Origin of the sequence: Nocardia transvalensis NBRC 15921 (assembly GCF_000308875.1) — a bacterium.
Lineage (GTDB): Bacteria > Actinomycetota > Actinomycetes > Mycobacteriales > Mycobacteriaceae > Nocardia > Nocardia transvalensis.
In genome coordinates, this window is sequence record NZ_BAGL01000065.1 from 1 (window position 1) to 56907 (window position 56907).

Annotated in this window: 54 protein-coding genes (1 of these 54 only partly in view); 26 read left to right on the plus strand and 28 right to left on the minus strand. The window is 69.1% G+C overall.

Translation table 11 applies throughout. From position 1 onward, the window contains the following. Positions 1–154: 154 nt before the first annotated feature. The 6 genes from ftsX to ON41_RS23875 all read right to left on the minus strand — a co-directional run bounded on the left by ftsX (position 155) and on the right by ON41_RS23875 (position 5013). On the minus strand, positions 155–1060 hold the full coding sequence (gene ftsX / locus ON41_RS23855) for a permease-like cell division protein FtsX (RefSeq protein ID WP_040749986.1): 906 nt from the start codon (positions 1058–1060) through the stop codon (positions 155–157). Next, complete coding sequence (gene ftsE / locus ON41_RS23860; RefSeq protein ID WP_040749987.1) at positions 1060–1749, minus strand: cell division ATP-binding protein FtsE; 690 nt, start codon at positions 1747–1749, stop codon at positions 1060–1062. Before ftsE ends, ftsX begins: the two co-directional genes overlap by 1 nt. A 75-nt stretch (positions 1750–1824) precedes the next feature. Next, entirely contained in the window at positions 1825–1983 is a 159-nt protein-coding gene (locus tag ON41_RS41805) for an Rv3103c transmembrane domain-containing protein (RefSeq protein ID WP_157185605.1), read from the minus strand. Continuing rightward, positions 1970–2821, minus strand: coding sequence for a mechanosensitive ion channel family protein (locus ON41_RS23865; RefSeq protein WP_040750060.1), 852 nt, complete (start codon positions 2819–2821; stop codon positions 1970–1972). Before ON41_RS23865 ends, ON41_RS41805 begins: the two co-directional genes overlap by 14 nt. A 144-nt stretch (positions 2822–2965) precedes the next feature. Further along, complete coding sequence (gene prfB / locus ON41_RS23870; RefSeq protein WP_040749988.1) at positions 2966–4084, minus strand: peptide chain release factor 2; 1119 nt, start codon at positions 4082–4084, stop codon at positions 2966–2968. A gap of 71 nt (positions 4085–4155) precedes the next feature. Further along, positions 4156–5013, minus strand: a complete 858-nt coding sequence (locus ON41_RS23875) for a helix-turn-helix domain-containing protein (protein ID WP_040749989.1) — start codon at positions 5011–5013, stop codon at positions 4156–4158. Positions 5014–5251: 238 nt separating this feature from the next. On the opposite strand from ON41_RS23875, the gene ON41_RS23880 reads away from it, so the two are divergent. The 3 genes from ON41_RS23880 to hisN all read left to right on the plus strand — a co-directional run bounded on the left by ON41_RS23880 (position 5252) and on the right by hisN (position 7592). Then, positions 5252–5839, plus strand: a complete 588-nt coding sequence (locus ON41_RS23880) for an NADPH-dependent FMN reductase (RefSeq protein WP_040749990.1) — start codon at positions 5252–5254, stop codon at positions 5837–5839. Between the two features lie 125 nt (positions 5840–5964). Then, positions 5965–6771, plus strand: a complete 807-nt coding sequence (locus ON41_RS23885; protein WP_040749991.1) for an SDR family oxidoreductase — start codon at positions 5965–5967, stop codon at positions 6769–6771. A gap of 35 nt (positions 6772–6806) precedes the next feature. Further along, entirely contained in the window at positions 6807–7592 is a 786-nt protein-coding gene (gene hisN, locus ON41_RS23890; RefSeq protein WP_040749992.1) for a histidinol-phosphatase, read from the plus strand. A 19-nt stretch (positions 7593–7611) separates the two neighbouring features. Here hisN and ON41_RS23895 read toward each other — a convergent pair whose 3' ends face one another. Next, positions 7612–8202: a class I SAM-dependent methyltransferase gene (locus tag ON41_RS23895; RefSeq protein ID WP_040749993.1), complete on the minus strand. Its 591-nt coding sequence runs from the start codon at positions 8200–8202 to the stop codon at positions 7612–7614. A gap of 178 nt (positions 8203–8380) precedes the next feature. Here ON41_RS23895 and ON41_RS23900 point away from each other — a divergent pair, with 178 nt between their 5' ends. The 4 genes from ON41_RS23900 to ON41_RS23915 all read left to right on the plus strand — a co-directional run bounded on the left by ON41_RS23900 (position 8381) and on the right by ON41_RS23915 (position 12844). Then, positions 8381–9772 carry an acyl-CoA dehydrogenase family protein gene (locus ON41_RS23900; RefSeq protein ID WP_373281361.1) on the plus strand — a complete coding sequence of 464 codons (1392 nt, stop codon included), beginning with the start codon at positions 8381–8383 and terminating at the stop codon, positions 9770–9772. Between the two features lie 27 nt (positions 9773–9799). Continuing rightward, positions 9800–11038: an acyl-CoA dehydrogenase family protein gene (locus tag ON41_RS23905; RefSeq protein ID WP_040749994.1), complete on the plus strand. Its 1239-nt coding sequence runs from the start codon at positions 9800–9802 to the stop codon at positions 11036–11038. Positions 11039–11171: 133 nt separating this feature from the next. Then, positions 11172–11846: a HEAT repeat domain-containing protein gene (locus tag ON41_RS23910; protein ID WP_085995778.1), complete on the plus strand. Its 675-nt coding sequence runs from the start codon at positions 11172–11174 to the stop codon at positions 11844–11846. Next, the gene (locus ON41_RS23915; RefSeq protein WP_040749996.1) at positions 11840–12844 is read left to right on the plus strand and encodes a HEAT repeat domain-containing protein; all 1005 of its coding nucleotides are present in this window, start codon (positions 11840–11842) and stop codon (positions 12842–12844) included. The genes ON41_RS23910 and ON41_RS23915 overlap by 7 nt, the downstream gene beginning before the upstream one ends. Before the next feature lie 54 nt (positions 12845–12898). On the opposite strand, the gene ON41_RS23920 is transcribed toward ON41_RS23915, so the two are convergent. After that, positions 12899–13732 carry a class I SAM-dependent methyltransferase gene (locus tag ON41_RS23920; RefSeq protein ID WP_040749997.1) on the minus strand — a complete coding sequence of 278 codons (834 nt, stop codon included), beginning with the start codon at positions 13730–13732 and terminating at the stop codon, positions 12899–12901. Between the two features lie 50 nt (positions 13733–13782). Then, the gene (locus tag ON41_RS23925; protein WP_040749998.1) at positions 13783–14274 is read right to left on the minus strand and encodes a MarR family winged helix-turn-helix transcriptional regulator; all 492 of its coding nucleotides are present in this window, start codon (positions 14272–14274) and stop codon (positions 13783–13785) included. Between the two features lie 90 nt (positions 14275–14364). On the opposite strand from ON41_RS23925, the gene ON41_RS23930 reads away from it, so the two are divergent. From ON41_RS23930 to ON41_RS23945, 4 genes are all read left to right on the plus strand, one after another. Further along, positions 14365–15582 (plus strand): erythromycin esterase family protein, encoded by a 1218-nt coding sequence (locus ON41_RS23930; protein WP_040749999.1) that lies wholly within the window; start codon positions 14365–14367, stop codon positions 15580–15582. Between the two features lie 64 nt (positions 15583–15646). Continuing rightward, positions 15647–16012, plus strand: coding sequence for a DUF1304 domain-containing protein (locus tag ON41_RS23935; RefSeq protein ID WP_040750000.1), 366 nt, complete (start codon positions 15647–15649; stop codon positions 16010–16012). A gap of 63 nt (positions 16013–16075) precedes the next feature. After that, a complete protein-coding gene (locus ON41_RS23940; protein WP_040750001.1) occupies positions 16076–16681 on the plus strand; it encodes a TetR/AcrR family transcriptional regulator in 606 nt (201 codons plus the stop codon). 97 nt (positions 16682–16778) lie between these two features. Beyond that, a complete protein-coding gene (locus tag ON41_RS23945; protein WP_040750002.1) occupies positions 16779–17513 on the plus strand; it encodes an SDR family NAD(P)-dependent oxidoreductase in 735 nt (244 codons plus the stop codon). Positions 17514–17536: 23 nt separating this feature from the next. On the opposite strand, the gene ON41_RS23950 is transcribed toward ON41_RS23945, so the two are convergent. Then, a complete protein-coding gene (locus ON41_RS23950) occupies positions 17537–18169 on the minus strand; it encodes a hypothetical protein (RefSeq protein WP_040750062.1) in 633 nt (210 codons plus the stop codon). Positions 18170–18326: 157 nt separating this feature from the next. On the opposite strand from ON41_RS23950, the gene ON41_RS23955 reads away from it, so the two are divergent. Further along, positions 18327–19697, plus strand: a complete 1371-nt coding sequence (locus ON41_RS23955) for an FAD-binding oxidoreductase (protein ID WP_051162331.1) — start codon at positions 18327–18329, stop codon at positions 19695–19697. Positions 19698–19718: 21 nt separating this feature from the next. Here the strand turns inward: ON41_RS23955 and ON41_RS23960 are convergent, their stop codons facing one another. Together ON41_RS23960 and ON41_RS23965 are read right to left on the minus strand one after the other, a co-directional pair. Further along, positions 19719–20066 carry a peptidase inhibitor family I36 protein gene (locus ON41_RS23960; protein WP_157185606.1) on the minus strand — a complete coding sequence of 116 codons (348 nt, stop codon included), beginning with the start codon at positions 20064–20066 and terminating at the stop codon, positions 19719–19721. Positions 20067–20346: 280 nt separating this feature from the next. Then, positions 20347–21735, minus strand: a complete 1389-nt coding sequence (locus ON41_RS23965) for a lipase family protein (protein ID WP_246829596.1) — start codon at positions 21733–21735, stop codon at positions 20347–20349. 470 nt (positions 21736–22205) lie between these two features. Here ON41_RS23965 and ON41_RS23970 point away from each other — a divergent pair, with 470 nt between their 5' ends. The 5 genes from ON41_RS23970 (at position 22206) to ON41_RS23990 (ending at position 29522) form a co-directional block, all read left to right on the plus strand. Continuing rightward, positions 22206–23858: an acyl-CoA synthetase gene (locus ON41_RS23970; protein ID WP_040750005.1), complete on the plus strand. Its 1653-nt coding sequence runs from the start codon at positions 22206–22208 to the stop codon at positions 23856–23858. Between the two features lie 143 nt (positions 23859–24001). Further along, positions 24002–25660 carry an acyl-CoA synthetase gene (locus tag ON41_RS23975; protein ID WP_040750006.1) on the plus strand — a complete coding sequence of 553 codons (1659 nt, stop codon included), beginning with the start codon at positions 24002–24004 and terminating at the stop codon, positions 25658–25660. A gap of 64 nt (positions 25661–25724) precedes the next feature. After that, positions 25725–26309 (plus strand): hypothetical protein, encoded by a 585-nt coding sequence (locus tag ON41_RS23980; RefSeq protein ID WP_083905587.1) that lies wholly within the window; start codon positions 25725–25727, stop codon positions 26307–26309. Positions 26310–26587: 278 nt separating this feature from the next. Further along, positions 26588–28051 (plus strand): PepSY-associated TM helix domain-containing protein, encoded by a 1464-nt coding sequence (locus tag ON41_RS23985; RefSeq protein WP_040750007.1) that lies wholly within the window; start codon positions 26588–26590, stop codon positions 28049–28051. 316 nt (positions 28052–28367) lie between these two features. Continuing rightward, entirely contained in the window at positions 28368–29522 is a 1155-nt protein-coding gene (locus tag ON41_RS23990) for a HesA/MoeB/ThiF family protein (protein ID WP_218003551.1), read from the plus strand. Positions 29523–30390: 868 nt separating this feature from the next. Here the strand turns inward: ON41_RS23990 and ON41_RS40575 are convergent. Beyond that, positions 30391–31593 (minus strand): DMT family transporter, encoded by a 1203-nt coding sequence (locus ON41_RS40575; protein WP_083905589.1) that lies wholly within the window; start codon positions 31591–31593, stop codon positions 30391–30393. A gap of 34 nt (positions 31594–31627) precedes the next feature. Here ON41_RS40575 and ON41_RS24005 point away from each other — a divergent pair, with 34 nt between their 5' ends. Next, on the plus strand, positions 31628–32197 hold the full coding sequence (locus ON41_RS24005) for a TetR/AcrR family transcriptional regulator (protein ID WP_040750009.1): 570 nt from the start codon (positions 31628–31630) through the stop codon (positions 32195–32197). A 163-nt stretch (positions 32198–32360) separates the two neighbouring features. Here the strand turns inward: ON41_RS24005 and ON41_RS24010 are convergent, their stop codons facing one another. The 3 genes from ON41_RS24010 to ON41_RS24020 form a co-directional block, all read right to left on the minus strand. Continuing rightward, positions 32361–32603, minus strand: coding sequence for a membrane protein (locus ON41_RS24010; RefSeq protein ID WP_040750010.1), 243 nt, complete (start codon positions 32601–32603; stop codon positions 32361–32363). A 12-nt stretch (positions 32604–32615) separates the two neighbouring features. Continuing rightward, a complete protein-coding gene (locus ON41_RS24015; protein ID WP_083905590.1) occupies positions 32616–34358 on the minus strand; it encodes a sodium:solute symporter family protein in 1743 nt (580 codons plus the stop codon). A 211-nt stretch (positions 34359–34569) separates the two neighbouring features. After that, the gene (locus tag ON41_RS24020) at positions 34570–35373 is read right to left on the minus strand and encodes a DUF6319 family protein (RefSeq protein WP_040750012.1); all 804 of its coding nucleotides are present in this window, start codon (positions 35371–35373) and stop codon (positions 34570–34572) included. A gap of 168 nt (positions 35374–35541) precedes the next feature. On the opposite strand from ON41_RS24020, the gene ON41_RS39310 reads away from it, so the two are divergent. Together ON41_RS39310 and ON41_RS24030 are read left to right on the plus strand one after the other, a co-directional pair. Further along, positions 35542–35940 carry a hypothetical protein gene (locus ON41_RS39310; protein ID WP_051162334.1) on the plus strand — a complete coding sequence of 133 codons (399 nt, stop codon included), beginning with the start codon at positions 35542–35544 and terminating at the stop codon, positions 35938–35940. A 166-nt stretch (positions 35941–36106) separates the two neighbouring features. Further along, the gene (locus tag ON41_RS24030) at positions 36107–36892 is read left to right on the plus strand and encodes a maleylpyruvate isomerase N-terminal domain-containing protein (RefSeq protein WP_040750013.1); all 786 of its coding nucleotides are present in this window, start codon (positions 36107–36109) and stop codon (positions 36890–36892) included. Between the two features lie 81 nt (positions 36893–36973). Here ON41_RS24030 and ON41_RS24035 read toward each other — a convergent pair whose 3' ends face one another. Both ON41_RS24035 and trpB read right to left on the minus strand, forming a co-directional pair. Next, a complete protein-coding gene (locus ON41_RS24035) occupies positions 36974–38044 on the minus strand; it encodes a threonine aldolase family protein (RefSeq protein WP_040750068.1) in 1071 nt (356 codons plus the stop codon). Between the two features lie 10 nt (positions 38045–38054). After that, positions 38055–39305 (minus strand): tryptophan synthase subunit beta, encoded by a 1251-nt coding sequence (trpB, locus tag ON41_RS24040; RefSeq protein ID WP_040750069.1) that lies wholly within the window; start codon positions 39303–39305, stop codon positions 38055–38057. Positions 39306–39451: 146 nt separating this feature from the next. Here trpB and ON41_RS24045 point away from each other — a divergent pair, with 146 nt between their 5' ends. From ON41_RS24045 to ON41_RS24060, 4 genes are all read left to right on the plus strand, one after another. After that, positions 39452–40288 carry a helix-turn-helix transcriptional regulator gene (locus ON41_RS24045; RefSeq protein ID WP_040750014.1) on the plus strand — a complete coding sequence of 279 codons (837 nt, stop codon included), beginning with the start codon at positions 39452–39454 and terminating at the stop codon, positions 40286–40288. A 142-nt stretch (positions 40289–40430) separates the two neighbouring features. After that, the gene (locus ON41_RS24050) at positions 40431–41195 is read left to right on the plus strand and encodes a glucose 1-dehydrogenase (RefSeq protein WP_040750015.1); all 765 of its coding nucleotides are present in this window, start codon (positions 40431–40433) and stop codon (positions 41193–41195) included. A 304-nt stretch (positions 41196–41499) separates the two neighbouring features. Then, a complete protein-coding gene (locus tag ON41_RS24055; protein ID WP_040750016.1) occupies positions 41500–42309 on the plus strand; it encodes an SAM-dependent methyltransferase in 810 nt (269 codons plus the stop codon). Positions 42310–42339: 30 nt separating this feature from the next. Beyond that, the gene (locus ON41_RS24060; RefSeq protein WP_040750017.1) at positions 42340–43632 is read left to right on the plus strand and encodes a sensor domain-containing diguanylate cyclase; all 1293 of its coding nucleotides are present in this window, start codon (positions 42340–42342) and stop codon (positions 43630–43632) included. Positions 43633–43731: 99 nt separating this feature from the next. Here the strand turns inward: ON41_RS24060 and ON41_RS24065 are convergent, their stop codons facing one another. Together ON41_RS24065 and ON41_RS24070 are read right to left on the minus strand one after the other, a co-directional pair. Further along, a complete protein-coding gene (locus ON41_RS24065) occupies positions 43732–44448 on the minus strand; it encodes an HAD family hydrolase (RefSeq protein WP_246460865.1) in 717 nt (238 codons plus the stop codon). Next, positions 44445–45977, minus strand: a complete 1533-nt coding sequence (locus ON41_RS24070) for a mannitol dehydrogenase family protein (protein ID WP_051162336.1) — start codon at positions 45975–45977, stop codon at positions 44445–44447. The genes ON41_RS24065 and ON41_RS24070 overlap by 4 nt, the downstream gene beginning before the upstream one ends. 381 nt (positions 45978–46358) lie before the next feature. Between ON41_RS24070 and ON41_RS24075 the strand changes: the two genes are divergently transcribed. Next, complete coding sequence (locus ON41_RS24075) at positions 46359–46877, plus strand: dihydrofolate reductase (RefSeq protein WP_246829597.1); 519 nt, start codon at positions 46359–46361, stop codon at positions 46875–46877. Positions 46878–46882: 5 nt separating this feature from the next. On the opposite strand, the gene ON41_RS24080 is transcribed toward ON41_RS24075, so the two are convergent. After that, complete coding sequence (locus ON41_RS24080; RefSeq protein ID WP_040750018.1) at positions 46883–47479, minus strand: winged helix-turn-helix transcriptional regulator; 597 nt, start codon at positions 47477–47479, stop codon at positions 46883–46885. Between the two features lie 85 nt (positions 47480–47564). Between ON41_RS24080 and ON41_RS24085 the strand changes: the two genes are divergently transcribed. Then, positions 47565–48782: a pyridoxal phosphate-dependent aminotransferase gene (locus tag ON41_RS24085; protein WP_276325754.1), complete on the plus strand. Its 1218-nt coding sequence runs from the start codon at positions 47565–47567 to the stop codon at positions 48780–48782. Positions 48783–48877: 95 nt separating this feature from the next. Here the strand turns inward: ON41_RS24085 and ON41_RS24090 are convergent, their stop codons facing one another. From ON41_RS24090 to ON41_RS24120, 7 genes are all read right to left on the minus strand, one after another. After that, complete coding sequence (locus ON41_RS24090) at positions 48878–49432, minus strand: YaeQ family protein (RefSeq protein ID WP_040750019.1); 555 nt, start codon at positions 49430–49432, stop codon at positions 48878–48880. Between the two features lie 25 nt (positions 49433–49457). Continuing rightward, positions 49458–50582 (minus strand): GNAT family N-acetyltransferase, encoded by a 1125-nt coding sequence (locus tag ON41_RS24095; protein WP_083905598.1) that lies wholly within the window; start codon positions 50580–50582, stop codon positions 49458–49460. Between the two features lie 184 nt (positions 50583–50766). Further along, entirely contained in the window at positions 50767–52176 is a 1410-nt protein-coding gene (locus tag ON41_RS24100) for an LLM class flavin-dependent oxidoreductase (RefSeq protein ID WP_040750021.1), read from the minus strand. Then, positions 52177–53826: a nickel ABC transporter ATP-binding protein NikE gene (nikE, locus tag ON41_RS24105; RefSeq protein ID WP_040750022.1), complete on the minus strand. Its 1650-nt coding sequence runs from the start codon at positions 53824–53826 to the stop codon at positions 52177–52179. Continuing rightward, a complete protein-coding gene (locus tag ON41_RS24110; protein WP_040750023.1) occupies positions 53823–54719 on the minus strand; it encodes an ABC transporter permease subunit in 897 nt (298 codons plus the stop codon). The genes nikE and ON41_RS24110 overlap by 4 nt, the downstream gene beginning before the upstream one ends. Beyond that, a complete protein-coding gene (locus tag ON41_RS24115) occupies positions 54716–55672 on the minus strand; it encodes an ABC transporter permease (RefSeq protein ID WP_040750024.1) in 957 nt (318 codons plus the stop codon). Before ON41_RS24115 ends, ON41_RS24110 begins: the two co-directional genes overlap by 4 nt. Next, positions 55669–56907: the 3' portion of an ABC transporter substrate-binding protein gene (locus ON41_RS24120; RefSeq protein ID WP_040750025.1), read on the minus strand. Its footprint extends 327 nt past the window's final position; 1239 of the gene's 1566 nt are visible here — the last part of the coding sequence; its start codon lies beyond the right edge, outside the window; its stop codon occupies positions 55669–55671. The genes ON41_RS24115 and ON41_RS24120 overlap by 4 nt, the downstream gene beginning before the upstream one ends.

Here is a 56907-nt window from a genome sequence, read left to right on the forward strand (position 1 = left end):
ACCAGGGCGCGCGCGGACCGGAGCGACCAGGGCGCGCGCGGACCGGAGCGACCAGGGCGCGCGCGGACCGGAGCGACCAGGGCGCGCGCGGACCGGAGCGACCAGGGCGCGCGCGGACCGGAGCGACCGGAGAGTACGGCGCGGGCGCGAACGTTTATTCCCGCACGTAGTAGCGGAGGGTGCCGTAGGCGGTGAGGGCGGCGAAGGCGATGCCGACCGGGACGATGGTCATGGCCACGATGAGGATGTCGTCGCCGGTGATGCGCGGGAACACCTTGGAGGAGAACAGATCGCCGAGGGCGCGGTCGATGACCAGCGGCCGGGCGATGAGCAGACCGCCCACCGCGAGCACCGAACCGGCCACCGCGGCCGCCACCGCCTCCAGCAGGAAGGGCAGCTGCGTGTACCAGCGCGTGGCGCCGACCAGGCGCATGATGCCGACCTCCGTGCGCCGCGTGAACGCCGCGATCTGCACCATGTTCGCGATCAGCAGCAGCGCGGCCAGCGCCTGGAGCACCGCCAGGCCGAACGCCGCGTTGCGCAGGCCGTCGAACAGGCTCACCAGCCGGTCCACGATGTCCTTGTCGTTGCGCACGAATCCGACGCCCTCGCGGGTCTGGAAGTCCTGGAAGATCCGCGGGTACTCCCCCGCGTCGGCCATCTTCACCCGCAGCGAGGCCGGCAGCGGCGACTGGCTGACATAGGCCGCCAGCTCGGGCTGATCCTTGAAGGTCTTCTCCTTGGCCTCGTGGATCGCGTCGTCGCGGCTGAGGTACTGCACCGACACCACGCCGGAGGTGTTCTTCAGATCCGCCATCAGCGTCCGGCACGGATCCTTCGAACAGTCCGGATCGTTCGCCGACACGTCGTCGGTCATGTACAGCCGGACCTCGAGCCGATCCAGGAAGTACTGCTCGGTCTTGTCGGCCATCCGCACCGCCAGCAGGCCGCCGCCCAGCATGGTCAGCGATACCGCGGTGGTGAGGATCATCGCGATGGTCATGGTGACATTGCGGCGCAGGCCGTTGAAGACCTCGCCGAACAGGAAGCTCGCGCGCATTACCGGCCCACCCCGTACACACCGGTCGCCTCGTCGCGGACCAGGCGGCCGCGATCGAGTTCGACCACGCGCCGGCGCATCGCGTCGACGATGTGGTTGTCGTGTGTCGCCATGAGCACCGTCGTGCCCGTGCGGTTGATGCGTTCCAGCAGCGTCATGATGTCCTGACTGGTCTCCGGGTCGAGGTTGCCGGTGGGCTCGTCGGCCAGCAGCACCAGCGGCCGGTTCACGAACGCCCGCGCGATCGCGACCCGCTGCTGCTCGCCGCCGGACATCTCGCTCGGCAGCCGGTCGGCCTTACCGGACAGGCCCACCAGATCCAGCGCCTCCGGGACCGCACGCTGGATGAACTTGCGGTTCTTACCGATCACCTCCAGCGCGAACGCGACATTCTGCTCGACGGTCTTCTGCTGCAGCAGCCGGAAGTCCTGGAATACACAGCCGAGGCGCTGGCGCAGCTTGGGCACCCGCCGCCCGGGGAGCCGATCGACCCGGAAGTCGGCGACGTGCACCTCGCCGGACGTCGGCTTCACATCCTTGAGCAGCAGCTGCATGAACGTCGACTTGCCCGAACCGGAGGGCCCGATGATGAAGACGAACTCGCCCTTGCCGATCTCGACCGAGACATTGTCCAATGCCGGGCGCGTCGAGGTCGGAAACGACTTGGTCACGTTCCGCAGGGTGATCACGAGCGCCCAGTGTAGCCAGCGAAGAACAGGCATTCCCCGGCGCACGCCGAGGTAATGCCTCGTGTCACATTCACGTCACTCGGACGAGTGGCTCGACACCACCGATTTCGGAATCGTATCGGCGATCGGCGCGAAGCCGGCGTGGTCCGGAGTTGTCGGTTTGACGAACACATACAGGACGAACGCCGCGACCCAGACACTGATCAGGACCGCCGTGGATTTACGCAGTCTCACCCATACCCTCCCGACGCATGGCCGCGACCACCCGTACCCGGAGTTCGCGCCCGACTTCGAATTGCTTACCCGGCAAGGTCCGGGCAACCATCCTGATGTTCATCTGATCCACTGTCAGATCCTCGAGGCCCATCACCGTCGGCTCGTCCAGCAGCAGCGATTTGAGCCTGCGGTCCTGGAACGCCTTGGCGCCCACCTCGTGCAGGATCTCGTTGACCCGGGTGATGTCGGCGGTGGCCGGCACCGGCACATCGATCGCCGCGCGCGCCCAATCCTTCGACAGGTTGGTCACTTTCACGATCTGCCCGTTGGGCACCGTGATCACCTCGCCGTCGACGTTGCGCAGCGTGGTGATGCGCAGCGTGACGTCCTCGACCGTGCCCTCCGCGGGCACCGTCTGCCCCGTCACCGCGATGCTCACCACGTCACCGAATCCGTACTGCCGCTCGGTGATCAGGAAGAATCCGGCCAGGAGGTCCTGCACGATGCGCTGCGCGCCGAAACCCACCGCGGCGCCGATCACGGCCGCCGGGGCGACCAGGCCGCCGAGCGGAAATCCCAAGCGCTGCACCACTTGCAGGGCCACCAGGAAGTAGACCAGCGACAGCACCACCCAGGTGACGACCTGCGCCAGCGCGTGCCGGTGCTTGGCCGCCTCCGAGCGCACGAGCGAATCGCTGCTCTGGAATCCGGCGTCGATGCGCCGCGTGATCCGATCCCGGACGAACGTCGCGAACCGCCCGAAAAGAACCGCGCCGATGATGTACAGCACGATCTCGAGACCGCTGCCGCGAAGGAATGTGGTGACGTCGCCGCCGGCCGCTAGATTCGCGTTCATCGACACGCCCTTCCCGGTGCCGAGCGGATACCACCACGAATCGTCCTGCCACCGAAAGACACGCCAGACAGGCTACTACGTCGCTCGCACTGCCCGAAACGTCGTGATTGCGCCGTGATAGCGAGAAGCCGAATTCCCGCGGTATTACTGCTCGGCACCTTGACGCATCCGCCAGCGGATACCTTCCTCGATGAACCCGTCGATATCGCCGTCGAGCACCGCGGTCGGGTTGTTCACTTCGTAGTTGGTGCGCAGGTCCTTGACCATCTGGTACGGGTGCAGCACGTACGAGCGCATCTGGTTGCCCCACGACGCGCCCTCGGTGGTCTTGAGCGCGTCCATCTGCGCGCGCTCCTCCTGCCGCTTGCGCTCCAGCAGCTTCGCTTGCAGCACCCGCATGGCCGAGATCTTGTTCTGCAGCTGCGATTTCTCGTTCTGGCAGGTCACGACGATGCCGGTGGGGATGTGGGTGATGCGCACCGCGGAGTCGGTGGTGTTGACGCTCTGGCCGCCGGGACCCGAGGAGCGGTAGACGTCGACGCGGATATCGCCCTCGGGCACGTCGATGTGGTCGGTGGTCTCGACCACCGGCAGCACCTCGACCTCGGCGAAGGAGGTCTGGCGGCGGCCCTGGTTGTCGAACGGGCTGATGCGCACCAGCCGGTGCGTGCCCATCTCCACCGACAGGGTGCCGTAGGCATAGGGCACCTTGACCGCGAAGGTGGCGCTCTTGATGCCCGCCTCCTCGGCGTAGGAGGTGTCGTAGAGCTCGACGGAGTACTTGTGCCGCTCGGCCCAGCGCACGTACATGCGCATCAGCATCTGGGCCCAGTCGGCGGCGTCGACTCCGCCCGCACCGGAACGGATGTTGACCAGCGCCTCACGCTTGTCGTACTCGCCCGACAGCAGGGTGCGGACCTCCATCGCCTCCACATCGGCGTGCAGCGAGGCGCGTTCGGCGTCGGCGTCGGCGAGGGCGCTCGTGCGGGCCTCGCCCTCCTCGTCCTCGGCGAGTTCGTAGAGCACCGGGAGATCCTCGAGGCGCTGGCGCAGTTCGGTGACGCGGCGCAATTCGCCCTGGGAGTGCGACAGTTCGCTGGTGACCCGCTGCGCGTGCTCCTGGTCGTTCCACAGCTCCGGGTCGGCGGCCTGGTGTTCCAGCTCGTCGATCCGGCGGCGCAGCTCGTCGACATCGAGGACCGCCTCGACGGTCTTCAGCGTGGTGTCGAGTTCGGCCAGATCAGCGGACACGTCAGGATGCACGATTGTCCAATCTACCGGTCGCGGTCCGAGCCGCGAAATACGCCGAGGTCAGCGCGGACGCGCTCGCGGGATCAGCCCGAGACGGCCCGCAGGGCGCCCGGACGGCGGCCGATCAGCGTGTCGAGAGCGGCGGCGGTCGTGGCGTCGGCGGGGAGGCTGATCAGGATGTGCTGGTCGTCGTCGGCGGACAGGTCCAGCCGCTCGTAGGCGAACCGCAGCGATCCGGCGTCCGGGTGGATCAGGCGCGCGATGCCGTTGGCGTCGGCGAAACCCGGGATGCGCGCCAGGCGGTCGGTGAACTCCGCGCCGACGGTGACGGTGAGTTCGTCGATCAGCGCGGCGACCTGCGGATCCGATTGGAACGGGCCCTCTTTCAGCGTCGCGACCGATTTGTCGGCCCAGTGCTCCCAGTCCGGATAGGCCGCGCGGGACCGTTCGTCGGTGAAGACGAACCGCGGGATGCTGGCCGGGAGGCCGCCGTCGAGCAGCCCGAGCGGGCCCATCACCCGGTGATAGCCCTCGGTGCAGGCCAGGACCTCGCCGAGCCGGTTGATCACGGCCGCGGGAGCGGGCTCGAGCTGGTCGAGCACCGCCCGTACCGCCGGGCGCACCTCGCGATTCGGGGTGGCGCCGCCCAGGCAGTGGAAACCCGGATCCGCGCCTTTGACCAGGCGGTACATGTGCACTCGCTGGCTCGGCGTCATACGCAGGGCGTCGGCGAGCGACGACAGCACCGCCGAGGACGGGTGGCGGTCGCGGCCCTGTTCCAGGCGGATCAGGTATTCGACGCTGACGCCGGCCAGGGTCGCCAGTTCCGCGCGGCGCAGGCCGGGGGTGCGCCGGCGCGGCCCGGCGGGAAGTCCGACGTCGGCGGGGGTGACGTCCTCGCGACGAGTGCGCAGGAACAGGCCCAGTTCGTTGTCACTCACGGCGTCACCTCGCTGGCGCTCGGTGCCACCGTGCGCGAAGCACGCTGTGCTGATGGTTCGCTCGCAAGCTCACTCACGGCCGCACTCCTTCACGCTCCCTCATTGCCCGACGCTATCAGTGCGCGCGGCGCGGAGGGTGCCCCTGCCACTACCACCCTCACAGCGGGCTCCCTGACCGGTGCGGACATCAGCAGAGTCGTAGCGAGCGATACGACAACCGCACCCGAAGGAGTTTCGAATGTCCAGCACTACCCTGCGTCTCGCCGTGGTCATCGCCAGCGTCCGCGACGGGCGCTTCGGCCCGGTGGTGGCGAACTGGTTCGCCGAGCGGGCCGGCGAGCACGCCGGATTCGAGATCGACGTGATCGATCTCGCCGAGGTGGACCTGCCACACGCGCTGCCGGCCACCTCGCCGATGATCGAGCCGAATCCGGTCCGCCCCGACGGCATGGCCGCCCTCACCCGAAGCCTGGAACGAGCCGACGCGATCGTCATCGTGACGCCCGACATCAACCGCAGCTACCCGGCGTCGATCAAGACCGCCATCGACTGGCATTTCACGCAGTGGGACCGCAAGGCGATCGGTTTCGTCGGCTACAGCGGACTCACCGGCGGCCTGCTCGCGATCGAACACCTGCGCTCGGTGTTCAACGAACTCAACGCCCACACCGTCCGCAACTACGTCTCCTTCCCCCGCTACTACCTCCTGTTCGACAACGACGGCACCCTCCTAGAGCCCGAGGGCCCCGAGGCCGCCGCCACCGCCATGCTCGACCAATTGCACTGGTGGGCAAGCGCACTGGCCGCCGCACGAGTCGCCGCCTGAAGACTGTTTACGCCGTTTACCAACGAACGGGGACGCGCCGCAACTACATTCCCCACTCAGTGGATGTGATGTCGCACCGCCCGATCCGCAGGTGGTGGGATGGCGTTCGACATCGAGGAGGCCGGATGAGCACCATCGCAGTGACCGGGAGCGCGTCGGGTATCGGCGCGGCCGTGCGCGAGCACTTCGAGAAGGCCGGGCACCGGGTGATCGGCGTGGACCTGCGCGACGCCGACGTCACCGCCGACCTCGGCACCGCGGACGGCCGCGCCCACGCCGTCGCCGAGATCACCCGGCTGAGCGAGGGACGGCTCGACGGATTCCTGCCGTTCGCCGGGGTGGCCGCCGCGACCGGCCGCCCGGGCGGGCTACTGGTGTCGGTCAACTACTTCGGGGCGATCGCACTACTCGAGGGCGTGCGGCCGCTGCTGCGCGCCGCCGGATCCGCATCGGTCGTGCTGGTCTCGTCGAATTCGACCACGACACAACCGAACTGGCCGGTCGAGCTGGCCGACGCCTGCCTGGCCGGGGAGGAGGAACGCGCCCGCGGCATCGCCGAATCCTTCGGCGACCTCGCCGCGATCCAGGCCTATCCGGCCACCAAAGCCGCGCTGGCCTGGTACGCGCGGACGAAATCGGCGGAGTACATCAAGGAGGGCATCCGCCTCAACGCCATAGCGCCGGGCCTCATCGACACCCCGATGACGCAGGAGGGCACCAAGGACGCGCTGATCGGCGAGGGCATGAAGGGCTTCCTCGCCGCCACCCCCGTCGGCCGCGCGGGCCGGCCCGAGGAGATCGCGGAACTGGTGGCCTTCCTGCTGTCGGACAAGGCGGGCTTCTTCGTCGGCTCGGTCGTCTACTGCGACGGCGGCATCGACGCGGCCTTCCGCGGCAAGGACTGGCCCGCGGTCTGGCAGATCGGGCAGTAGCGTTCCCGTCGCAGGCACCGGCTACCGTGTGCGGCGTGAGTGACCACACCGCGGATCTCGAGCTTGCCCTGCGCCTGGCCGATGCGGCCGACGCGATCACCCGTGCCCGGTTCGGGGCGTTGGACCTCACCGTGGACAGCAAGCCGGATCTGACACCGGTATCGGATGCGGATCTGGCGGTGGAGCGGGCCCTGCGGGACGAACTCGGCCGCGAACGGCCCGCCGACGCCGTCCTCGGCGAGGAATTCGGCGGCGACGCCGAGATCAGCGGGCGGCAGTGGGTGATCGACCCCATCGACGGGACCAAGAACTTCGTGCGCGGGGTGCCGGTGTGGGCGTCGCTGATCGCACTGCTCGAGGACGGCGTACCGGTGGTGGGCGTGGTGAGCGCGCCCGCGCTGGCCCGGCGCTGGTGGGCCGCAACGGGTTCCGGCGCGTGGACCCGGTTCGAGACCGAACCGGCGCGGGCGATCTCGGTCTCGGCGGTGCGCGAGCTGGGCTCGGCCAGCCTGGCCATCTCCAGTCTCTCCGGCTGGCGCGACCTCGGCCTGCGCGATCAGCTGATCGGCCTCACCGACGAGGTGTGGCGCACCCGCGGCTACGGCGACTTCTACGGATACTGCCTGGTCGCCGAGGGCGCGGTCGATATCGCCACCGAACCCGAGGTCAACCTGTGGGACCTGGCCCCCCTGGACGTCCTGATCCGCGAGGCGGGCGGCACCTTCACCGCCCTCGACGGCGGCCCCGGCCCGCACCGCGGCAGTGCGGTCGCCACCAACGGCCCGCTGCACGAGCAGGTGCTGACGCGGCTGCGTCCCTGACCGGGCGCGGCTCCCGCGCTCAGCGGTCGCGGTCGGCGACGAAGACGGCGAGATCCCGGTCTTCCCAGGCGATCTCGACGGCGAATCCGGCCTCGGACAGCCAGCGGATCTGATCGGCGGCGGTGCTGGGGGTGTCGTAGGCGTCGTCGATCGGGGTCACGGCATCGGCGGGATCCTCGGGAATCACCAAGTCGCCCAGGACGAACCGGCCACCCGGCACGAGTTGCCATGCCACCCTGGTGAAGAGGTCGGCTTTCTCCGGACCATCCAGGTGATGCACCGCCAGCGCCGAGACGACCAGGTCGAACGGCCCGGCGGGGAGCGGATCCTGCAACCGGCCCACGCGCAGTTCGGTATCCACGGGCAGGGCCGCGCGGGCGTGGTCGAGCATCGCCGCGCTCTCGTCCACTCCCACGAGCGTGGCCCCGGGATGCGCCTGGAGTACCCCGCGCGCGGTCACCCCGGTCCCGGTTCCCAGATCGAGCACCCGTCCGGTCCGGGCAACACCGATCGTCGCGTCGCGGACGGCGTCCTGCAGGCGCGCGTAGGCGGGGACCTCCGCGGCCATGAGTTCGGCGTAGGTGTCGGGGTCGAAATGGAACTGCGCCATTCACCGACAGTATCCGGGAGACGACCGCCGATCCCGCTCATCCGCTCGACAATGAGTGTGGCGGAGATCGCCGTATGTATGCTGCCGCTCGACTCCGTTCTTACTCTGGAGTAAGATAGACTTACTCGAAAGTAAGATGCTGGGACTTCGATCACCCACCCCCACCCCGAGAAGACTGGTGATTATGAGCACTCGAGACACCGCAACGAAGCGACGTCCGGATTCCGCCGTCGGGCTGAATCCGCAGAAGCGCGACTGGATGGGCGCGGCCATGCGGGTCATGACGACCCTCACCGGGTCCGAGCTCGCCGAGAAGTACAAGCTGCGCGAACCGATCAACCGCCTCACCTACGAGAGCACCAAGTCGGGCTTCCGCACGCTCGGCAAGGCGACCCGCGCCTTCTCCAAGGTCACGGGCGGCGGCCAGCCGAAGCGCCTGCCCGCCAACGAGTCCCGCACCAAGGACTACTTCGACCTCACCCCGAGCGACGAGCAGAAGATGATCGTCGAGACGGTGCGCGAGTTCTCCGAGGAGATCCTGCGCCCGGCCGCCTACGAGGCCGACGGCGCCGCCAAGGCCCCGCGCGATCTGCTCGAGCGCGCCGCCGAGCTGGGCATCACCCTCATCAACGTCCCCGAGGAGCTGGAGGGCGCGGCCGCCGAGCGTGGCGCGGTCACCAATTCGATGGTCGCCGAGGCGCTCGCGCACGGCGATATGGGTCTGGCTCTGCCGATCCTGGCGCCCTCGGGTGTCGCGGTCGCGCTGTCGCAGTGGGGTACCGACGCGCAGCAGAAGACCTACCTGGGCGCGTTCACGGGTGAGAACGTGCCGCAGGCGTCGGTCGTGATCAGCGAGCCGCGCGCGCTGTTCGATCCGTTCGCGCTGCAGACCAAGGCCACGCGCTCCCCCAGCGGCTACCGCCTCAACGGGGTCAAGAGCCTGGTCCCGGCCGCCGCCGATGCCGAACTGTTCATCGTCGCCGCCGAACTCGACGGCCGGCCCGCGCTGTTCATCGTCGAATCCGACACCCCGGGCGTCGTGATCGAGGCCGACCCGAGCATGGGCCTGCGCGCCGCCGGTCTGGGCCGGCTGCTGCTGGACAATGTCGCGGTCCCCACCGAGGCGGTCCTGGGCGACGGCGACGCCGCCCAGCGCGCCGAGGAGTACGCCGACGCGGTGCGGCTGGCCCGCCTGGGCTGGGCCTCGCTGGCGGTCGGCACCGGCCAGGCCGTGCTCGACTACGTGATCCCGTACGTGAAGGAGCGCGAGGCGTTCGGCGAGCCGATCGCCAACCGCCAGGCGGTGGCGTTCATGGTCGCGAATATCGCGATCGAGCTCGACGGTATGCGGCTCGTGACTCTGCGGGGTGCGTCACGCGCGGAGCAGGGCCTGTCCTTCGCCCGTGAGGCGGCGCTGGCCCGGAAGCTGGCCACCGACAAGGGCATGCAGATCGGCCTGGACGGCGTGCAGCTGCTCGGCGGCCACGGCTACACCAAGGAGCACCCGGTCGAGCGCTGGTACCGCGATCTGCGGGCCATCGGCGTCGCCGAGGGCGTAGTGCTGGTCTGACCCACGACTTTCGACGGAGCCACTGACATGATCAATCTCGAACTTCCCAAGAAGCTGCGGGCCAGCGCCAATCAGGCCCATCAGGTCGCCCAGGAGATCTTCCGCCCGATCTCGCGCAAGTACGACCTCGCCGAGCACGAGTACCCGGTCGAGCTGGACACCATGGCCGCCATGGTGGAGGGCCTCGCCGACTCCGGCACCCAGGACATCTCCGGCGCCACCGGCGGCCGCAAGTCCGAGACCGGGGAGAAGGACAAGGACTCGCACGCCACCGAGCTGCTCGGTAACACCAACGGCGGCAACATGTCCGCGCTGATGAACGCCCTGGAGACCTCCTGGGGCGACGTCGGCCTGATGCTGTCGATCCCCTACCAGGGCCTCGGCAACGCCGCCATCGCGGCGGTCGCCACCGACGAGCAGCTGGATCGTTTCGGCAAGGTGTGGGCCGCGATGGCGATCACCGAGCCGGCGTTCGGTTCCGACTCGGCGGCCGTATCCACCACCGCGGTGCTCGACGGTGACGAGTGGGTGCTCAACGGCACCAAGATCTTCGTGACCGCGGGTTCGCGCGCCACCCACATCGTGGTGTGGGCGTCGGTCGACCGGTCCAAGGGCCGCGCCGCCATCAAGTCGTTCGTGGTGCCGCGGGATGCCCCGGGCCTCACCGTCGCCCGGCTCGAGCACAAGCTGGGCATCAAGGCCTCCGACACCGCCGAGCTGCGGCTCGAGGACTGCCGGATCCCGAAGGACAACATCCTCGGCAGCCCGGAGGTCAACGTGGAGAAGGGTTTTGCCGGGGTCATGCAGACCTTCGACAACACCCGCCCGCTGGTCGCCGCGATGGCCGTCGGCGTCGGCCGCGCCGCCCTCGAGGAACTGCGCAAGATCCTCACCGAGGCCGGCGTCGAGATCGACTACGACCGCCCCGCCAACAGCCAGCCCGCCGCCGCCGCGGAATTCCTTCGCCTGGAGGCGGATTGGGAGGCGGCCTACCTCCTGTCGCTGCGCGCCGGCTGGATGGCCGACAACAAGAAGCCCAACTCCCTCGAGGCCTCCATGTCCAAGGCCAAGGCCGGCCGCATGGGCACCGACGTCACCCTCAAGGCCGTAGAACTGGCCGGCGACATCGGCTACTCTCAGCGCACCCTCCTGGAAAAGTGGGCCCGCGACGCCAAAATCCTCGACATCTTCGAGGGCACCCAACAAATCCAGCAACTCATCGTCGCCCGCCGGGTGCTGGAACTCACCAGCTCCGAACTGAAGTGACGAGGTAGTACGCAGCACACCGGAAACCGGTGCGAGCCTCGGGGGCTCGCACCGGTTTTCTCGTCTCCGGGCCGCGCCGGGCTTGACCTTGTCACTGTGACAAGCCGTTCACTGGGTGGTGGAGGTGGTCATCATGGACTCGGTACACACGACACAGGAGAGGCGGCTGCTCGGGGCGTTGGCGGCCGAGAGTTCGTCGACGCGGTTGAAGGCGGCGTTGGCGGCTGGGACGGATCCCGACGCCGGATTTCTCGAGGCGCTGGTGGAGCGGTGTGCGGTTGAGCCGGATTTCTTCGTGCGGGACATGCTCACGTGGGCGTTGACGCGGCTGCCGGCGGAGGTCACGGTTCCGAGGCTGCGGGAGGAGTTGCGGTCGGGGCGGGCGCAGGCTCGTAGTCAGGCGTTGCACACGTTGTCGAAGATCGGGGATCGGGCGGTGTGGCCCGCGATCACGCGGGCGTTGCTGCACGATGCCGACGTCGAGGTGGCGCGGAGTGCGTGGCGCGCGGCGGTCGTCCTCGTGCCCGAGGAGGAGAAGGTTAGGCTGGCGGGCGAGCTGGCGGTGCAGTTCGGGCGCGGTGATCGAGACACGCGACTGAGCCTGAGCCGGGCGCTCGTCGCACTCGGTGACGTGGTCGAACCGGTTCTGGAAACGGCGCTGGCACATCGCGACCCGGTGGTCCGTGCGCATGCACGAGCCACGCAACGGCTGCTGCACGACCCCGACGCGGGATTCGACCTCGCCGTCGACGAGGCGAAACGGGTCAGGGCGCTCGGTCCGGATCGGGAGGAGACGACTACGTGCTGATCGGCGAGGTGGCGCGCCAGTCGGGGGTGAGTGCCCGGATGCTCCGGCACTACGACTCCCTCGGGCTGGTGCGCCCCACCGGCCGCACCGTCGGCGGCTATCGGGAGTACTCCCCCGACGACATCCGGCGGATCCTCTTCGTCGAGGGGCTGCGTTCGGTGGGACTCTCGCTCAGCCAAGTCGCGCGCGCTCTGGACGACCCCGGCTTCACCCCGTCGGCACTGGTCGGCGACCTCATCCGGAAAACCGAGGACCGGCTGAACCGAGAGCAGGAACTCCTCGACCGGCTCCGCGCGGTCGACGCCGCCGACCCCTCCCACTGGCAGGACGTCCTGCGCATAGTCCAACTCCTGCACGGACTGGGGTCACACGACGCCGCACGACGGCAACAGGCCGTCCTGGCCCCGGCCGACACGGCGGTCCCCGCCGAATTGCTGGCCGAGGCCGTCCTCGCCGAATCCGACCAGAATGTCGCCGGAGCCCTCCGCTGGGCCATCGCCCGATCCGGCACCGACGCCGTAACCGCCCTCGCAATCGGCCTGAACTCCGAAGACGCCGAAATCCGCCGCCGCGCCGTCCTGGCGCTCGCCGAACTCCCCGGCGAGGAGACGACCACCGCACTCACCACCGCCCTCGAGGACCCCGACGCGACGGTCCGCAGAACCGCCGCCCTCACCCTCGGCGCCCGCGGCGAACCCCGAGCCATCCCTGCCCTCGTCGCCACCATCGTCCAGGGCCCGAACGACGTCGAGGCCGCCGAACTCCTGGGAGCGCTGGCCCAGGACGCGCAATGGGCAGACCGGATCGTGAGCGCGTTGTCCGCCGAATTCGACACTCACACAGCAGATTCCGCTATACGCATCCGGCTGACCCAGGCCCTGGCCGAACTGCCCCGGCCCCTCGCGGTACCCATCCTGCGACAACTGGCGACCGACGACGACCGGTCCGTGGCCCGCGTAGCCTCGGCTCTCGCGGACGTGCTCCAACCGGACGGATAGTCGCCTTCGTCGCGATCGAAGAGTCGGTGACAGTTCCGGCAGCCCCGCATCCGCTCAGCGCCTCACCCACGCCTGCGCACGGTCCGGCAGGTTCCACCACGAAACATAGTGCGGGTCTTCGGATTCGAGATGCCAGGACGCCGCCAAGGCGTCGAAGAACGCGTCGTCGCCGGTCTTGCCGCCCTGCGGTTCTCCGATGTAGACGAGACGGTTGCCGCCTCCGGCCTCGAAGGTCGCGAGCGCCTCGGACGCCATCGGGTTGCCCCAGCCGGGCGGCCAGATCAGGAGTAGCACGTCCGACTCTGCGGCCTCTCGCGCGGAGTATTCGCCGACGCCGCGGACGCTGTGCCATACGGCCTGTTGACCTGCGACACAGGGGAACGAGGCATTCTCGGTGCTGTCCGGAGGTTCGGAGTCGTACGCCTCGACGCGCACGCCGGCGTCGGCCAGTTGTGCTGCCCAATATCCGCGGCCGGCACCCAGTTCGACCACTCGGCGGCCGTAGGAGAACGCGGCCAGCCATGCGATCGTCTCCGGAGCCGGGATCGCGTACGCGTAGGCCGCTTGCAGGACGGTTTGGGCGAAGCCGAGGCGGGCGCTGCCCCTCGGCCGTCCGCCGTCGACCGTGCGCCGGCCATCGCGCTCGGAGACCGATGGGGCGACGATGTCCCAGTAGGGGTTCGCGCTGATCGAGCGGTCACCGGTCATGTAGTGCACGACGCGTAGATCGAATGCCGCGTCCGCCCGTTCGTCCGACGTACCCGGCAGCATGGGCGCGGCGTCCAAGTACTCGGCGACCTTCGGATATTCGGTCCGGAGGCGCTGGTCGTCGCCCAGGAGCCCGGCCAGTTCCGCACGGCGTTCCGCTGTCAGCACAAGCTCGGCCATGGGTCGATTCTGAGCTGACGCAGCCTGATTCGCGAACGATTCTTGTGAACTCACTGCTCCGGGTCCGCGCCGTGACCGCCTGCGGCGCGTTCGTAGGCGTGGAGGGTGTCAATGAAGAGGCGGCGTTGGGCGGGGGTGAGGGGGGACAGGGCGGTGTGCCAGGCTTCGGCGCCTCGGGCCAGCCAGCGGCGGATGGACGGGAGGGTGTCGGGGGTGATCGTGATGATCTTGCGGCGGCGGTCGGCGGGGTCGGCGTGGCGGTCGAGGATGCCCTGGCGGTTCAGGTCGCCGACCATGAGGCTGACCGTGGTGGGGGCCACCTCCAGGCGGGCGGCCAGGTCGTTCACCGTCAGGGGTCCGTCGAAGAGCAGGTAGGACAGCAGGGACAGGTGGCGCGGGGCCAGGGCGAGGGACCGCAGTTCCTCCGGGGGCTGCGTCTTCTTGGCCCGGCCGACCAGCCGGGGCATGAGCAGCAGCATCGCGCGGACCGCCGCGTCGGCGTCCGGACCGGCCGGGTCCGGGGCCGGCTCCGAAGCCGACATCGCTCCACCTCCAATTGACTTTGTCATCAAAGGTATTTACCTTTGATGACAAAGGTACTTTCCTCGTTCTTCGCTCGTTCAGGAGCCATCATGTCGCATGCGACGGCCATCGCCGCTGAGGTCACCCACTGGATCCGGGCCAACGCCCATCCCCTGGCCACGGTCGAGGCCGAGGGATCGGTCGAGGATCTGCGGCCGGTGACTCGCGCGGCCGACGACGCGGTGGTCATCGGGGTCGGCACGACCACCCGCGCCGGTCACGAACTCGCCGCGACCACACATCGCCTGCTGCGAATGCTGGTGGAGTTCAACGGCTTCCGTGCGCTCGCGCTGCTCGACGACGAATCGGTGGTCGCGGCCATGGACGAGTACGCGCGGACGGGCGACGGTGACCCACAGGCGATTCTGCGAGAGGCGTGGGTTCCGTGGCGCAATACCGAGACGCTCGCCGTTCTGCACTGGGCCCGCGACTTCAATCGCACCCATCCGCACGATCCCCTGCGGCTTTTCGGCCTGACCCCCGAGGCCGCCAAACCGGCGCACTACGAGCAGGTGTCGCGTTTCGTGGAAACCGTTGCGCCCCAACGCCTCGTCGAATTGCGATCACACTACGACCCGATCGTGACGGCCCACCGGCTCGGCGAGCACATCCAGCGCGCGAACGGCGCCCACCCCGGACGCCCGTTCGCCGAGCACGCGAAAGACGCTCTGGCACTGGTGGAATCGCTGCCGGAAACCACCCCGGACGTCGTGACGGCCGCCCGCCTCATCCTGCGATACCACGAGACCAGCACCGCATCGGGCCACCGGGACTTCGCCGCCGAATCGGCCGACGCCGCCGACCGCATCGCGAACCGGCACGAGCGCACCGGCGAACGCGTCGTGTACTGGGAGGGCGTGTCGAATACCGCCGTCGCGGAACGACTGACCCTACACGCCATGTCGCAGGAGTTCCCCACCACGGGATCCCTGCTCCGGCAGCGATTCGGCGCGGGCTACCTCTCGGTCGCGGTCGCCTTCCACCACGGCGAGGTCCGCGCCGGCCTGTCCGTTCCCGCGCCCCCGGCCGACTTCGCCGACAGCGTGCTGGACACCTCCGAACACCCCGACTATCTGCTCGACCTGCGCACGGCGCCAGCCGGTCCGGTGCGCGAGTGGCTGCACAGCCCCACCACACTCCGGCTCGTGATCGGCACCTACCGCCCCGACCGCGACACCGACCACTACATCGCCGGCGCCGGCCTGGGCGACTGGTTCGACGTCGTGCTCCGCATCCGCGCCGTCACCCCCACGCATCCACTCACCTAGGGAGAGTTTCGACGCTGCGCGCGTCTTCCGACCCGCCCGCTACCGATCCCCGTAACCTCGACGCATGCGTGTAGCGTCTGAAATTCTCGTCGGACTCGTGGCGGCACTGCACGTGTACATCCTGGTCATGGAGATGTTCCTGTGGACCACCCCGAGAGTGCGTGCGACCTTCGGCACCACCGCCGAATTCGCCCAGGAAACCAAGACGCTGGCCGGGAATCAAGGCCTCTACAACGGCTTCCTCGCCGCAGGACTCATCTGGGGCCTGATCGCCTCGGACCCGGTCGGCCACGCCGCCCAGATCTTCTTCACCACATGCGTTGTTGTCGCCGGTATCTACGGAGCGGCGACCGCCAACCGCCGAATCCTGCTCACCCAAGCACTTCCCGGAGCGATCGCACTGCTTTTCGTGCTGCTCGCCGGCTCCTGAGTCCCGCGGACGCCTCTCGGCGCAATGATGGACCGGGCGGTCCAGTATGGGTAGCCTTGGGGCATGCCGCGTCCACGCCAGTTCGATGAAGAGCGGGTCCTGGCAGCCGTGCAGGCGGCGTTCTGGGACAAGGGGTACGCGGGCACGTCGCTCGAGGATCTGCTGGCAGTCAGCGGACTGGGCAAGGGGAGTCTGTACGGGGCGTTCGGGGACAAGCGGAGCTTGTTCCTGCGGGTGCTGCGCGAGTACGACGAGGCCAACGATCGGATGTTGCGTGCGTGGCTGGAGCAGGCCGATCATGCGATCGATGTGATTCGCGGTTTCGTGACCGGACCCCTCCGTGATCCCGGCGGCGAACAGGCCCGCCGGGGGTGCTTGCTCGCCAATACCGCGATGGAGCTCTCCATGAGTACCTCCGAGGTGGCGGCGGAGGCTCGGCGCAGCTACGCCGCGACCACTTCCGTGCTGGTCGATGCGATACGGCGCGCGCAGCGCGAGGGCGACATCGCGCCCGATGTCGATCCCGACGGCGCGGCCCACGCGGTGCTGGCGGGTCAGCTCGGCCTGATCGTCCTCGGCCGGGTCGGTCAGGATCCAGCTGCGTTGTCGACCATCGCCGAGACCCTGCTCACCGGTCTGTTGCCCCGGTCTCGAGCCGTCCCGGAGTGAGTGGCGCGAGGTAGAACACCGACCAAGTTCTTGACCGAACCGTCCATATCATGTGTTATGGACGGATCAGTCAATAACAGGGAAGTGGGCAGCTGCCATGAAGATTCTGGAGGGCAAGGTCGCGGTCGTGACCGGGGGCAACGCGGGCATCGGACGGGCGATCGCGCGGGCGTACCTCGGCGAGGGCGCCCGGGTGTTCGTCGCCGGCCGTCGGCGGGCACAGCTCGATGAGGTCGAGGCCGAACTCGGTCCCGGGGTGACCGGGGTCCGCTGTGACGTGGGCAGGCTCGAGGATCTCGACGCGCTCTATGCGACCGTCGCCGAGCAGGCGGGCCGGATCGACGTCCTGGTCGCCAACGCCGGGATCGGGATCGTGGCACCGCTGGGTGAGATCACCGAGGAGCAGTTCGACGCCATGTTCACCACCAACGTCAAGGGCTCGCTGTTCACCGTGCAGAAGGCATTGCCGCTGCTCTCGCCGGGGGCGTCGATCATACTCACCGGATCCACGGCCGCCGCACGGCCCGAGCCGTACCTGCCCGTGTACGGGGCGACCAAGGCCGCGCTCCGTAACCTGGTGCGCGGGTTCGCCCACGACGCCGGGGCACGTCGATACCGGATCAACATGCTCTCCCCCGGCGGTACCCGCACGCAGGGTCTGGTCGACCTGATCACGGCCGAGGCGGTCGCCACCGCCGGGTCGTCGGTTCCGCTCGGCCGGTTGGCCGAGCCCGAAGAGATCGCCGCGGCGGCTGTCTTCCTCGCCTCGGACGCGTCCAGCTATGTCAACGGGTCCGAGCTTGCCGTGGACGGCGGCTCCGCACAGATCTGAGCCGCGCGGGCGCATTCGCCCGCTCAGCAGCGGAAGGACTGCCCCGCCTTCACTTTCGGGTCGGCGTGCTCCCGCAGACAGCCGAACGGGACGACGCCCGCGTCGCTGATCCGGGCGGCGGACTTCGCGGCGGCATCGACGCACACGAGGCCGTCGGCATCGACACGACAGGTGTAATCCTTGACGCCGACGCGGTTTCCGTACGGCAGCTCGGCGCCGTAGCCGTAGATGAACGGACCCGGGTCGCCGTGGAAGGAGCCGACGGTCAAGGTCGTGCCGGAGTAGTCGATCCAGTTCCCGACCCAATTGCCGAACGAATCACCCTCGGGACGCTTCGGCGGATTCTTCAGATCCACCAGGCAGTTCAGCCCTTGCAACCCCTCCCGGAAATCGCTGGTGCACTTGATTTTTCCGCTGGGGCTGGTGAACGAGACGTCGCCCTTCAGCGGTGTGGACTTGCCGTCCTTGGTGACGGTGCCGAATCGCGCCGGGTCGGCCGGGGCGGCGGCCTGTACCCAGGCGTCGACGGCGGCGAACGGGGCGGCGGCGGACGGTGCGGCGGCCTGGGCGCCCTGGACGGCATGGGGCTCCTTGTCGTTCGTCAGCGAACACCCCGCCGCCAGGAGGGCGAGCACCGTCAACACCGCGATACGCATGCCGCCCACTCTAAGTGCCGGCGTGCCCGCGCGTCCGCGACCCGGCGACCGCGGGCGGGCAGTAACACGCAACCGCCGGATGTTGTCGTAGCCACGTGTCATGCTGAGGATCCGAGGTTCGATACGGCCCGAAACAGCAACAGCGAGTGGGGAAGTCATGGCCGATACACCGTCCGATATCGCACTGGCCCGCCACCGGCGCGACGCCGCGGACCTCCGCGCCGAATTCCAGGCCTTACCCGCCGACGAGCCGGTGCACCTCATCAAGCCCACCTCCAACCTGTGGCGTCCCCGCCGCCGGCGCGGAATCGGCCTGGACGTCCGGCGATTCGACCGGGTCCTGACCGTCGACCCGCACGCCCGCGTCGCCGAGGTCGAGGGCATGGCCACCTACGAGACGATCGCCGACGCCACCCTCGCGCAGCAGTCGCTTCCCCCGCTGGTCCTGGACTGCAAGACCATCACGCTCGGCGGCGCGGTGGTGGGCACCGGCGCCGAATCCTCCTCGTTCCGAGCGGGTCTGCCGCACGACTGCGTCACCGAGATGGAGATCCTGACCGGCGACGGCCGCCTCGTGACCGCCACCGCCGACAACGAGCACGCCGCCCTGTTCCACGCCTTCCCGCACTCCTACGGGTGCCTCGGCTACGCCCTGCGGCTGCGGATCGATCTCCAACCGGCGCAGCAGCTGGTGCGCCTGCGGCACGTCCGCCTGGAATCGGCCGACGAATGGGTCGCGGCCCTGCTGAAGATCGTCGAGACGCGCGAATTCGACGGCAGCACGGTCGATTTCGTCGACGGCACCTACTTCGGGTCCGACGAGGTCACGCTCAGCCTCGGCACCTTCACCAACACCGCGCCCTACCTGTCCGACTACACCGGGCAGCGGGTCTACTACCACGCCGTCCGCTCGCACACCGAGGACTTCCTCAGCACGCGGGACTACCTGTGGCGCTGGGATACCGACCTGTACTGGACATCGAAGGCGTTCGGCCTGGAGAACCGCGTGGTGCGGTGGCTGTGGCCGCAGCGCTATCGCAACGCCGAGACCTTCCGGCGGCTACAGATGCGAGCGCGGCAGAGCGGGTATCTGGACCGGGCGCTCACCGCGGTGGGCCGTCCCGTGGAATGGGTGTTGCAGGATGCCGATCTGCCCGCCGAGACCGTTCCCGAATTCCTGAGGTTCTTCGACCGCGAGATCGGCATCTCCCCGGTCTGGTTGTGCCCCTTCATCATGCGCCGCCCGGCGACGCTCTACCCGATCGAGCCCGGCCGCCTGTTCGTGAGCGTCGGCTTCTGGGCTCCCGTCCGCCGACGCTCCGGCCAGTCCCCCGACCACCACAACCGCCTCATCGAACGCAAGATCACCGAACTAGGCGGCCGCAAACCGCTGTACTCGACAGCCCACTACCCCGAGGAGGAGTTCTGGGAGCTGTACGGGGGCGACACTTTCCGCACCTTGAAGGCCACGTACGACCCGTCCGGCCGCTTCCCGGATCTGTACGACAAGTGTGTCCGGGGGCGATAGCGCTCTCGCCCCCGGCGGCGATCAGATGCAGACCTGGACCGCGTCGGTCTTCTTGTCGGCGGCGTGTGGCAGGGTGCCGCGCTTGTTGTCCGCGACGGAGGCCAGCAGTTGCCAGTGATCGCCCATCCAGTCGTACAGACCCACGGTCTTGCGGGTGCGGTTCCAGTAGGAGGTCAATTGGTCGCCCGCCCCGCCGTTGCCGATGTCGTGGAGCACGCAGTTCGCGTTGACCTGGACGATCATATTGCCGGCGCCGTCGCGGCCGTCCCACCCGCAGAATGTGCCGCCGGGGCAGTCGTAGCTCGACAAGGCCGACGCAGGCGCCGCCGAAAACGCTGCGCCACCAGCGGCGATGCCGATGCTCAGCACAGCGCCGGCGACCCTGCCGAGAATCCGAAGGCGCGGTCGCGGAGAGAATCCCGTATTCGTCATCGTTGAAGTTCCCTTTCACCAGGAGGTGGGGATGGCGATCGCGCACCAGCGGCCCGACCCCTCGTGACGGGCCGATGCGCGATGGGCAGTGACCACGATTTGGTCAGCTGCTCTGTCTATTATGGACAGAGAAACTGACTAAATGTCAAGAGGCGCGCGCCACCCGTCGATGGTCCGAACTACGAAATACGCGAGCCCCGTTGTGGTCTCGTTCCGTTCACCGAGGAGCCGGAGCGGGCGGAGGAGGGCATTCCGAGGGAGCCGGGGCGCCTTGCAGGCGGGCGTCCAGCCACGAGATGGCATCGGGGAAGCCGGAGAAGAGGCCGATGACGTGTTCGCCGGGGACCGTGCGACGGACGGCGGGGACGCCCAGGGCGCACTGGCGGGCGTACAGGGCATCCGAGCCCTCGCGAGGAATCCAGATGTCGGTTGCCGCGTGATAGATGTACAGCGGGACAACGGATTTGCGGCCGGACAGGTCGGTGTGGCGGAATACCGCGTCCGCGTCGGGAGTGTCGAGCGGGGCGGCGGCGTTGGTCGCGACCTCGATCGGGATGCCGGTCACGCCGAGGGGGCCGTTGGTGTCGCCACAGGTGTCCTTCACCGGCGAGGTCGCGACCCATTGCGCGAGGTGATTCATGTAGCGCAGGAGTTCGGGGTGTTCGCGCGACATCGCCAGGCTGACCGCCAGCAGGATGCCCGAAGCGATATTGCCGTTGAACTGGTGCGCCACCGCGCGATAGTCGGTGACCAGGCCGCCCATCGTCGCGCCGACGACGGAGCCCGCCAGCTCCGGCGCGTACTCGTCGAGCAGCATCGCCGTCGCGTACGAGGCGATCGCGCCGCCCGAGTACCCGCCTATCGCGAACCGGCTGTCCCCGAACTCCGCCGGCGAGATGCCCCGGGTGGCCCGGATCGCGTCGAGCACGACATGCCCGGCCACCGTCGGCTCGGCATAGGCCATCCACGGCCCCTCGTGGTCGGGAATCAGGACCGCATACCCGCGACTCAGCCCGAACCACGTCGTGGGCGGAAACAGATCGCCCGAGTTGAACTTGTCGTTGATACCGTGCGCCATCGCGTAACTGGGCGTGCATCGCAGCCCGAGGGAATTGATCGGCAACGCGTTCACCAGCACCGGACGCCCGCCGGGACCGGTCCACGCGGCCGCCGGAATCACCAGCGTCGCGGTGCCGAACGAGGGCACGCCGGTGGCCGAGGTCGACCGGAACTTCAGTAGGACAGCGCGCTGGATCGGAACCGCCGCCAGCGGCGCGGCCGTCGCCGTCACATCGCGCCACTCGACCACATCGCCCGGACTCAGATCACCGAGATTGCCCGGCCAGGCGTCGAAGATCGGATCGCCCGCCGGCGGCGGCAGCACCGCCCGCCACAGCGCCGACTGCTCCGGGGGCAGATCGGCGGTGGGAGGCGACGACGCGGCGGGCAGCGCGGGCGCCGGCACGGTGCGATCGAGCCACTGCTGCCAGGGCGCGGGCTGCGACAGCGGAGTGGGCGGCCCGTCGTCGGCGGTCGCCGCGGGCGACTGCATCAGCGCCAGACAACCGGCGAGCACCATCATCACCATTGCGCGTAGCACTCTCACGACAACCGCCCGCAACTCGATCGACCTTGGGACAGACTCACCTACGACACCGACGCCCCTGGCACGCGGTGTCGAGCATCGGTGCGGACGCGCGGACCGGGGCGGTGCGCACCGGCCGACGTCCGGATCAGACTGCCCCAGAAGGTATTTCGCATCGCCGGCGGCATCGTGCGGCCACCCCGGCGATGCGGTGGCCCGGGCGGTGGCGTCACCGTCCGGCCGAATTCATGGTAGGCACGCTCACTCCCGCAGATCACCCCTAGGACGCCGATCCGAGGCAACCTCACGACGGGCTAGGGGGTCGGTCGGGACTCATGACAAACCGGTCGGCCGCTATCCCGCCCAGGACCGAGCCGCCCGGCCGCCCGACTTGGCCGAATTTCCGTATCCCACGTCACACCCTGCTGCTACCTTCCAGACACACGGATGGTTGCGTGCGGCGTCGCACGCTGGGCGCGTGGAGGTGCTGGATGGTCTCGATCCTGTCCGAGTTGCAGCGGCGAACGGCTCATACGGTGGAGGCCATCCGAGGTCTGAACGTGCTGCGAGAGCGCGGTTTCACCAACCCGCGCGACCCGGTGGAGACGCTGCGGACCATCAAGGAGTCGCGGGTTCTGGGGCCGCAGGCGTCGATGGTGCGCCACGCCGCCCGGGTCTGGCCCGGCAATGTGGCGGCGGTCGACGAGCGGGGATCGCTGACCTACCGGGAGCTGGACGAGCAGTCGACCGCGCTCGCCCGCGGGCTGCGCGGCCTGGGCGTCGGGCCCGGCACCGTGATCGGGATCCTGGCCCGAGACCACCGCGGCCTGTTGCTGGCGATGGTGGCCGCCGGGAAGCTCGGCGCCCGCCTGGCGCTGATGAACACCGGCTTCGCCAAGCCGCAGTTCGCCGAGGTGTGCGAGCGCGAGAACGTGAAGGCGGTGCTGCACGACAGCGAATTCGTCGGCCTGCTCGACGCGCTCCCGCCGGAACTGCCCCGCGTCCTCACCTGGGTCGACGAGGGGCACGAACTACCCGACGGCGCGACGTCGATCGATGAACTCGTCGCCGCCAACGACAGCACGCCCCTGCCGCTGCCGCAGAAGTGCGGCGGTTTCATCATCCTCACCAGCGGCACCACCGGACTGCCGAAAGGCGCACCGCGCGACAAGGTTTCACCGCTGTCGACGGTGCAGGTGATCGACCGCATCCCGTTCCCGCGCCAGGGCACGATGATGATCGTCTCCCCCATCTTCCACAGCACCGGCCAGGCCACCTGGCTGGTCGCCGCGGGCCTGGGCAACAAGGTCGTGCTCATCCGCCGCTTCGACGCCGAGACGACACTGCGCAAGATCGCCGAGCACAAGGTGGAGTTGCTGGTGGCGGTGCCGACCATGCTGCATCGCATGGTCGAACTCGATCCCGCCGTCCGCGCGAAGTACGACCTGTCGTCGCTGAAGGCCATCGTGCTGGCGGGCTCGGCGCTGTCCCCCGAGCTGACCGTGCGCGCCACCGAGGCGTTCGGCCACGTCCTGCACAACCTCTACGGGTCCACCGAATGCGCGGTGGCCACCGTCGCGCAACCGCAGGATCTGGCGCTGGCGCCGGGCACCGCGGGCCGCGCGCCGGTCACCTGCGAGGTCGTGCTGTTCGACGACGAGGGCCACCGCATCCGCGGCACCCATGTCACCGGCCGCATCTTCATCCGCTCGGGCGCGCCGTTCAAGGGCTACACCGACGGCCGGCACAAGCAGATCATCGGCGACTACATGTCCTCGGGCGACGTCGGCCACTTCGACGAGCACGGGCTGCTGTTCGTCGACGGCCGCGACGACGACATGATCGTCTCCGGCGGCGAGAACGTCTTCCCGCAGGAGGTCGAGAATCTGCTGCTGGAACGGCCCGATGTCTTCGACGCCGCGGTGATCGGCGTCGACGATGTCGAGTTCGGCAAGCGGCTGCGCGCGTTCATCGTGCCGGAGTCCGGCGTCACACCCGACGCCGAGGAGATCAAGGCCTACGTGAAGGGCACCCTCGCCCGCTACAAGGTGCCGCGCGACATCGTCTTCCTCGACGAACTCCCCCGCAACACGACTGGAAAACTGGTGCGTCGCGCGCTGGCCGATTATCAAATAACACAATAGATCGACGCTCAGTTATAGGCGTACTGTCGGTTACAGAGACACGAACCACAACCCATCTGTGCTGCTTGCTAGGGTTAGCGCGCACTGGATCTCGATGTTGCGGTCCGCCAGCACGTCGGCGGTATCCGCGGAAGGTTGTACCTATGTCAGCTGTCCTTCCGTCAGTCAGCACTGCCCTCCGCAAGGCCGGAGATATGGCCCTGAGCGTCAATGCCATGCGCAAGCGCGGCCTGTTCAACCCGCTGCGTCCCGATCACGCCCTCAGCTCCGCGCTCAATGTCGGCAAGTACGGCCCGTTCGCGGGCGTCATCATGCACGTGGCCAAGACCACCCCGCACGCGCCCGCCATCGTCGACGAACGCGGTGAGCTGACCTTCGCCGAGGTCGACGCCCAGTCCAACCAGGTCGCCCGCGGCCTCGCCGCCCGCGGCCTGACGCAGGGCGACGTGGTGGCGGTGCTGGCCCGCGACCACCGCGGCATGGTGCTCAGCCTGGCCGCCACGGGCAAGCTCGGCGTGCGCGCGGTGCTGATGAACACCGGATTCGCGAAGCCGCAGTTCGCCGACGTCGCCGCCCGCGAGAACGTCAAGGCCGTGCTGCACGACAGCGAATTCGTCGAGCTGATGAGCGCGATCCCGGAGGAGATTCCGCGCATCCTCACCTGGGTGGACGAGAAGGACGGCGTCGACGCCTCGATTCCGACGCTGGACTCGCTGCGGCTGGACCGGTCGCCCGACGCGGTGCCCGCGCCCGAGAAGCCCGGCGGCATGATCATCCTGACCTCGGGCACCACCGGTACACCGAAGGGCGCGCCGCGCGAGAAGGTCAGCCCGTTCATCTCCGCGCAGTTCCTGGACCGGATTCCGTTGCCGCGCAACGGAACCATGGTGGTGGCCGCGCCGATCTTCCACGCGACCGGCCTGTCACAGTTCACTCTGGGGCTGGCGCTCGGCAACCGGATGGTGTTCCAGCAGCGCCGGTTCGATCCCGAGAACACCCTCGCCAACATCACGAAGTACCAGGCCAGCTCGCTGGTCGTGGTGCCGACCATGTTGCAGCGCATGCTCGACCTGCCCGCCGAGACGCTCGCGAAGTACGACATGTCGTCGCTGCGGATGCTGTTCGCCGCCGGATCGGCGATCCCGCCGGACGTGGTCACCCGCACCCTCGACTACTTCGGCGACGTCCTCTACAACGTGTACGGGTCCACCGAATGCGCGGTGATCACCGTGGCCGCGCCGGAGGATCTGCGCATCGCGCCGACCACCGCGGGCCGCCCGCCCGTGGGCATCCGGCTGGCGCTGTACGACGAGGACCGCAAGCGCATCACCGCGCCGAACGTGACCGGCACGATCTTCATCGAGAACGCGCACTCGTTCAAGGCCTACACCGACGGGCGCACCAAGGAGACCGTCGACGGCATGATGTCCTCGGGCGACGTCGGCCATTTCGACGAGCACGGCCTGCTGTTCATCGACGGCCGCGACGACGACATGATCGTCTCCGGCGGCGAGAACGTCTTCCCGCAGGAGGTCGAGCACCTGATCGCCAACCGGCCCGACGTGCTGGAGGCGGCCGTGGTGGGCGTCGACGACCGGGAGTTCGGAAAGCGGTTGCGCGCCATCGTCGTTCCGGGTCCGGAGTCCTCGCGCAGCGCCGAGGAGATCAAGGACTTCGTCAAGGCGAACCTGGCCCGGTACAAGGTGCCGCGCGAGGTGATCTTCCTCGACGAGTTGCCGCGCAACGCGACGGGCAAGCTGCTGCGCAAGCCGCTGATGGAGATGGATCCGGCCGCGGAGTAGTTCCGCGCGGGAGTGCCCTGCTCGGGCTGGTAATCAGCGGTAATTCGTCCGGTATTATCAGCCGGTGCTCATCGACTCCGGCCGAGCCCCGGCCCGCGACGCCGCGGTGGCGCGCACGCGCCGCACCGCGGTCGCGCGGGTGCGCGGGGCATCGGCCGGAGCCGTCTCCGGCGCGCTGTCGATCGCGGCCCACGGCTGGGCCTCGGGCGGGATGTCGCTCGACACCACCACCGCCGCGCTGCTGGTTGTCGCCTGTACGGCGGTGGGCGCGCTGGTCGCCGGGGTCGGTCCGCTGCGCCACACGCTGGCCGGGCTGGCCGGCGCGCTGGTCGGCGGGCAACTGCTCGGCCATGCCGTGCTGTCGTTCGGGATGGCGGGGATGCACCACGGCGAGTCGGTCTGGTCGCCCGCCATGCTCCTCGCCCACATCGTGGCCGCGGTCTGCGCCGCGCTGGTGATCCGCGCGGCCGAGGCCGCGTACCGGGTGGTGACGGGCATACTGGCCCGGGCGCTGCCCGCGCTGCTGCGCTCACCGGCCGTCGCGGGGCCTCCGCTGCTGCGGACCACCCACCGCAGCCGCGTCATTCTCCGTGTCTTCGCCGCGGACACCTTCCGCACCCGCGGCCCACCCCAGCCTGTTCGAGTCTGAATTTCCACAACACCCGTCTGCGCGAACACTTTTCGCGCGGGAACACTGCCTTGCGCAACAAAACCACCCACCCCACCCCCTTTTTTTCCGGCACGCTTTTGGCCGGAATCCACTCCTGCCGATAGTGATCCCGGCCAAAAGCGTGCCGGGATAACGAAGTAGGGCGCGCCAAGTCGAACGAAGGCCGGATGGTGGCTGGTGTGGGGGCATCGATGATCTGCCGGTGGTCGGTGCCTGCGTGGGTGGGCGACGGGTGTCCCTCGAACAGGAGTGTTTTCTTGAGTGTCACCGATAGTCCGGTTGCCGGTGTGGAGTCGCCGCAACCGCCGCCGGAGCCGTCCGGTAATTCCCCTTCCGTGCGACGCGGGGGGTTCGCCGCGCTCGCCATGCGGTTGCATTTCTACGCGGGTGTATTCGTCGCGCCGTTCATTCTGATCGCGGCGGTCACCGGGGCGTTGTACGCGGTCTCCCCCACCCTGGAGTCGATCGTGAATCGCGATCTGCTGCATGTGGATTCGGCCGGGCCGGACCGGCCGCTGGCCGAGCAGATCGCGGCGGGCGTCGCGCGGCAGCCGGGGCTGGCGTTGAACGCGGTCATGCCGGCGCAGAACCACGGGGATACCACGCGCGTGATCTTCACCGATCCCTCGCTCGGCGAATCCGAGCGGCGCGCGGTGTTCATCGATCCCGCGACGGCCGAACCGGTCGGCACGAGCGTGGTCTACGGCAGTTCGAGCGCGCTGCCGCTGCGCACCTGGATCGATGTGCTGCACCGGAATCTGCATCTGGGCGAGACCGGGCGGCTCTACAGCGAGATGGCCGCGTCGTGGATGTGGATCGTCGCCCTCGCCGGGCTGGCGGTGTGGATCCGGCGGGTGCGGTCGCGCCGGGACCGGCGGTCGGCGGGCTGGCTGCTGCGGCCCGACCGTTCCCGCTCCGGCCGGCAGCGGACGATGAATTGGCATGCGTCCGTGGGTGTCTGGATTCTCGTGCCGCTGCTGTTCCTGTCCGCCACCGGGATGACGTGGTCGACGTACGCCGGTGACCATGTCGAGAAGCTGCGCGAGCAGTTGAGCTGGACGAAACCGTCCGTCGGCGCCACGCTGCCGGGCGCCGCCCCGACCGCTCCGATGGGCGGTGAGCACGCCGAACACAGCGGCCACCAGATGGGCGCACCGGTCCCAGCGGACAAGGCCGCGCAGGTCGACAAGGTGTACGCGGTCGCGCGCGGGCACGGGCTCGACGGGCCGCTGGAGATCGGCATCCCGGCCGAGGAGGGCACCGCGTTCGTCGCACAGGAGCGCCGGCTGTCGGGCGTCTACACCCAGGATTCGATCTCGGTGGACGGGCGCACCGGCGATGTGATCGACGTACTGCGGTACGACGATTGGCCGCTCATGGCGAAGCTCGCCAACTGGGGCATCCAGTTGCACATGGGCCTGCTGTTCGGTCTCGCCAACCAATTGCTGCTGCTGGCAACGATGCTCGCGCTGATCACCGTGATCGTGCGCGGCTACCTGATGTGGTGGCAGCGCCGTCCCACGCGGCCGGGCGGCCGGGCGTTCGGCAAGGCCCCGAGCCGGGGCGTCCTGCGCCGCGCTCCGCTGTATCTCGTGGTGGCGATGCCGGTCGCCGCCGCGGTGATCGGCTGGTTCGCGCCGCTGATCGGCATCAGCCTGCTCGCCTTCCTCGCTGTCGACGTGACGGTGGGCCTGATCCAGCGCCGGCGCGCGACCGCCTGATCGCACGAAGGTCTCGACGAAATCAACGGTCCGGGTGTGGTCGGCTTAGGTATGAGGGGGCCGACCGCACCCTGCCCGGAACGACCGGCCACCCAGCGCTGGTGAATGCCGAGGATATAGAAATCCGGGCGAATGCTGTACATCTGGTCTCGGTACACAACGAACGTGGACGAAGGAGTACGGCCATGTCGGAGACCGAGAACAAGGCCGCCACGGAGCCGCCCGCAACCGAACCCGCCGCCATTCGCATCCGCCTGCTGGACAAGAAGGAAACCACGGGCGACTCCGCCTCCGGCGCCACCTAGAGGCCACCCGAGTGAACCCGCCGGTCCTCGTCTCGGACCTGCTGCGGCCGCGGATCAAACCGCAGCACGCCGTCTACCGCACGATCGACGGCAACGTCCGGCTCGGTGCCACCGTCGCCGGAATCGGCGTGGAGATCGAGGATGCGGGCGGGTGGGTGTGGACGTTACTCGGCGCTTTGGACGGCACCCGATCCTTGGCCGAGGCCACCGCGACGGTGATCTCGGCCCACCCGACGGTGACCGAATCCGAGATCGTCGGTGCGACAAGGCAATTGCTCGAGGCGGGATTCCTCGAGGACGCGGATGTCGCGATACCGGAACAACTGCCCGCGCGGCATCGTGAACGCTATTCCCGCGGCGCCGCCTTGCTGAACTGGATCGACCGCAGCCCGCGCCGCAGCCCGTGGGATATTCAGGTCGGGCTGAGCCGGTCTCGCGTCCTGCTGATCGGCGTCGGCGGTGTCGGCGGGACGGTCGCGCAGGGACTCGTCGCCTCCGGGGTCGGGCAGCTGCACTGTGTCGACGACGACACCGTCGAGCTGTCGAACCTCAATCGCCAGATCCTCTATCGCGAGGACGATCTCGGCAGGCCCAAGGTCGACGCCGCCCTCGGCCATCTGCGGGCGCTCAACTCCGATGTCGGCATCACCGGCGAGCAACTGCGCGTCGGCGATACCGGCGACATCATCGAATTGCTGCGGCCCGGATACGACCTGCTCGTCTGCGGCGCCGACCAGCCCCGGGCAATTCGCCGATGGGCGAACCGGGCCTGCGCGCGTGCCGCCGTGCCCTGGGTGACCGGCGGCTATCACGGTCCGCTCGTCTCGGCGTGTGTGCATGTTCCCGGCCGCGGCGCGTGCTGGGAATGCCTGCACGATCAGGAGGTGGAGCAGGCCGATACCCGGCTGCCCGCCGGTGTGCCGCAGGACGGTCTCCAGCCTCGGCTCCCGTGGAATCCCGCCAACGCCGTCACCGCCGGGATCACCGGCAACCTGGTGACCTACCTCGCGCTGGCCGTCCTCACGGACGCGCCGCCGGTCGAGCCCGGCTTCCGGCTCGGCATGAATCTCGCGGTGCCCGGCGAGTCGATCATCGAACGCTATCCGCCGCGACCGGACTGCCCGATCTGCGGTGACGCCGCGGGTCCCGGCGATGCCACGGCTTGAGCCCGCGAGCCGGATTCGCCTGCACGACTTGGCGAAGCGGCCGGACAACGGCGAATGGCTGGTCGGCCGGTTCGACACCCGGCGGTTCGTCGCGCTGCCCGACGCGGGTGTCACCGCACTCGATCTCCTCGGGCAGGGACTCACCGTCGAGCAGACCACGCAGCGAATGAACCGCGCCTTCGACATCCGATCCTTCGCCGAGGATCTGGTGGCGCTGGGCTTCGTGGCCGAGGTCGACGGCCGTCCCGTGCCGGGCGAGCGGCCGCTGCCCGCGACATTCGCGCGCGTGCGCCCCGAACATCTCCGGTTCGCGCTGAGTCCCGCACTGCCGGTGCTGTTCTGCGGCCTGATGCTGGCGGCGATCGCGGTTCTGGTCGCGCGGCCGGAACTGCTGCCGGGCGCCCGGGATCTGCTGTGGAGTCCGCACGGCAGCCTGGTCCTGGTGCTGTCCGCCGTCGCGGGGTGGTCGCTCGTATTCGCCCACGAGCTGGGGCATTTCGTCATCGCGCGGGCCACGGGCGTGCACGCGCGGATCCGGCTCGGCACCCGGCTGCAGTTCCTCGTGGCCGAAACCGATATCAGCGGAATCGAACTCGCCCCGCGCCGCCATCGGCTGACCGCCTACCTCGCCGGTATGGCGGTGAACCTCTCGACCGCCGCGGTCACGGTGCTGCTGCTGGCGGTCACCGATGCGGCGAGCACGGCGCATCGGATGCTGGCGGCCGGGCTGCTGATCGCGCTGCTGCCGTTGCCGTTCCAGTTCATGGTGTTCATGCGCACCGACCTCTACTTCGTGCTCCAGGACCTGATGGCGTGCCGCGATCTGTTCGGCGACGGACGGGCCTATGCGCGGTACACCTGGCACCGGCTACGGCGGGCCGTGACCGCGCGGGGCCGGACGTCCGACGACCCCAGCCGCGACCTGCCGGCGCACGAACGCCGGGCCGTCCGCGTCTACAGCGTGGTTCTCGTGGCCGGCACGGCAGTGTGCCTGACCGCGCTCGCGACCCTCACCCTCCCGGCGGATCTGGCGCTGATCGCCCGGGCGGTGGGCGAACTCGGCCCGGGGCATCCGATGACAGCGCGACTCGACGGTGCCGTGGTCGTCGCCGTCCTCGGCGGCGTCCACATGCTGTGGGCCGTCACCTGGTGGCGGCGACGGCGCGCGGGATCGTGACCGCTCCGGGCGGCCCGCGGACGCGTTCACGACCACCACGGCGGCGGTGCCGATCGCCAGGCCGGCCGCGGTGACCGGCGTGAACGATTCGCCGAACATCAGCGCGCCCCAGACGGCGGTCGTGGGGGCCATCAGGAACATCAGCGAATTGACCCGCGTGACACCGAGATTCGCCAGCAGGTACCAGTAGAGGCCGTAGCCGCCGAGGGTGGCGAAGACGATCAGCCACGCCGTCGCCAACCAGAAGCCGGGGGACGCGGGCGGGGTCGCGGTTCCGGTCAGCAGCGCGGCGACGGTGAATATCGTGGCGCTGGCGCCGCAGTGCACCGCGAGGCTTGTGATCATCGGCGGCGGCGTGGTGATGCGGCGTTGCACGACGGTGGCAGCGATCAGGGCGAGCATGCCGAGCAGCGGGATCGGATAGGCCCACCACCGCACATCCGCCGCCGCGACGGCGTCGGAGGCCGTCACCAGCACGACCCCGGCCAGGCCGAGGACCAGTCCCGCCCATTGCCGGGCCGTGACGACCACCCCCAGCAGCGGCCCGACCAGCGCGGCGGCCACCAGCGGCTGCACGCCGTCGATGAGCGCGGTGGTCCCGGTGTTCACCCCGAGGTCGACGGCCCAGTAGACCGTCGTCAGGTATCCCGTCTGCGACAGCAGGCCGACGACGACGGTCCGGCCGAGCGAACGCGGACCGCCCGCCCGCACGGCCACCGGGATCAGCAGCAGGGCCAGCGGGAGGAACCGCCACAGGAGCACCGTGGTGACCGGCGCCTGCGCCCCGCCGAGCTTGGCGCCGATGAATCCGGAACTCCAGCACGCCACGAACAGCACCGAGAGCACGATCATCAGCGCTCGACGCCGAGTAACTTTACCGATCTGTATAGTCATCAGCCCGACTATACAGATCTGTATAGTCGACGTCATGGACACGACAGCGCCGATCGAGTGGACGCCCCGGGCGCGGCGGATTCTCGACACCGCGTCGCGGCTGTTCTACGACAACGGCATCACGGCCGTCGGCGTGGACCGGATCGCGGCGGAATCGGGCGTCACCAAGCGCACGCTCTACGACCGATTCGGATCGAAGGAGCGCCTGGTGGTCGAGTACCTCACCGCCCGCGACGACGCGTGGCGAGAGTCGTTGCGGCAGCGGCTGTCCGGCCTCCCCGACGACCCTCGGACCAGGCTGCGCGCGGTATTCGACGCCTCCGGCGAATGGATGCGCACCCACAGCGCGAAGGGATGCAGCATGGTCCGGGCGCACGCCGATCTGCCGCCGGACCATCCCGGCCACGCGGTGACCGTGGCCCAGAAGCAGTGGATGCGCGACCTGTTCCGATCACTCGCCGACCAGGCCGGAACGGCCGATCCCGGCTCGGTCGCCGACACCGTGACGCTGCTCCACGAGGGCGCGCTGGTCTGCTACGGCATGGGGATCACCCCGGACCCGATCGAGCACGCCCGGGATGCGGCGCTCGCCCTGTTCGAGTGAGGCAGGGCAGGAAGACGTTGAGGCAGGGCAGAGAAGGACGCTGAGACAGGCGGGAGAAGACCCTGAGACGGAAACGACCGAGCCCCGCCCGGCTGTGCCGGGCGGGGCTCCCCTCATCAGGCCGCGTCCGAAGTTCCCTCCATCGGGGCGCGTCCAGGTTTTCCTAGTCGGTGCCGCCGGGAGACTGGTCGCTCTTGTGCACCAGTTCCTTGACCGGGCGCAGGAAGGCCCAGGCGAGGAAGAGGACGGAGACGACGATCATGCCGATCCCCGCCCACAGGTTGGTGTTCCAGCCGCCGGAGCGGGCGAGATCACTGTCGGAATTGCTCACCAGGCCGGTGATCACCAGGATGACGCCGTAGACGCCGATCAGCGACCCGACGATCGTTCGGATGTCGAAAAGCATTGCGTCACTTCCTTATCGGACAATGATGTTCAGGATGATCACGAGCACCAGCGCGATACCGGCCAGCAGCACGGGGCGCTGGTACCAGGGCAGCGAATCCGCGTCCGGATCGTTGAGCTGTTCCTTGGGCGTCTCCGAGTACACCAGCCCGACCAGTTCGGCCGCGGGCTTCGGCGTGGTCACCTGCGTGACGATGATGCTCAGCACGATGTCGACCACGAACGCCACGCCGGCGGCGAGGAAGCTCGATCCCTGACCGGACAGGTGGAAGACGTCGGTCTGGTGCAGGATGAAGACCACCACCGCCGACAGCGTGCCGAACACCAGGCCGACCCAACCGGCCGTGGGCGTCATCTTCTTCCAGAACATGCCGAGGATGAACGTCGCGAACAGCGGCGCGTTGAAGAAGCTGAACAGCGTCTGCAGATAGTCCATCATGTTCGAGAAGTTGCCCGCGATGAACGCGGTGCCGATCGCGATCACGGTGGCGCCGACCGTGGCCAGCCGCCCGACGGTCAGGTAGTACCCGTCCGGCTTGTCCTTCTTCACGTACTGCTGCCACAGGTCGTAGCTGAAGACCGTGTTGAACGCCGAGATGTTCGCGGCCATACCGGCCATGAACGCGGCGAGCAGGCCCGCGAGCCCCACGCCGAGTAGGCCGTTCGGCAGCACCGCCTTCATCAGATACAGCAGCGCCTGGTTGTAGGTGGCGTCGCCGCTGCCGGTGGCCTTGAGATCGGCGATCTGCGGGACCAGGATCGCGGCGATCATGCCGGGGATCACGACGATGAACGGGATGAACATCTTCGGGAACGCGCCGATGATCGGCGTGCGCCGGGCCGCGGAGATCGAATGCGTGGCCAGCGCGCGCTGCACCTCGACGAAGTTGGTCGTCCAGTAGCCGAACGACAGCACGAAGCCCAGGCCGAACACGATGCCGACGACGGACAGGAAGTTGTTGCCGAATCCGCTGAGCTCGTTACCGGGCCAGGAGTGCCACTGCTCCACGCCGTCCGGCTGCCCGAGCACCTTGTCCTTCAGCCCGCTCACGCCGCCGATGCGGTGCAGGCCGACCAGGGTCAGCGGCAGCAGCGCGGCCACGATGACGAAGAACTGCAGCACCTCGTTGTAGATCGCCGCCGACAGGCCGCCGAGGGTGATGTACGAGAGCACGATGACGGCGGCCACGATGATCGAGACCCACAGCGGCCAGCCGAGCAGCACGTTCAGGATCGAGCCCAGCAGGTACAGGTTCACACCCGCGATGAGCACCTGGGCCAGCGCGAAGCTGATGGCGTTCACGAGGTGTGCCCCGGTGCCGAAGCGCCGGCGCATGAACTCGGGCACGCTGCGCACCTTGGAGCCGTAGTAGAACGGCATCATCACCACGCCGAGGAACAGCATGGCCGGCACCGCGCCGATCCAGAAGTAGTGCATGGTCGGCATGCCGTACTGGGCGCCGTTGGCCGACATGCCCATGATCTCGACCGCGCCGAGGTTGGCGGAGATGAACGCCAGGCCGGTCACCCAGGCCGGCAGCGAACGGCCGGAGAGGAAGAAGTCGATACTCGACGACACGCGTTGCCGTGCGAGTAGACCGATGCCGAGGACGAAGACGAAATACAGTGCGACCAGTATGTAATCGACGGGTGCGGCGTCCAGGCGGAGCTGGGTGCCCTCGGCTAACACCGAGTGCGCGGGACTCCCTGCCAACACCGAATCGATTACTCCTGGCGACTCAGCAGCGGGCGGCATAAAGCTCTCCTGTCGATGGGATCACCGGACGACCTAATCGGCCGAATCCGGATCCTATCCGGTTGTTAGCGCTCACAGGGGCAGAACCAGTGACGAAGGCGAGCTGTGTCGTATTGCTATGACTGTCGGCAACGCACTACACCCCCGGAACGACGCGGCGATGGTCGCCGACCGTCACGCCGGGGGTGGAGAGTGCCGTTGTGCGGGGGCCTCAGCCCGCCAGATCGTCCAGCAGGCGGCGGGCCTGATCCAACTCGGCCTGCAACTGTTCCACCTTGGCGCGCTGGGAGCTTCGGACCGACTCGAGGACCGAGTCGACCACCTCGGAGACCTCCGGGTGCAGGATCTTGGCGGCCTGGGCCACCGTCGCGCCGGGCACCGTGAGGCCGCGGGTGGTGCGCTTCTTGCCCTGCACCACGTCGATGGTCCACTCGCCCTCGGCGGTGCCGGACAACGTGACCGTCACCTCCGGGGCCTTGGACTTGCGGGCCGCGGACGCGGCGCTCTTCTGGGCCGCCGGGCGCGGCGTGCCCTGGCCCTGTTTGGCCGCGGGCTTGGGCGCCGACGGATCGGGAGCCGGTTTGGGCGCGGCCGGAGCAGAGGGATTCTGCCCTGCGACAGCGGACTGCACCGGGGCCGGGCTGGGTGGCGTCGGCGACGGGGTCGCGGTCGACGGCATGCTCACTGCGGTGTCCTTCCTGGTTGCCGTTGTCTTCTTGGCGGTCTGCGGTGCCTCTGCCGGTTTCGCGGCCGGGGTGCGGCGGGCCGGTTTGGCCAGCGTCACCTCGGTCGGCGAGAACGACAGCACATCCTTGGAGCCGGTGGGCCGCACCTGTAGGAAGTCGCCCTCGGCGGGATCTCCGAGTGCGACGACCTTGCCGGAGCGGCCCTCCGGCACGCCCACCGCGTCGGCGGTGAACCACACCATCGGCGGCCGATCGTCCGCGATGTCCGCGGCGATCTGCCGAATCTCGGTGTCGGACAAGGGTTGCGGCTTGGTTCGACGGGACGACATGGTGTTCTCCGGGCGGTTCGTTGACATCTGCGTGCCAAGAGCATGCCCCATAGCACCGACAAGTCCACATCGTGCGCCGGAACGACAACCCGTCACACAGACGAGCTAATCCTGAGCTACATTCGGATTCGCTCCGGCCCGCCGATCCCGACCACCCTGGAGAATCGTATGCGCTCGCTTCACCGCGCGGTGACACTTGCCGCGATTGCCGCCGCCGGATGCGCCGGAGACCCGGCCGCCACCGAGCACTCACCGCCCACCGGCGCCGCCTCCGCGCACGTGAAAGACTGCGCGTCGCAACTGCTGACCGAACCCGCGCAGATCACCGTCACATGCGCCGACGGCAATCTGGCGGTCGCGGACATCGCGTGGGAGAGCTGGGCCCCCGACTCCGCACACGGTTCGGGGACCGAGCATTTCAATACCTGCACACCCAATTGCGCATCGGGGCAGCAACAATCGACGCCCGTGATCGTGCGCCTGTCCGCACCGGAGGCCGGCGTGTTCAGCCGCATCGAACTCACCGCACAGGACGGCGGCGCACAGGTGTACCCGCTACCGCACTGAGCGGGCTACGGAATCCCAGGCGGCGGACCACCGGCAGGGCCCTTCCGGTGAAGTAATATGCGTAAACTTCTCTCATGGCGTCAAGGGAGTCGGGTGCTGCGCATCACACTCGCAACCGGTACCCTGCGCTTCTCATGAGTAGTTCGGTGGCCATCGGCGCCCCCCGATGAGTTCGCGCCACCTGCCCGCGCTGCGCGACGAGCGGCTGTCGGTGATCGAGTTCTGCGCGGATCTGAGCGTGGCCGATCTGGCGGCCCCGAGCGCGGCGCCGGGATGGTCGGTCGCCGATGTCGTGATCCACCTGACCCTCACCGCCCGCGCCGTGGCGACGCCGACCGCCCTCGCCGTGGCGACCACGAGCGATATCGAACGCCTGAACACGCGGCTGGTCGACGACCGCCGCTCGCATACGACCAAGCACGTGGTCGAGGACTTCACGACCTGGAGCCGCCGCGGCTGCGCGGCGCTGACTCTGCTCACGATGCCGGGGCTCAACGGGATTCGCGTCCCGCTCGGCGAATTGGGCCGGTATCCCCTGGAACTCGTACCGGCCATGCTGACCTTCGACTGGCACACCCATCTCCGGCACGACCTCGCCCCCGCCCTGGACCGGCCGGTTCCGGCGACCGATCCGCGGCGGATGGCCTCGGTCCTGCACTGGCTGACGGCGCTGCTGGAGCGTTCCCACACCGAGGCGCTGCGGTGGCTGGACGCCCCGGTCGCGATCACCCTCACCGGGCCGGGCGGCGGCACCTGGCGAATCGACCGGCGCGGCAAGCGCATTCGCGTCCGTCCCGCCGCGGCCGCCGGCGCGGCGGCCCATATCGCGGCGCTCGCACTGGAATTCCCGCAATGGGGCACGCGCCGCCTCGCCTGGCGAGACTGCGCGGTCGCCGTCACGGGCGACCGCGAACTCGGGACGCGAGTGTTGGACTGCATCAACCTGGTGTGAGCCAGCCATCGGTCCGTGATCCCGGCCAAAAGCGTGCCGGGAAATGAGACGGCGTGCCGGGAACGAGAGGGAACGCGCAAGTTATCGGTGGGGGTGGGCGGCCATCTCCTCGGCGAGGGCGTCGGCGAAGGCGTCGACGTGCTCGGGGCCGGTGTCGAAGGCGCACATCCAGCGGACCTCGCCGGTGTCCTCGTCCCACACGTGGAACGGGAAGCGTTGGCGCAGGCGGGTGGTGACGTCCGGCGGGAGTATCGCGAAGACGGCGTTCGACTGGACGGGGCGGGCGATCGTCACGCCGTCGACGGCGCGGGCGCGTTCGGCCAGGCGGGTGGCCATGGCGTTGGCGTGCGTGGCGTTGCGTAGCCATAGGTCGCCGCCGAGCAGCGCCTCGAACTGGATCGACAGGAAGCGCATCTTGGAGGCCAGCTGGGTGGTCAGCATGCGCAGGTAGGCGATGTCGTGGATGCGGTCGGGCGCGAGCACGACCACGGCCTCCCCGAGCATCAGGCCGTTCTTGGTGCCGCCGAACGAGATCATGTCGACGCCCGCGTCCGTGGTGAATTCGCGCAGTCCCGACCCGAGCGTGGCGGCGGCATTGCACAGCCGGGCGCCGTCCATGTGCACCAGCATGCCCAGCGCGTGGGCGTGGTCGCAGAGGGCGCGGATCTCATCGATCGAATAGCACGTGCCCATCTCGGTGGTCTGCGTGAGGGAGATCGCCAGCGGCTGCGCGCGGTGCTCGTTGCCCCGGCCCCACGCCTGGCTGTCGACGAGTTCCGGCGTGAGCTTGCCGTCGGCGGCGACCGCCGGATAGATCTTGATCCCGGCCACCTTCTCCGCGGCGCCGCATTCGTCGGAGTTGACGTGCGCCGACTCGGCCGTGATGACCGCGCCCCAGCGCGGCAGCAATGCTTGCAGCGCAACGACATTGGCGCCCGTACCCGTACAGACCGGATAGACCTCGGCCGCGTCGCCGAAGTGCCGGGCGAAGACCCCCTGCACCGCGGCGGTGTAGTCGTCGGCGCCGTAGGAGGGCTGATGCCCGCCGTTGGCCAGCGCCAGCGCGGCCAGCACCTCGGGATGGATTCCGGCCCAGTTGTCGCTCGCGAAGGCCCGGACGGTCGTGTCGTGTCGGCGAATGGCGTCGGTCATCGGGCCCACGTTAGCGCGGGGTCGTGATGCCCAGCTGCCGCGCGGCGATCTCCAGATCCTTGTCGCCGCGCCCGGACAGGCACACCAGCGCGACCGAATTCGCGGGCAGTGCGCCGCGGTCGGCCAGCTCGAGCAGATGGCCGAGGGCGTGGGCGGATTCGAGCGCGGGAATGATGCCCTCGGTGCGGCTGAGGGCGCGCATGCCGCGCAGCGCGCCCGCATCGGTCACGGCGTGATAGTCGACCCGGCCGCTGTCCTTGAGATGGCTGAGTTCGGGCCCGACGCCCGGATAGTCCAGGCCCGCCGCGATGCTGTGCGTCCGGGCGATCTGGCCGTCGGAGTCCTGGAGCAGGTAGCTGAAGGAGCCGTCCATCTCCCCCGGCGTCCCGGCGCTCAATGTCGCCGCGTGCCAGCCGGTGTCGACCCCGCGCCCGGCCGCCTCGACACCGATCAGCCGGACCTGCGGATCGTCGAGGAACGCATGGAACACGCCGAGGGCATTGCTGCCGCCCCCGACGCAGGCGAGTACGCGATCGGGTAACCGGCCCTCGGACTTCAGGATCTGGGACCGGGCCTCGACACCGATCGCCTTCTGGAAATCGCGCACGATCCGCGGATACGGGGCGGGGCCGGCCGTGGTCCCGAACAGGTAGTGCGTGCTGTCCACATTGGTGACCCAGTCCCGGACGGACTCGCTGACCGCGTCCTTGAGCCGCCGCCGCCCCGTGTGCACCGGCCGCACCTGCGCGCCGAGCAGTTGCATGCGCACGACATTCGACGACTGCCGCCGCATATCGTGCGCGCCCATGTAGACCACGCACGTCAGCCCGAGCATCGCGCACACCGTCGCGACCGCGACACCGTGCTGGCCCGCGCCCGTCTCCGCGACGATGCGGGTCTTACCCATCCGCCGGGCCAGCAGCGCCTGCCCCAGCGCATTGTTGATCTTGTGCGCGCCGGTGTGGGTCATATCCTCGCGTTTGAGATAGACCCGGATGCCCGGCACGCCCAGCGATTCCGCGAAGCGCGGCACCCGGTGCATCAGCGTCGGGCGCCCGACCCGATCGCTCAGCAATTCCGAGAGTTCGTCGGTGAATCGTGAATCCGCCTGCGCCACACGGTATGCCGTATCGAGTTCGGCCAGCGCCGCCATCAGTCCCTCGGGCACGTACTGCCCGCCGAACCGTCCGAACCGTCCCTGCTCATCCGGTAAATCGATGGGGCCGCACGCCTCGTGCGCCACACCGTGATCAACCACCATCAGTTCCAACACGCCTAACTGCCGTACGCCCCACCGAGCACTCTTGCGTACTCGCGCAAGCTGCGCCAGACCTAGGGGCAAAGGTTTAGTTAACGGTCTGTTAGGGAAGCCCCTGCCGCACCGACCAGCTGTGATAGTTATCGGAGGTGACAACGAGCGATTCCGCACGGCGCGAACAGTTGCGGGACTTCCTGCGCAGCCGCCGGGCCCGGCTCACGCCGGACGACGTCGGGTTGCCCTCCGGCGGCAAGCGCCGCACGCCGGGGCTGCGGCGCGAGGAGGTCGCCGTGCTGGCCGGTGTCGGGGTCTCCTGGTATACGTGGCTCGAGCAGGCGCGCGACATCACGGTCTCGGCCGAGGTGCTGGATGCGGTGGGCCGGGCGCTGCGGCTGAGCGAGGCCGAGCGCGCGCACCTGTACCTGCTGGCCGGGCTCAATCCCCCGCTCGCCGGGCGGGCTCCGGACGGTGACGTCACGCCCGAACTCCGGCGGCTGCTCGACGCCTGGTCGCCCCGTCCGGCGATCCTGCGGGACCGGTACTGGAATCTGCTGGGGGTCAACGAGGCCGCGCGGCGGGTGTTCGGATTCGGTGCGGCCGACCGCAACTGCCTGATCTCGTTCTTCACCAACGAGCGGTACCGCGATCTGCACATCCGCTGGGCGACGGCCGCGCCGGCGGTGGTGGCGGCGTTCCGGGCCGATGCGGCGCGGGCGCCGGGCGATCCCGGCTTCGCGCGGGTGATCGAGGAATTGCGTTCCGCGAGCGCCGATTTCGCCGGGTTGTGGGCGCGGCACGAGGTGGGCGTGCCCGGGCAGGCGGTGAAGGCCGTACGCCACCCGGACCTCGGTGACCTGGAGTTCGATATGACGACCCTGTCCGTCGTGGATCATCCGAACTGGTTCCTCGAGCTGTACAACCCCAGGCCGGAGACCACGGCGCGGTTCCAAGCTGGTGAGACCACGGCGCGGTTCCAAGCCTGGTGAGACCACGGCGCGGTTCCAAGCCTGGTAAGACCACGGCGCGGTTCCAAACTGGTGAGACCGCGGCGCGGCCTAGCCTGGTGGTGTCACGCCTAGGCTCATCGCGCTCTGGTTGCCGCGTGCGCCCGGCCGCACGCTGGTTGCCATGACACACAGCAGCAATCGGTTCACCGGCAAGATCGCACTCGTCACGGGCGGCTCCAGCGGTATGGGCCTGGCCGCCGCGCGGCGCCTGCTCGCCGAGGGGGCCGACGTGATCGTCACCGGACGCGATCGGTCCCGGCTCGACGCGGCGGTCCGCAGCCTCGACGGCGGCGACCGCGTTCTGGCCGTGGCCGGGGACGCCTCGACTGTCGCCGACCTCGACGCGCTGGCCGCGACCGTGCGCGAACGCTACGGGCGGCTGGACGTCCTGTTCGCCAATGCCGGAGTCGCGGCGTTCGGTCCGCTCGGCGAGGTCACCGAGGACGAGTTCGACCGCCTGGTGGAGATCAACTTCAAGGGCGTGTACTTCACTGTCCAGAAGGCCCTTCCGCTGCTGGCCGATCGCGCGGCCGTCGTGATCAACGCGTCGTGGACGCTGCATCGGGGGCTGCCCGGCGGCTCGCTGTACTCGGCGACCAAGGCCGCCGTGCACAATCTGACCCACACCCTCGCGGCCGAGTTGGCGCCCACCGGGATTCGGGTCAACTCCGTCAGCCCCGGCTACATCACCACGCCCATGTTCTACGACAATGTTCCCGACGAGGCGCGCGCCGAGGTGCTGGACCGGATCGCCGCGGGCAGGTTCGGCACCGCCGAGGAGGTCGCCGACGCGGTCGCCTTCCTCGCCTCCGGGGAGGCCGCCTACATCAACGGCCAGGATCTGGTCGTCGACGGCGGCCTGGTCGCGGCGATTCCGGCCGCGTGACGAATCCCCTTGCGGGCGACCGATGAATTCGCCGCGCCCGATCCGTCCTAGTCCCGGCGGCCCCTACCGGGCCGCGAACGTCGAATCGGTGTGGCGGCCGGAAGGCGAGAAATGCGTGTCCGGCGGGTGACGAGGGGTGCCCGCCGGGCGCGTATTCGATCCGAGACGTGCTGATACCGCCCTCCGGACACACCGGAAGGAGGGCTAATATGCGCAGTACACCGTGGGTGAGCGCGCACATCTCAGCCGCGGGCCGAACCGCTCGCTCGGGGGCGGCACGGATCGAAGGTAAGAGGGGTTTCGAGTGGACAGGCCGGCATGGGCGCCCGAGGGCGTGGACATGACGCGGGCGAGCCCGGCGCGAATGTACGACGCTCTGCTGGGCGGATCGCACAATTTCGAGATCGATCGGTTCGCCGCGGAGGCGGGGAAGAAACTCGTCCCCGACCTGCCCCGGCTGGCACTGAGCAACCGCGCGTTCCTGCGGCGGGCGGTGCGCTTCATGGCCGACCAGGGCATCCGGCAGTTCCTCGATGTCGGCTCGGGCATCCCGACCGCGGGCAATGTGCACGAGGTGGCGCAGGCGATCGATCCGGACATCCGGGTCCTGTACGTCGACATCGATCCGGTCGCGGTCACCCACGCCCGCACCATCCTGATGGACAACGAGCGGGCCGGCGCGATCCAGGCGGATCTGCGCAAACCGGACGAGCTGCTGGCCGCGGCCGGCGCGACCGGACTGATCGACTTCACCGCGCCGGTGGGTCTGCTGCTGGTGGCGGTGCTGCATCTGCTGCAGGACACGGAGAATCCGGCGGGGATGGTCGCGGCCCTGCGCGATGCGGTCGTGCCGGGCAGCTATGTGGCGGTCTCCCATCTGACCTCGGCGCAGCGCCCCGAGGACGCGGCCCGGCTCGGTGACCATTCCGCCAACGAGAGCCACGTCGGCATCCGCTTCCGCGATCGCGCCGCCATCACGGCCATGTTCGACGGCTGGGAGCTGATCGAGCCCGGCGTGGTCGAACTACCGCAGTGGCGGCCGGAGTCCGAGCGCGATCTGCACGAGGCGCCCGGCCGCTCGCTCGGCCTGGCGGGCGTGGGGGCCAGACGCTGAGCAGGGCATCCGAGTAGGCAGGGGCAGCAGGTGGGTTCGCACGAGGTGGCGCCGCGGTGGGCCGACGCGCTCGACGGCGTGGTCGCGCCGGCCCTGACGCGGACCCAGATCGAGGAACTGCTCACGGGCCTGTGCGACCAACTGCTGGCGGTACTCGAGGGGAAGGCCGATCTCGAGGTCGCCCGTTCGGCCGCGGCGGCGCTGGTCGCGGTGAACTACCGGGACGAGTCGGCGGTGAGCAGGACGGTGCCGATCATCTGCCGCGACATGGTGACGGCGCTGTGCCCGGACCGGGCGGATCCCGGCTTCGAGGACCTGCGCGACCGCGCGATCACCGTCGCCGCCGAATTCGCGGCGGGGTTCACCGCCGCGCTGCGCGTCACCGCACTGGCCGAGCAGGAGTCCACCCTGACCGCGGCGCTGGACGCCGTGGAGCGGGCGCGGGCGCAGCGGCAGCTGTCCGAGGCCCGGTTCGGTGCCATCTTCGCCGGGGCCTCGGTCGGGATCGGCACCATCGACGTCAGCACCGGCACGGTACTGGACGTGAATGCCGCGATGGCCGAGATGCTCGGCGTCCCAGCGGAACTCATTCCCGGGCGTTCGGTCGCCGACGTGCTGGGCAGCGAGAATATCGGCCCGGCGTACGCCCAGTTCGAACAGCTGCTGGCCGGCAATATCGACCGGTTCCGGATCGAGACCAACACCACCCGGCCGGACGGCAGCACGACCGTGATCGACCTGTCGATGTCGGCCGTGCGGGACACGGAGGGGCGGGCCCGGTTCCTGATCGGCGTCTCGGTCGATATCACCGAGCGCAAGGCGCTGGCCGATCAGCTGTGGCACGACGCCCACCACGACCACCTCACCGGCCTGGCCAACCGGGTCCTGTTCTTCGACCGGCTCGCGCGCACCACCCCGCCGATCGGCCTGTGCTACCTGGACCTCGACGGGTTCAAGGAGGTCAACGACGAGTTCGGGCACACCGTCGGCGACCGGGTGCTGAGAGCCGTGGCCGATCGGCTGCGCGCCGTCGTCTCACCACCCGCGGGTATGGCCGCGCGCCTCGGCGGCGACGAGTTCATCGTGATGCTGGAGCAATGCACCGACGCGGACCGCCTGGTCGCGCTGTCCGGACAACTGCTGGCCGCCCTCGCCGAGCCGATAGCCGTTGCGGGGCAATCGATCTCGATCGGGGCATCGATCGGCACGGCCCTGGTGACCCAGCATCCCGAGGCCATCGACGACCTGATGCATACCGTGGATACCGCCATGTATCGCAACAAGGCGGCGCGGCATCGGCCGGGTTCCCGTCAACCTCACTAGGTTTCCGGCCAAGAGCGTGCCGGAAACAAGAGCACGGTGGTGGCGGAAACAACGGCACGGTGACGCGTCGCAACAACGCGAGGTGATGCGTGGTCCTCGTCAGGTGGCCGCGGGGGCCGTGTTTGCCGTGGTGATGTAGGTGATGGCCTGGTAGAGGTCGGGGTAGACGCGGTGGGCCAGGGTGCGGGTTTCGGGGGTGGGGGATACCAGGTCGGGGATCAGGAGGCAGCGGAGGCCGGCGGCGTGGGCGGCGCGCAGGCCGTTGGGCGAATCCTCCAGGGCGAGTGTGTGTTCCGGGTCGGCGCCGAGGGCCGCGGTGGCGGTGAGGTACGGCTCGGGGTGGGGTTTGCCGCGGGCGACGTCCTGGCGGGTGACGATCGCGTCGAACCGGCCGTGGATACCGGCGACCCGCAGGTGGTGATCGGTGCGCTCGCGGCCCGAGGAGGTGGCGATGGCGCGCGGGATCGCCTGGGCGTCGAGCGCGTCCAGCAGCTCGGTGACGCCCGGTTTGACCGTCAGCCGACCGGCGTCGACGAAGCGGGCGAGCGTGGCCTCGTGCCGGGTGAAGAACTCCGCCACGGGAAATCCGTCGCCGTACGCCGCCGCGGCGAGTTCGCGGCAGCGGTCGGCGGGCTGGCCGATCATGCCGCGGCAGAACTCCAGCGGCAGGTCGTACCCGAGTTCCGCGCCGGAGCTGATCAGCGACTCGATCGCCAGCCGCTCCGAATCCAGCAGCAGGCCGTCCATATCGAAAACCACCGCGCGCACGGGCCTTTCGCCACCGATCCGCATCGTGTTCACACCGTCGCCGCTCATCCGGCACTCCCTTCGAATTCCGGCAGCAGTCGCCGCCGCACCACATCCGTCACACTGTCGCGGGACAGCTCCGTCACCGCGTCGCCCACCGCGCGGGCGACCCGGTCGCGATCGGGGATCGCGCCGAAGATGTCCGCGCGCCGCAGGAACAGCTCCGCCCGCCGGTGCGGGTCGGCCTCGGCGGCCAGTCCGGCCAGCTCCTCGGCCCGCGGATCGTCCGGCCGCATAACCGCGCCGTCGGCGCACGGCGCCTCGAACCAGCGTATCCATGCCGCGATCGTCAAGATCGCCGCCGGGGTGGGCCGCCGCACCGCGATATTGTCGCTCATCGCCGCGACCACGCGGGGCCGCAGCTTGTCCGAGCCGTTGCGCCCGACCCTGGTCATATCGTGGCGGATCGCCGGATTGCGGAACCGCCGCAGCAGATCGTCGACCGTCCGGTGCAGTTCGGCGCCCGAGAGGGCCAGGGTCGGCGCTTGTTCGCACAGCATGAACTGCCGTGCCAGCGCCGCCAGCGCCGGATCCGCGGCCGCCTGCGCGATCGTCGCGTGCCCGGCCGACGCGCCGAGGTAGGCCAGCAGCAAGTGGGTTCCGTTGAGCAGGCGCAGTTTCGCCTTCTCGTGGTCGGTGACGTCGCCGACGAACCGCGCGCCCGCCGCCTCCCAGCGGGGACGTTCGCCGTCGAAGTCCTCGATGGTCCAGGTGAGGAACGATTCCGCCGAGACCGGCGCGCGATCGTCGATGCCGCCCAGCCAGTTTCGCGCGACCGCGGCATCGGTCGCCGAGCCGGGCTGCACGATGCGATCGACCACGCTGCACGGGAAGCGCACGTTACGGCCGATCCACGCGGCCAGCCGATCATCGTGCAGCGCGGCGAAATCCATGACGGCACTGCGTAATTGGCGTCCGTTGGCGGTCATGTTGTCACAACTGATCACCGCGGGCGGTATGCCGCCGCGGCGGCGCACCTCGGCGAGCCCCGCGACCAGCATGCCGATCGCCGTGCCGGGCCGGGCGCGGCGGCGCAGATCCGCGACCACCCGATCGCACCCGGCGTCCAAGCGGCCGGTGACCGGGGAGACGCAGTAGCCGTCGGTGGTCACGGTCAGGGTCACCACCCGCACCCGCGGATCCGCGATGCGGCGGGCCACGCCGACCGGGTCGGTGGGCGCGTGCACGGCCTCGGTGATCGTGCCGACCACCTCGGCGCGGGTGCGGCCGCCGTCGTGCAGCAGCGTCGTGTACAGGTTGTCCTGCGCCCGCAGCGCGGTGACGACATCCGGGCTCGACATCGCGATTGCGGCTATCCCCCAGCGTCGGTCGCCGTCGGCCCCGATCGCGTGCTGGGTCGCCAGCGCCTGATGGGCGCGGTGAAATGCGCCGCAGCCCAGATGAACTATGCCGGTGGACAGCGCGGACGGGGCGAATTGCGGGCGGGCGACGCCCGGGGGCAGCCGGGAAAGATTTCTCGCGGACAGGCGGGGAACAATAGCCGGTTCGGCGAGCGCGGTATTCAGTGACACACGCATACGCGGGCCTCCAAGTACTGGTCCGGGATCGAGTGAAGCGTCGAATCGTCGCTGAATCAGGCGCGTTTCGGACGCTAGACGCAACTCCCCGGGATTTCGACCGCGCGGCGAACCACAACCGTGTTCTTAACATTTCGTACACATGTGCCGCGGCCCGCAAATACTCCGTAAATTCGCATTTCAGTGTGCGTTCCGGAAGGCCGGAAATTCCGGCGATACCGACACCGGAGAAAAAGTCGTGACCTTGCGCACACCGGCACGCCCGCGCACTTCCGGCGACCGCCGGACGACCCGCACCGTCCGGAGAACCGATCCGCGACACCCGACACCCGATTGCTCATAAATAACTGGCATATCCGATGAAATGGCTATCCTGAATCCGTGAGCCCAGCAGCGATCCCCTCGCGCAAGCGGACAATCGGGCTGATCTGGACGCAGACCCGCGATCATGTCATCGGGGCGAACGGCACCGTGCCGTGGCACGTCCCGGAGGATCTGAAGCACTTCCAGGACATCATCACCGGGCACACGATCGTCATGGGACGCAAGACGTGGGACGCGCTGCCCGAGGAGGCCCACACAGAACCGAGCCGCCGCACGATCGTCGTCACCCGCGATCCGGACTGGTTCGCCGAGGGCGCGGAGTGCGCCGGATCCGTCGAGGAAGCCCTGGCACTCACCGATCCGGAAGAGGTGTGGGTGATCGGCGGCGGCGACGTCCTCCGCGCGGCGATGCCGTTCGCGAGCGTGATCTCGGTGACCGAGGTGTCCACCGACGTCGAGGGCGATGTGTACGCCCCGGAGATCTCCCGCGATTTCATCATGGCCTTCACCACCGGGGCCGAGAGGTCCACGAACGGTAAGGACTGGTACATCTTCCGCAGCTACGCCCGCCAGTAGCGGCCTCAGGCCGCCCGGTCCGGCCACGGGAATCCCGGGGCCGCCTCGGCCAGGGTGAGCGCACCGGTGGCGACGGCGGTCGCGGTGGGCAGATCGAGCCGGAGTTCGGCGTCCGCACCGGGCGCGGGACCGTCGTGGTGTGTGATTCCGTCGTCGCCGATCACGACGTGAAAGACCGTCTCGCCGACGTGCACGGTGACGGCGCCGCTCCCCCTCTCGCGCGCGAGCGCGCGGCCCAGCGGCAGGGCGAACCAGTGGGCGCGGACGGCATCGGTGGTCCGGCGCTCCCCGAGCAGCGGCGTGCCCCATTCCGAGAGGGCGTCGAGCACCGGCCGCAACGCCGCGCCGGCGGGCGTGAGTTCGTAGCGCACGGTCGTCGCGCGCGGCCCGGTCCGATGCCGGGCGAGGACGCCGTCGCGTTCGAGATCCTTGAGCCGGGCGGCGAGCACATCGGTGCTGATACCGGGCAGATCCGCGAACAGATCGCTGTAACGGCGTGGGCCCGAACACAATTCGCGCACCACCAGCAGGCTCCACCGATCGCCGACGACGTCGAGAGCCCGGCTGGCGGCGCAGTAGTGGTCGTAACTTCGGCGTGGCACGCACCCACTGTATCCGACACTTGGAAATTCCAAGCAAGAACTTGGAACTACCAAGTAGAGTGTGCGGAAACGCAGCGGAGAAGGGATGTCCATGCAGGTCAAGCAGTCGAGCAAGCTGTCCGGAGTGTCGTACGAGATTCGCGGACCGGTGGCCGAGCACGCGGCACGACTGGAGGCCGAGGGTCATCACGTGGTGAAGCTGAACACCGGCAACCCGCTGCTGTTCGGGTTCGAGGCGCCGCCGGAGATCCTGCAGGACATCGTGCGCACGCTCCCGGCGTCCAGCGGTTACTGCACGTCCAAGGGGCTGCTGCCGGCCCGGCGCGCGGTGGTGCAGTACTACCAGACCCTGGGGGTGAACGATGTCGACGTCGAGGAGGTCTTCCTCGGCAACGGCGTCTCCGAGCTGATCATGATGGCGATGACGGCGCTGCTGGAGAACGGCGACGAGGTGCTCGTCCCGGCGCCGGACTTCCCGCTGTGGACCGCGGCCACCACGCTCAACGGCGGCCGGCCGGTGCACTACGTCTGCGACGAGGCGGCCGGGTGGTATCCGGATATGGCGGATATCGAGGCCAAGATCACCGACCGCACCCGGGGCCTGGTGATCATCAACCCGAACAACCCCACCGGCGCGGTCTATCCGCCCGAGGTGCTGCGGCAGCTGCTCGACATCGCGCGCCGGCACAACCTGGTGGTGTTCTCGGACGAGATCTACGACAAGATCGTCTACGACGACGCGGCGCACACCGCCGTCGCCTCGCTGGCTCCCGATCTGCTGTGCCTCACCTTCTCCGGCCTGTCGAAGTCCTACCGATGTGCGGGATTCCGGTCCGGCTGGCTGGTGGTCTCGGGGCCGACGCAGCAGGCCGGGAACTATCTGGAGGGGCTCACGATGCTCGCCGGCTTGCGCCTGTGCGCGAATGTCACAGCGCAGCAAGCGATTCAGGCCGCGCTCGGCGGGCATCAGAGCATCTACGACCTGACCCTGCCGGGCGGGCGGCTGCGCGAGCAGCGCGACCGGGCCTGGGAGGCGCTCAACACGATTCCCGGCATCTCGTGCGTCAAGCCGCAGGGCGCGCTGTACGCCTTCCCCCGCATCGACCTGTCGATGTACCCGATCCACGACGACGAGCAGTTCGTCCTGGACCTGCTGCTCCAGGAGAAGCTGCACATCGTGCAGGGCACCGGATTCAACTGGGCGCGACCCGACCACTTCCGCATCGTCACCCTCCCCCACGCCGACGAGCTGGAGGCGATCATCGAACGCATCGGGCGTTTTCTGGCTACTTATCGCCAGTAGGGATCCCGGCCAAAAGCATGCCGGGACACGTGAGCGAGAGCGCGAGAACGCCGGAAACGAGGTGCCCTATGTTTCCGGCGCGCTTTTGGCCGGAATCACCTTCCGCCAGAAGGAATGTGATGCTCCTCGATCGCAGTGCTCAGATCCGCCCCGTTGATATCGAGGTACAGCTGGCGTTCGACCACGGACAGCGCGAGGGTGGTGCGGCGTTCGAGGGCGGCGGCGGCCGCGTCGACGAAGGCGCGGTCGAAGGCGTAGACGGGGATCTCCCCGGCCCGGTGAATCTTCTTGCCCGCCAGCGGCGCAAGGACTTTCGCAGGGTCGCGGTGGGTGTAGACGGCGATGCGGTCGGCGAGTTTGCTGCCGCGGTGCACGCGCTCGGCATCGGGCGCGCCGACCTCGATCCAGGCGGTGAGACGTCCGGTGAGATCGCGGACCAGGACGGCGGGCTCGTCGGTGGACGAGACGCCGCCGTCGCTGAACGCGATGCCCTCCTCGTATTCGAGGCAGTAGGCCAGCAGGCGCGTCAGCATGAATTCGGCTGTCTCCGACGGGTGCCGCGCCACCCGCAGCTCCAGCTCCCGATGGACGTCGCGGTCGGTATCGGCCAGCTGGACGGTGACGGTGTACAGAGTCGCGTTGAGGGCCACGGGAACGGGAGCCTAGTCGCGCCCCTCAGAACCAGGTTCCGCTGTACGGCGGTTCGGTGGTCGCGAAGAGCCGATCGGCGGCGGCGAGGGCCTCGGGCCGGTGTGCCGCGACCCGCCCGGCCAGACCGAGCTGCCGCCAGGTCGCGCCGCCGAGGTACACCGCCGCGAGGGCGGCGACGTCGGCGGTCAGGTCGGCGGGTTCCGTCACGCGCCGGACGCCGTCCCCCGAGATGCGGTAGGTCCCGGTGTTGGCGGGGAGGACGGGATCCGTGATCGCGACGAGGACGGGTTCGCCGTCGCGGTAGGTGCGCCGATCCAGGGCCGCCGGCACGTCGACCAGCCGCAGCCACGTCTCGTCGCGCACGCCCGAGACGGTCACCGCGCGCTCGTCGGTCAGCAGATGCCGCAGCGGATCGTCCGGCGCCGACGACGGGAAGGTGATCCGGTCGACGATATCGGTGGCCAGCAGGTGCCGGATCAGGCCCCGATAGGCGTCCGGCGTGGTGGCCACCAGATCGTCCACCACGACGACGCGTTCGGCGCTGCCCCGGGCCCATCCCGCGGCGGGGACCGCGTGGTAGCGCGCGAAACCGTCCTCGCTGCCCGGATGTCCGTGTACGACCGCGTACCCGTCCCGGCCGTAGAACAGTTCCTGCAACCGCCACCAGTACGACGGCCGGTCGATCGCGCCGACCCACGAAACATTCGCCGTCGCATAGATTTTCGCCAGCGTCTCCCACGACTGCGCCGGATCGAGGAATCGCACCGGGCCGGAAGCGGCCACGGTGTCACGCAGCCGGGCACGACTCCGATCGACCTCGCGCTGCGCCGCGGACGTCGCCACGGCGTAGCCGAACCGTTCGTAGATGCCGCCCTGTGACGCCCGCAGCGAGGCGACGATCTCACCCCGGGCCGCGAAATCGGCCAGCTGCCGGTGCAGCAGCGCCTTCACGATCCCCCGCCGGGTGTGGCTCGGCAGGACACCGACATGGGTGACCGCGGCGTGCGGAACCCTGGCACCACCGGGCACGACGAGCCAGCTGGTGAAGGAGTTCGCGGTACCGACCAGCTCGCCGTCCACCCGCGCGCCGAGCGTACGGCCCGGTTCGTTCAACCCGGTGGTACCGGACACCGGCGGCAAGCCCACCATCGCGGTACGGAATATCCGTTGCGCGGCAAGGATATCCGCCTCTGCCGACAGCACGTCGAGAGCGATCGTCACGGCACCTCCCGGTAGTCACGGCGCGCGCCGCGCCGAACGGCGATGCTACGTGCCACGGTAACGAACCGAAACGATTCGGATCACAGTGAGTCGGCGGGTGCCGTGCATCCCGTCAGAGCAGGGTCGGCGCCGATGAGGGCTGGTCGTCGAACGCGCCCCGGTAGGCGCTGCCCGGGTGGTCGGCGGGCAGGCGGGGGTCCGGGGTGTCGAACAGGCGTTGGCGCAGGGTCTGGCCCGGTACCGCCTCGCGGACCAGGCCGCGGGAGCGCAGTTCCGGGATCACGTGGTCGGCGAGGTCGCGGTAGCTCTGGTGCGGGTTGGCGCCGTTGAGGTTGAAGCCGTCGAGGTCGGCCGCCTCGGCGAAGGACGCCAGCTGGTCGGCGACGGACTTGCCGCCGCCGACGATCGAATCTCCGTAGGAGACACCGTTTTCCGGGGCGAGAAACTTGCGGAGCGTCCACTTCGCCTCCGGCGGAGCGTCCTTGGTGATGGCGGCCAGGAAGGAGCGGTTGCTCTCGGTCTCGATGTACTCGAGCGGCGCGTCGAGATCGAACTCCGACCAGTCGATGCCGGTCACCGCCGAGAAATGCGTCAGCGCGCCCTCGACGCTGTAATAGCGTTGGTAGTCACGCAGTTTCGCCGCGGCCGCCGCATCGGTGCTGTCGGTGATCACTAGGGTGGAGGCGACGAATTTGATCGCGTCCGGGGAGCGCCCGTACTTCACGGCCAGCGACTTGATGGCGCCGATGTTCTTGCGCAGCACCTCGGGACTGTGGCCGGCGACGAAGACGACCTCGGCGTTGCGAGCGGCGAATTCCCGGCCGCGCGGTGAGGTGCCCGCCTGGTAGATCACCGGTGTGCGCTGCACCGACGGTTCCGACAGGGCAGCGCTGGGCACGGAGTAGTACCGGCCGTGGTGGCCGATGGCGTGGACCTTGCGGGGGTCGGCGTAGATGCCGCGCTCGCGGTCGGCCACGACGGCGCCGTCCTCCCAGGAGCCTTCCCACAGCTTGTAGGTGACGTCCACGAATTCCTGTGCGCGCTCGTAGCGTTCGTCGTGCGGGATCTGCCGGTCGTAGCCGAGATTGCGGGCGGCGCTGTCCAGCTGCGAGGTGACGATGTTCCAGCCGATGCGGCCGCCGGTGAGGTGGTCGAGCGTGGTGAACTTGCGGGCCAGCAGGTACGGCTGTTCGTAGGTGGTCGAGACGGTGACCCCGAATCCGAGGGTCGAGGTGACCGCCGCCATCCCGGAGATCACCAGCAGCGGGTCGTCGAGCGGGGTCTGCGCGGCGGTGGCCAGCGCCGGATCGGCGCTCTTGGTGTAGCTGTCGAGCTGGCCGAGGGCGTCGGCGATGAACAGCGCGTCGAACCCGCCGTCCTCCAGCAGGGTCGCCAGTTCGGTCCAGTAGGACAGCTGGGTGTAGCGCACGCTGTCGGCGTCGGGCAGCCGCCACAGTCCCCACGCGATGTGGCCTGCGGTGTGCATTTCGGTCGCGTTGAGTACGAGTTTCCGGGGTGCCATCTAGCGCGCCTCCTCGAGCGGGCGGGTCGGTTGCAGGACCGCGTCGACCAGGCGTCGCGTCACCGGATGCCGTTCCGGAGAACGGAATTCGGCGGCCGGGAAGTCGTCGACGACGCGTCCGGCGTCGAGGACGACGATCCGGTCGGCGAAGGCCTCGACGATCGCCAGGTTGTGCGCGATCAGCAGGAATGTCAGGTCGAAACGCCGTTTCAGGTCGGCGAGCAGGTCGAGGATGCGCGCCTGGGTGGTGACGTCGAGCGCGGAGGTCGGCTCGTCGAGCACGAGCAGCCGCGGCCGCACCGCGAGCGCGCGGGCGATGCCGACCCGCTGCCGCTGTCCTCCGGACAGCTCGTGCGGAAAGCGTTCCAGGACAGCCGGTTCGAGGCCGACCGCGGTGATCAGCTCGTCGGCGCGTTCTGTGGCCTCCGCACCGGCGGCGACGCCGAGCCGCAGCATGGGCCGGACGAGTTGCTCACCGATCCGCACCCGTGGATTGAGCGCGCTGCCGTGGTCCTGGAATATCAATTGCAGGCCGCGACGGAATTCCTTGCCGGACAGCGATTGTCCGTCGAAGTGCACCGAACCCTGCGACGGTGTCAGCAATCCGGCCGCCAGGCGCGCGACGGTGGACTTCCCGGAACCGGATTCACCGATCAAGCCGACGCTCTCGCCGCGGCGCACGGCCAGGTCGACAGCCGTGAGTGCCGCGAAGTCCGGCGGTCGCCGCCAACCGCTGCGGCGGATCTGGAATCGCCTTGTCACGCTGCGGAGTTCGAGCAGCGGGACGTCCTGCGCTTCTCCGTCCGCGCTCTCGGGCAAGATATCCGTGCTCGGCCCGGAGCCGTTGTGCGTCCGCCCGGCGCCGCCGATATCCCGGCCGAACACCGGTACCGACTCGATCAGCAGCCGGGTGTACGGGTGCTCCGGGGCACTCAGCACGGTCGTCACGTCACCGGATTCGACCAGTTCACCGTGTCGGAGCACCGCCACCCGGTCCGCGATATGGGACACCACGCCGAAGTCGTGCGTCACGATCAGCACCGCCAGGCCCAGCTCGCGCTGCAACCCGGCCAGCAGGTCCAGGACCTGTTTGGCGACGGTCGGGTCCAGGGCGGTGGTGGGTTCGTCGGCGATCAGCAGATCCGGTTCGGGCAGGCACGCGACCGCGAGCATCACGCGCTGGCGCATACCGCCACTCAGTTCGTGCGGATAGGAGCCGAGGACACGGCCGGTATCGGGGATGCCGACCCGCCGCAACCAGTCGCCCGCCAGTTCGGTGGCGTCCGCCGCGGCCAGGCCGCGATGGTGGCGGATCAGTTCCCGCAGTTGCGAACCGATGGTGAACGACGGGTCCAGCGCGTTCGCCGGATCTTGGAATACGGACCCGATCTTCTTGCCGCGCACCGCGTTCAGTTCCCGGTCACGCAGGCCCAGCAGTTGCCGCCCTTCGAAGGTGACGCTCCCGCCGACTTGCGCTGTGGGAGGCAGCAATCCGACCACCGCAGCGGCCGACACACTCTTACCCGAACCGGATTCGCCTACCAGCGCCAAGATCTCACCGCGGCGCACGCTCAGGCTCACCCCGCGCACGGCCCGCACCGAGCCGAAGCCGACGGTGAGATCGTCGACGCGTAACAGGTCCGTACTCATCGCCGCACCCGCCGCGGGTCGAGCAGGTCGCGCAGTCCGTCGCCGAACCAGCTGAACGCGACACCGACCACCAGGATGGCCAATCCGGGCGCGATCGCCACGTACGCGCTGCCGGACAGCAGCACCTTGGCGCCCTCGGCGACCATGCGTCCCCAGTCCGGGGTGGGCGGCTGCACGCCGACGCCGAGCGAGCCGAGGCTGGCCGCGAACACCGTCATCATCCCGATCAGCGTGGACCAGTAGACCAGCACGGTCGGGCCGATATTGGGCAGCACCTCGCGCAACAGCACGGTCGCGCGCCCGGCGCCGAGCACGGTCGCGGCGTCCACGTACTCCTTGCCGCGCTCGCGTCTCGCCTCGCCGTACACGATGCGGGTTACGTACGGCACGGTCGCGAACACCACGGACAGGGCGACGACCGCGGGGCCGGTGCCGATGATCTCGGCCAGCGACACCGCCACGATCACCACGGGAAACGCGAACAGCAGATCGACCACCCGCATCAGCAGCGCGGCCCCCGCGCCCCGCCCGAAGGCGGCCGCCAGGCCCAGCGCGGTACCGATCACCACGGCGGCGGTGACGGCGGCGAACGTCCACAGCAGGGTCGTCCGGCCGCCCCACAGCAGCCGGCTGAAGACGTCGCGGCCCTGCTCGTCGGTGCCCAGCAGGTGCCCCTCGGACAGCGGCGCGAGGTAGCGGTGCGCGGCGTCGGGCCGCACCGGATCGTGCGGTGCGAGCCACGGCGCCAGTACCGACACCACGACCACGAGGGTCAGAACGACGCACGATACCCAGAATTGCCCGTGCCGCAGGGCGATTCGCCTGCGGTGGCGGCGATCCCGGGGGGCTTCTCCGGCCGTTTCCGGCGGGGATTCGGTGAGTGTTGTCGTCACTGCGCCCTCCGCAGTCTGGGATCGAGCAGATCCCTGCCGATATCGGTGGCCAGATTCACCACCACGAACGTCACGGTCACCAGCAGGACGCCGGCTTGGATCACCGGATAGTCGTGCCCGGAGATGGCGGCGACCAGCTGGACGCCGAGACCCGGCCAGTTGTAGACACTTTCGACGAAGACGACGCCCGACAGCAACGCCCCGATCTCCAGCCCGGTGGCGTTCAGCAGCGTCGGCGCGACATTACGGCCGATGTGCCGCAGCACGATTCGATGCCGCGGCAAGCCCTGTGACCGCAGCGTGCGCACGTAGTCCGAGGCCAGCGCGTCGATGACCGCCACCCGGGCGAAGCGGGCCAGCACCAGCATCGAGATGAGCCCCGCCGAGACCGCCGGGAGCACAAGGTGGTTCAGCAGATCGCCGAGACCCGGGTCCTCGACGCGGTAGTTCCGCTTGCCACTCGCCGGAAGTGTGTGCAGCCGAATCGCGAACAGCCAGATCAGGATCAGGCCGAACCAGTACACCGACAGATTGCTGCCGATCTGGACCAGCCCCATGACCAGCCGGTCGACGAGCCGATTGTGGTTGAGCGCGGCCACGGCCCCGATGATCGCGCCGAATCCCACCGATACGACGATCGCCGCGGCGGCGAGGACGATGGTATTGGCGAACGCGGGGCCCAGCATCGACAGCACGCCGGTGTGCTGCACCAGCGATTGCCCGCCGCCGTCGGTGAACAGCCCGGTCAGCCAGTCCCAATACCGTTGCGGCAGCGGGTCGTCCAGGCCGTAGGCGGCGCGCAGCGCGGCGATCGACTCGGGCGAGAGCTGCTGGCCCAGCCCGCTGCGGACCGGGTCGCCGGGACTGAGCACGCCGATGGTGAACGTCGCCACCGAGATGACGAACAGGATCGGCACGAGGGCGGCCACCCGCCAGGCGATACGCGCGGTCATGCCGGCTCCAGGGAGACCGTGGTCAGGTCGTACCAGTTGGTGCGCGGCCACACGAAGCCGCGCACCCGCGGGCTCAGCGCGTAGTAGCGGGTGAAGTTCACTGTGGGAATCAGCGCCGCGCCGGACAGCAGCGCACGGTCGGCGTCCTGCCACAGCCCCGACCGCGCGGCCGGATCCGCGGTATATCGAGCGCGGTCGATCGCGCCGCTGATCCCCTGGTAGTCGACGAAGTCCTTGCCGCCCTTGGCGATCACGCCGGAGTTGAAGACCTCCGCGATCCATTCCGGATAGGTGCCGCCGTACTCGTCCAGGCTCAATCCGTCGCCGGGCTCCGGATTCTCGGTGCGGGTGCTGTAGGTGGCGCGATCGACCGCCACCACGGTCGCCGTGATGCCGACCGCGGCGAGGTTGGTGGCGATGTACTCGGCCTCGGGTTGTCCGGCGAGATCGGCGACGATATTGAAGCGCAACGAGTTCCGGTATCCGGCCGCCGCCAGATCGGCCCGCGCGCCCTCCGGATCGTAGGCGTGGTCGCGCAGGGCCGGGTCGTACGCCTCGTTGCCGGGGTTGAGCATCGAGGTCACCGGTTGCGCGTAGCCGTCGTAGATGTCGCGGGCGATCCCCGCCCGATCGACGGCCTTCGCGACCGCCCGCCGCACCCGGGGATCCTGCAGTGCCGGCGCCGTCTTGTAGCGGACGCTGAGATAGTCGAGCTGGGCGCTGCTGCCCTGCGGCACCGGGTAGCCACCGGCCTCCAGCACCGGCACGTCGGTGGGCTGAACGCGCGAGATCAGGTCCACGTCACCGCTTTCCAGCGCCGCCAGGCGGGTCTGGTTGTTCGGGATGATCCGGAACACCAGACGGTTCGTCTTCGGCGCCGGACCCCAGTAGCTCGGATTGCGCTTCAGGGTGATGTGGTCGCCGCGCTTCCGTTCGACGAAGGTGTACGGACCGGTGCCGACGGGATGGTCGGCCAGGCCGTCGTTGCCGTAGGCGCGGATGGCGGCCGGGCTGGCGACGAGCGTCGACCGGATGGACTGGGCGAGCAGACGCGGGAAACCGAGGTTCGGGCGGTGGAATTCGAAGGCGAAGGTGTGGTCGTCGACGACCGTGGTCTGCTTCAGGTCGGCGTACCAGTCCTTCATCATCCCGGCGCTGACCTTGTCGTAGAACTCGAACGACGGATCGGTGAAGCGTCGAATGTCGAAATCCAGTGCGTGCGCGTCGAAGTCGGT

Bases quoted from the DNA above. Each gene is read 5' to 3' on its own strand.
- ftsX (WP_040749986.1), bottom strand. From the start codon at position 1,060: ATGCGCGCGAGCTTCCTGTTCGGCGAGGTCTTCAACGGCCTGCGCCGC.
- ON41_RS23865 (WP_040750060.1), bottom strand. From the start codon at position 2,821: ATGAACGCGAATCTAGCGGCCGGCGGCGACGTCACCACATTCCTTCGC.
- ON41_RS23880 (WP_040749990.1), top strand. From the start codon at position 5,252: ATGTCCAGCACTACCCTGCGTCTCGCCGTGGTCATCGCCAGCGTCCGC.
- ON41_RS23885 (WP_040749991.1), top strand. From the start codon at position 5,965: ATGAGCACCATCGCAGTGACCGGGAGCGCGTCGGGTATCGGCGCGGCC.
- ON41_RS23895 (WP_040749993.1), bottom strand. From the start codon at position 8,202: ATGGCGCAGTTCCATTTCGACCCCGACACCTACGCCGAACTCATGGCC.
- ON41_RS23905 (WP_040749994.1), top strand. From the start codon at position 9,800: ATGATCAATCTCGAACTTCCCAAGAAGCTGCGGGCCAGCGCCAATCAG.
- ON41_RS23910 (WP_085995778.1), top strand. From the start codon at position 11,172: ATGGACTCGGTACACACGACACAGGAGAGGCGGCTGCTCGGGGCGTTG.
- ON41_RS23920 (WP_040749997.1), bottom strand. From the start codon at position 13,732: ATGGCCGAGCTTGTGCTGACAGCGGAACGCCGTGCGGAACTGGCCGGG.
- ON41_RS23925 (WP_040749998.1), bottom strand. From the start codon at position 14,274: ATGTCGGCTTCGGAGCCGGCCCCGGACCCGGCCGGTCCGGACGCCGAC.
- ON41_RS23930 (WP_040749999.1), top strand. From the start codon at position 14,365: ATGTCGCATGCGACGGCCATCGCCGCTGAGGTCACCCACTGGATCCGG.
- ON41_RS23935 (WP_040750000.1), top strand. From the start codon at position 15,647: ATGCGTGTAGCGTCTGAAATTCTCGTCGGACTCGTGGCGGCACTGCAC.
- ON41_RS23940 (WP_040750001.1), top strand. From the start codon at position 16,076: ATGCCGCGTCCACGCCAGTTCGATGAAGAGCGGGTCCTGGCAGCCGTG.
- ON41_RS23945 (WP_040750002.1), top strand. From the start codon at position 16,779: ATGAAGATTCTGGAGGGCAAGGTCGCGGTCGTGACCGGGGGCAACGCG.
- ON41_RS23950 (WP_040750062.1), bottom strand. From the start codon at position 18,169: ATGCGTATCGCGGTGTTGACGGTGCTCGCCCTCCTGGCGGCGGGGTGT.
- ON41_RS23955 (WP_051162331.1), top strand. From the start codon at position 18,327: ATGGCCGATACACCGTCCGATATCGCACTGGCCCGCCACCGGCGCGAC.
- ON41_RS23970 (WP_040750005.1), top strand. From the start codon at position 22,206: ATGGTCTCGATCCTGTCCGAGTTGCAGCGGCGAACGGCTCATACGGTG.
- ON41_RS23975 (WP_040750006.1), top strand. From the start codon at position 24,002: ATGTCAGCTGTCCTTCCGTCAGTCAGCACTGCCCTCCGCAAGGCCGGA.
- ON41_RS40575 (WP_083905589.1), bottom strand. From the start codon at position 31,593: ATGACTATACAGATCGGTAAAGTTACTCGGCGTCGAGCGCTGATGATC.
- ON41_RS24005 (WP_040750009.1), top strand. From the start codon at position 31,628: ATGGACACGACAGCGCCGATCGAGTGGACGCCCCGGGCGCGGCGGATT.
- ON41_RS24010 (WP_040750010.1), bottom strand. From the start codon at position 32,603: ATGCTTTTCGACATCCGAACGATCGTCGGGTCGCTGATCGGCGTCTAC.
- ON41_RS24015 (WP_083905590.1), bottom strand. From the start codon at position 34,358: ATGCCGCCCGCTGCTGAGTCGCCAGGAGTAATCGATTCGGTGTTGGCA.
- ON41_RS24020 (WP_040750012.1), bottom strand. From the start codon at position 35,373: ATGTCGTCCCGTCGAACCAAGCCGCAACCCTTGTCCGACACCGAGATT.
- ON41_RS39310 (WP_051162334.1), top strand. From the start codon at position 35,542: ATGCGCTCGCTTCACCGCGCGGTGACACTTGCCGCGATTGCCGCCGCC.
- ON41_RS24030 (WP_040750013.1), top strand. From the start codon at position 36,107: ATGAGTTCGCGCCACCTGCCCGCGCTGCGCGACGAGCGGCTGTCGGTG.
- ON41_RS24035 (WP_040750068.1), bottom strand. From the start codon at position 38,044: ATGACCGACGCCATTCGCCGACACGACACGACCGTCCGGGCCTTCGCG.
- trpB (WP_040750069.1), bottom strand. From the start codon at position 39,305: ATGGTGGTTGATCACGGTGTGGCGCACGAGGCGTGCGGCCCCATCGAT.
- ON41_RS24050 (WP_040750015.1), top strand. From the start codon at position 40,431: ATGACACACAGCAGCAATCGGTTCACCGGCAAGATCGCACTCGTCACG.
- ON41_RS24065 (WP_246460865.1), bottom strand. From the start codon at position 44,448: ATGAGCGGCGACGGTGTGAACACGATGCGGATCGGTGGCGAAAGGCCC.
- ON41_RS24070 (WP_051162336.1), bottom strand. From the start codon at position 45,977: ATGCGTGTGTCACTGAATACCGCGCTCGCCGAACCGGCTATTGTTCCC.
- ON41_RS24085 (WP_276325754.1), top strand. From the start codon at position 47,565: ATGTCCATGCAGGTCAAGCAGTCGAGCAAGCTGTCCGGAGTGTCGTAC.
- ON41_RS24095 (WP_083905598.1), bottom strand. From the start codon at position 50,582: ATGGTGGGCTTGCCGCCGGTGTCCGGTACCACCGGGTTGAACGAACCG.
- ON41_RS24100 (WP_040750021.1), bottom strand. From the start codon at position 52,176: ATGGCACCCCGGAAACTCGTACTCAACGCGACCGAAATGCACACCGCA.
- nikE (WP_040750022.1), bottom strand. From the start codon at position 53,826: ATGAGTACGGACCTGTTACGCGTCGACGATCTCACCGTCGGCTTCGGC.
- ON41_RS24115 (WP_040750024.1), bottom strand. From the start codon at position 55,672: ATGACCGCGCGTATCGCCTGGCGGGTGGCCGCCCTCGTGCCGATCCTG.